Origin of the sequence: Pseudomonas sp. NPDC088414 (genome assembly GCF_044753325.1) — a bacterium.
In the GTDB taxonomy this organism is placed as follows: domain Bacteria; phylum Pseudomonadota; class Gammaproteobacteria; order Pseudomonadales; family Pseudomonadaceae; genus Aquipseudomonas.
Genome location: NZ_JBIVMY010000008.1, coordinates 112,383 through 167,690 on the forward strand (window position 1 = coordinate 112,383; position 55,308 = coordinate 167,690).

The 55,308-nt window shown below is 61.0% G+C and carries 55 protein-coding genes and 1 pseudogene (2 of these 56 running past the window's edge); 27 read left to right on the top strand and 29 right to left on the bottom strand.

What is annotated here, in order from left to right; all coding sequences use genetic code 11:
- The 3 genes from ACIP8I_RS10700 to ACIP8I_RS10710 all read right to left on the bottom strand — a co-directional run.
- Positions 1-136, bottom strand: partial view of a uroporphyrinogen-III synthase gene (locus ACIP8I_RS10700; RefSeq protein WP_400760872.1) — the 5' end (the start) only. The gene continues 632 nt to the left of window position 1, outside the view; only the first 136 of its 768 coding nucleotides appear in the window; the start codon lies at positions 134-136; its stop codon lies beyond the left edge, outside the window.
- A complete protein-coding gene (gene hemC / locus ACIP8I_RS10705; RefSeq protein WP_400760874.1) occupies positions 133-1,074 on the bottom strand; it encodes a hydroxymethylbilane synthase in 942 nt (313 codons plus the stop codon). The genes ACIP8I_RS10700 and hemC overlap by 4 nt, the downstream gene beginning before the upstream one ends.
- A gap of 137 nt (positions 1,075-1,211) precedes the next feature.
- Complete coding sequence (locus tag ACIP8I_RS10710; protein ID WP_003229385.1) at positions 1,212-1,958, bottom strand: LytTR family DNA-binding domain-containing protein; 747 nt, start codon at positions 1,956-1,958, stop codon at positions 1,212-1,214.
- Positions 1,959-2,430: 472 nt separating this feature from the next.
- Between ACIP8I_RS10710 and argH the strand changes: the two genes are divergently transcribed.
- On the top strand, positions 2,431-3,825 hold the full coding sequence (argH, locus tag ACIP8I_RS10715) for an argininosuccinate lyase (RefSeq protein WP_400760877.1): 1,395 nt from the start codon (positions 2,431-2,433) through the stop codon (positions 3,823-3,825).
- Positions 3,826-3,945: 120 nt separating this feature from the next.
- On the opposite strand, the gene ACIP8I_RS10720 is transcribed toward argH, so the two are convergent.
- Positions 3,946-4,605 carry a glutathione S-transferase family protein gene (locus ACIP8I_RS10720; protein ID WP_400760879.1) on the bottom strand — a complete coding sequence of 220 codons (660 nt, stop codon included), beginning with the start codon at positions 4,603-4,605 and terminating at the stop codon, positions 3,946-3,948.
- Positions 4,606-4,728: 123 nt separating this feature from the next.
- Between ACIP8I_RS10720 and ACIP8I_RS10725 the strand changes: the two genes are divergently transcribed.
- The 3 genes from ACIP8I_RS10725 to ACIP8I_RS10735 all read left to right on the top strand — a co-directional run bounded on the left by ACIP8I_RS10725 (position 4,729) and on the right by ACIP8I_RS10735 (position 8,507).
- Positions 4,729-5,013, top strand: a complete 285-nt coding sequence (locus tag ACIP8I_RS10725; RefSeq protein ID WP_367082007.1) for a hypothetical protein — start codon at positions 4,729-4,731, stop codon at positions 5,011-5,013.
- 223 nt (positions 5,014-5,236) lie between these two features.
- Positions 5,237-5,482 (top strand): TIGR02647 family protein, encoded by a 246-nt coding sequence (locus tag ACIP8I_RS10730; protein WP_007964531.1) that lies wholly within the window; start codon positions 5,237-5,239, stop codon positions 5,480-5,482.
- A gap of 181 nt (positions 5,483-5,663) precedes the next feature.
- The gene (locus ACIP8I_RS10735) at positions 5,664-8,507 is read left to right on the top strand and encodes a class I adenylate cyclase (protein WP_400760882.1); all 2,844 of its coding nucleotides are present in this window, start codon (positions 5,664-5,666) and stop codon (positions 8,505-8,507) included.
- Between the two features lie 7 nt (positions 8,508-8,514).
- Here the strand turns inward: ACIP8I_RS10735 and rnk are convergent, their stop codons facing one another.
- From rnk to cyaY, 3 genes are all read right to left on the bottom strand, one after another.
- Positions 8,515-8,934 carry a nucleoside diphosphate kinase regulator gene (gene rnk, locus ACIP8I_RS10740; RefSeq protein ID WP_400760884.1) on the bottom strand — a complete coding sequence of 140 codons (420 nt, stop codon included), beginning with the start codon at positions 8,932-8,934 and terminating at the stop codon, positions 8,515-8,517.
- A 257-nt stretch (positions 8,935-9,191) separates the two neighbouring features.
- The gene (locus ACIP8I_RS10745) at positions 9,192-9,407 is read right to left on the bottom strand and encodes a DUF1289 domain-containing protein (protein WP_367082010.1); all 216 of its coding nucleotides are present in this window, start codon (positions 9,405-9,407) and stop codon (positions 9,192-9,194) included.
- Positions 9,408-9,409: 2 nt separating this feature from the next.
- Positions 9,410-9,736 carry an iron donor protein CyaY gene (gene cyaY, locus ACIP8I_RS10750; RefSeq protein ID WP_007964535.1) on the bottom strand — a complete coding sequence of 109 codons (327 nt, stop codon included), beginning with the start codon at positions 9,734-9,736 and terminating at the stop codon, positions 9,410-9,412.
- A 340-nt stretch (positions 9,737-10,076) separates the two neighbouring features.
- Between cyaY and ACIP8I_RS10755 the strand changes: the two genes are divergently transcribed.
- Genes ACIP8I_RS10755 through ACIP8I_RS10780 form a run of 6 tightly spaced genes read left to right on the top strand, consistent with a single transcriptional unit; the run spans position 10,077 to position 14,686 of the window.
- Complete coding sequence (locus ACIP8I_RS10755; RefSeq protein ID WP_007911098.1) at positions 10,077-10,250, top strand: lipoprotein; 174 nt, start codon at positions 10,077-10,079, stop codon at positions 10,248-10,250.
- 9 nt (positions 10,251-10,259) lie between these two features.
- The gene (gene lysA, locus ACIP8I_RS10760; RefSeq protein ID WP_400760889.1) at positions 10,260-11,507 is read left to right on the top strand and encodes a diaminopimelate decarboxylase; all 1,248 of its coding nucleotides are present in this window, start codon (positions 10,260-10,262) and stop codon (positions 11,505-11,507) included.
- Positions 11,508-11,510: 3 nt separating this feature from the next.
- Positions 11,511-12,341: a diaminopimelate epimerase gene (dapF, locus tag ACIP8I_RS10765; protein WP_400760891.1), complete on the top strand. Its 831-nt coding sequence runs from the start codon at positions 11,511-11,513 to the stop codon at positions 12,339-12,341.
- Between the two features lie 13 nt (positions 12,342-12,354).
- Positions 12,355-13,080, top strand: a complete 726-nt coding sequence (locus ACIP8I_RS10770; RefSeq protein WP_400760893.1) for a DUF484 family protein — start codon at positions 12,355-12,357, stop codon at positions 13,078-13,080.
- 2 nt (positions 13,081-13,082) lie between these two features.
- Positions 13,083-13,982 carry a tyrosine recombinase XerC gene (gene xerC, locus ACIP8I_RS10775; protein WP_400760895.1) on the top strand — a complete coding sequence of 300 codons (900 nt, stop codon included), beginning with the start codon at positions 13,083-13,085 and terminating at the stop codon, positions 13,980-13,982.
- Positions 13,979-14,686, top strand: coding sequence for an HAD family hydrolase (locus ACIP8I_RS10780; RefSeq protein ID WP_400760897.1), 708 nt, complete (start codon positions 13,979-13,981; stop codon positions 14,684-14,686). The genes xerC and ACIP8I_RS10780 overlap by 4 nt, the downstream gene beginning before the upstream one ends.
- A 233-nt stretch (positions 14,687-14,919) precedes the next feature.
- Here ACIP8I_RS10780 and sutA read toward each other — a convergent pair whose 3' ends face one another.
- From sutA to glnK, 4 genes are all read right to left on the bottom strand, one after another.
- Positions 14,920-15,246, bottom strand: a complete 327-nt coding sequence (sutA, locus tag ACIP8I_RS10785; RefSeq protein WP_007964546.1) for a transcriptional regulator SutA — start codon at positions 15,244-15,246, stop codon at positions 14,920-14,922.
- Between the two features lie 102 nt (positions 15,247-15,348).
- Positions 15,349-15,774 carry a secondary thiamine-phosphate synthase enzyme YjbQ gene (locus ACIP8I_RS10790; protein ID WP_003229414.1) on the bottom strand — a complete coding sequence of 142 codons (426 nt, stop codon included), beginning with the start codon at positions 15,772-15,774 and terminating at the stop codon, positions 15,349-15,351.
- Between the two features lie 215 nt (positions 15,775-15,989).
- Complete coding sequence (locus tag ACIP8I_RS10795; RefSeq protein WP_007964548.1) at positions 15,990-17,327, bottom strand: ammonium transporter; 1,338 nt, start codon at positions 17,325-17,327, stop codon at positions 15,990-15,992.
- Between the two features lie 37 nt (positions 17,328-17,364).
- Positions 17,365-17,703: a P-II family nitrogen regulator gene (gene glnK / locus ACIP8I_RS10800; protein ID WP_400760901.1), complete on the bottom strand. Its 339-nt coding sequence runs from the start codon at positions 17,701-17,703 to the stop codon at positions 17,365-17,367.
- A gap of 413 nt (positions 17,704-18,116) precedes the next feature.
- Between glnK and ACIP8I_RS10805 the strand changes: the two genes are divergently transcribed.
- Both ACIP8I_RS10805 and ACIP8I_RS10810 read left to right on the top strand, forming a co-directional pair.
- Positions 18,117-18,377 carry an accessory factor UbiK family protein gene (locus tag ACIP8I_RS10805; RefSeq protein ID WP_011336527.1) on the top strand — a complete coding sequence of 87 codons (261 nt, stop codon included), beginning with the start codon at positions 18,117-18,119 and terminating at the stop codon, positions 18,375-18,377.
- Between the two features lie 359 nt (positions 18,378-18,736).
- Positions 18,737-19,264, top strand: coding sequence for a Bro-N domain-containing protein (locus ACIP8I_RS10810; protein WP_400760904.1), 528 nt, complete (start codon positions 18,737-18,739; stop codon positions 19,262-19,264).
- Here the strand turns inward: ACIP8I_RS10810 and ACIP8I_RS10815 are convergent.
- Complete coding sequence (locus ACIP8I_RS10815; RefSeq protein ID WP_400760906.1) at positions 19,259-19,528, bottom strand: HigA family addiction module antitoxin; 270 nt, start codon at positions 19,526-19,528, stop codon at positions 19,259-19,261. The two genes, ACIP8I_RS10810 and ACIP8I_RS10815, sit on opposite strands and share 6 nt — an antisense overlap.
- Before the next feature lie 204 nt (positions 19,529-19,732).
- Here ACIP8I_RS10815 and ACIP8I_RS10820 point away from each other — a divergent pair, with 204 nt between their 5' ends.
- Together ACIP8I_RS10820 and ACIP8I_RS10825 are read left to right on the top strand one after the other, a co-directional pair.
- Entirely contained in the window at positions 19,733-19,930 is a 198-nt protein-coding gene (locus ACIP8I_RS10820) for a hypothetical protein (RefSeq protein WP_400760908.1), read from the top strand.
- Between the two features lie 147 nt (positions 19,931-20,077).
- Positions 20,078-21,571, top strand: coding sequence for a YifB family Mg chelatase-like AAA ATPase (locus tag ACIP8I_RS10825; RefSeq protein WP_400760910.1), 1,494 nt, complete (start codon positions 20,078-20,080; stop codon positions 21,569-21,571).
- Here the strand turns inward: ACIP8I_RS10825 and ACIP8I_RS10830 are convergent.
- The 3 genes from ACIP8I_RS10830 to ACIP8I_RS10840 form a co-directional block, all read right to left on the bottom strand.
- Positions 21,568-22,782, bottom strand: a complete 1,215-nt coding sequence (locus ACIP8I_RS10830; RefSeq protein WP_400760913.1) for an aldose 1-epimerase family protein — start codon at positions 22,780-22,782, stop codon at positions 21,568-21,570. The genes ACIP8I_RS10825 and ACIP8I_RS10830 overlap by 4 nt on opposite strands.
- A 219-nt stretch (positions 22,783-23,001) precedes the next feature.
- Positions 23,002-24,978, bottom strand: coding sequence for a methyl-accepting chemotaxis protein (locus tag ACIP8I_RS10835; RefSeq protein WP_400760915.1), 1,977 nt, complete (start codon positions 24,976-24,978; stop codon positions 23,002-23,004).
- A 188-nt stretch (positions 24,979-25,166) separates the two neighbouring features.
- Complete coding sequence (locus ACIP8I_RS10840; RefSeq protein WP_400760918.1) at positions 25,167-26,087, bottom strand: LysR substrate-binding domain-containing protein; 921 nt, start codon at positions 26,085-26,087, stop codon at positions 25,167-25,169.
- Between the two features lie 158 nt (positions 26,088-26,245).
- Between ACIP8I_RS10840 and ACIP8I_RS10845 the strand changes: the two genes are divergently transcribed.
- Entirely contained in the window at positions 26,246-27,640 is a 1,395-nt protein-coding gene (locus ACIP8I_RS10845; RefSeq protein WP_045122177.1) for a NorM family multidrug efflux MATE transporter, read from the top strand.
- A 109-nt stretch (positions 27,641-27,749) separates the two neighbouring features.
- Here ACIP8I_RS10845 and ACIP8I_RS10850 read toward each other — a convergent pair whose 3' ends face one another.
- Complete coding sequence (locus tag ACIP8I_RS10850; protein ID WP_400760923.1) at positions 27,750-29,423, bottom strand: putative bifunctional diguanylate cyclase/phosphodiesterase; 1,674 nt, start codon at positions 29,421-29,423, stop codon at positions 27,750-27,752.
- 262 nt (positions 29,424-29,685) lie between these two features.
- Here ACIP8I_RS10850 and rep point away from each other — a divergent pair, with 262 nt between their 5' ends.
- Positions 29,686-31,695 carry a DNA helicase Rep gene (rep, locus tag ACIP8I_RS10855; RefSeq protein ID WP_367082036.1) on the top strand — a complete coding sequence of 670 codons (2,010 nt, stop codon included), beginning with the start codon at positions 29,686-29,688 and terminating at the stop codon, positions 31,693-31,695.
- 57 nt (positions 31,696-31,752) lie between these two features.
- Complete coding sequence (locus ACIP8I_RS10860; protein ID WP_400760926.1) at positions 31,753-32,325, top strand: xanthine phosphoribosyltransferase; 573 nt, start codon at positions 31,753-31,755, stop codon at positions 32,323-32,325.
- Between the two features lie 130 nt (positions 32,326-32,455).
- On the opposite strand, the gene ACIP8I_RS10865 is transcribed toward ACIP8I_RS10860, so the two are convergent.
- From ACIP8I_RS10865 to dadA, 6 genes are all read right to left on the bottom strand, one after another.
- Positions 32,456-34,378 (bottom strand): acetyl-CoA hydrolase/transferase C-terminal domain-containing protein, encoded by a 1,923-nt coding sequence (locus ACIP8I_RS10865; protein ID WP_400760929.1) that lies wholly within the window; start codon positions 34,376-34,378, stop codon positions 32,456-32,458.
- Positions 34,379-34,513: 135 nt separating this feature from the next.
- Positions 34,514-34,930 carry a c-type cytochrome gene (locus ACIP8I_RS10870; RefSeq protein WP_400760958.1) on the bottom strand — a complete coding sequence of 139 codons (417 nt, stop codon included), beginning with the start codon at positions 34,928-34,930 and terminating at the stop codon, positions 34,514-34,516.
- A gap of 181 nt (positions 34,931-35,111) precedes the next feature.
- On the bottom strand, positions 35,112-35,660 hold the full coding sequence (locus ACIP8I_RS10875; protein WP_007920393.1) for a cupin domain-containing protein: 549 nt from the start codon (positions 35,658-35,660) through the stop codon (positions 35,112-35,114).
- 88 nt (positions 35,661-35,748) lie between these two features.
- A complete protein-coding gene (gene alr, locus ACIP8I_RS10880) occupies positions 35,749-36,822 on the bottom strand; it encodes an alanine racemase (protein ID WP_400760931.1) in 1,074 nt (357 codons plus the stop codon).
- A gap of 96 nt (positions 36,823-36,918) precedes the next feature.
- Positions 36,919-37,272, bottom strand: coding sequence for a RidA family protein (locus ACIP8I_RS10885; protein WP_108588938.1), 354 nt, complete (start codon positions 37,270-37,272; stop codon positions 36,919-36,921).
- Entirely contained in the window at positions 37,244-38,548 is a 1,305-nt protein-coding gene (gene dadA, locus ACIP8I_RS10890; protein ID WP_400760933.1) for a D-amino acid dehydrogenase, read from the bottom strand. The genes ACIP8I_RS10885 and dadA overlap by 29 nt, the downstream gene beginning before the upstream one ends.
- Positions 38,549-38,703: 155 nt before the next feature.
- On the opposite strand from dadA, the gene ACIP8I_RS10895 reads away from it, so the two are divergent.
- The gene (locus tag ACIP8I_RS10895; protein WP_003177284.1) at positions 38,704-39,192 is read left to right on the top strand and encodes an Lrp/AsnC ligand binding domain-containing protein; all 489 of its coding nucleotides are present in this window, start codon (positions 38,704-38,706) and stop codon (positions 39,190-39,192) included.
- Positions 39,193-39,335: 143 nt separating this feature from the next.
- Here the strand turns inward: ACIP8I_RS10895 and ACIP8I_RS10900 are convergent, their stop codons facing one another.
- The gene (locus tag ACIP8I_RS10900) at positions 39,336-39,689 is read right to left on the bottom strand and encodes a YkgJ family cysteine cluster protein (protein ID WP_400760936.1); all 354 of its coding nucleotides are present in this window, start codon (positions 39,687-39,689) and stop codon (positions 39,336-39,338) included.
- A 147-nt stretch (positions 39,690-39,836) separates the two neighbouring features.
- Between ACIP8I_RS10900 and ACIP8I_RS10905 the strand changes: the two genes are divergently transcribed.
- Complete coding sequence (locus ACIP8I_RS10905; protein ID WP_400760938.1) at positions 39,837-41,147, top strand: NAD(P)/FAD-dependent oxidoreductase; 1,311 nt, start codon at positions 39,837-39,839, stop codon at positions 41,145-41,147.
- 117 nt (positions 41,148-41,264) lie between these two features.
- Here the strand turns inward: ACIP8I_RS10905 and ACIP8I_RS10910 are convergent, their stop codons facing one another.
- Positions 41,265-41,510 carry a DUF1127 domain-containing protein gene (locus ACIP8I_RS10910; protein ID WP_123585857.1) on the bottom strand — a complete coding sequence of 82 codons (246 nt, stop codon included), beginning with the start codon at positions 41,508-41,510 and terminating at the stop codon, positions 41,265-41,267.
- 179 nt (positions 41,511-41,689) lie between these two features.
- Here ACIP8I_RS10910 and ACIP8I_RS10915 point away from each other — a divergent pair, with 179 nt between their 5' ends.
- Both ACIP8I_RS10915 and ACIP8I_RS10920 read left to right on the top strand, forming a co-directional pair.
- A complete protein-coding gene (locus ACIP8I_RS10915; protein ID WP_400760940.1) occupies positions 41,690-43,111 on the top strand; it encodes a PLP-dependent aminotransferase family protein in 1,422 nt (473 codons plus the stop codon).
- Between the two features lie 60 nt (positions 43,112-43,171).
- On the top strand, positions 43,172-44,740 hold the full coding sequence (locus ACIP8I_RS10920) for a phospholipase D family protein (protein ID WP_400760942.1): 1,569 nt from the start codon (positions 43,172-43,174) through the stop codon (positions 44,738-44,740).
- 86 nt (positions 44,741-44,826) lie between these two features.
- Here ACIP8I_RS10920 and ACIP8I_RS10925 read toward each other — a convergent pair whose 3' ends face one another.
- Positions 44,827-45,969, bottom strand: a complete 1,143-nt coding sequence (locus tag ACIP8I_RS10925; RefSeq protein ID WP_400760945.1) for an MFS transporter — start codon at positions 45,967-45,969, stop codon at positions 44,827-44,829.
- Positions 45,970-46,213: 244 nt separating this feature from the next.
- Complete coding sequence (locus tag ACIP8I_RS10930) at positions 46,214-47,707, bottom strand: aldehyde dehydrogenase (RefSeq protein WP_053125023.1); 1,494 nt, start codon at positions 47,705-47,707, stop codon at positions 46,214-46,216.
- A gap of 234 nt (positions 47,708-47,941) precedes the next feature.
- On the opposite strand from ACIP8I_RS10930, the gene ACIP8I_RS10935 reads away from it, so the two are divergent.
- A complete protein-coding gene (locus tag ACIP8I_RS10935) occupies positions 47,942-48,304 on the top strand; it encodes a cupin domain-containing protein (protein WP_007962371.1) in 363 nt (120 codons plus the stop codon).
- Positions 48,305-48,511: 207 nt separating this feature from the next.
- Here the strand turns inward: ACIP8I_RS10935 and rpmG are convergent, their stop codons facing one another.
- Both rpmG and rpmB read right to left on the bottom strand, forming a co-directional pair.
- A complete protein-coding gene (gene rpmG, locus ACIP8I_RS10940; RefSeq protein WP_003177274.1) occupies positions 48,512-48,667 on the bottom strand; it encodes a 50S ribosomal protein L33 in 156 nt (51 codons plus the stop codon).
- Between the two features lie 11 nt (positions 48,668-48,678).
- Positions 48,679-48,912 (bottom strand): 50S ribosomal protein L28, encoded by a 234-nt coding sequence (gene rpmB, locus ACIP8I_RS10945; protein WP_003229474.1) that lies wholly within the window; start codon positions 48,910-48,912, stop codon positions 48,679-48,681.
- 445 nt (positions 48,913-49,357) lie between these two features.
- On the opposite strand from rpmB, the gene ACIP8I_RS10950 reads away from it, so the two are divergent.
- Positions 49,358-50,944: an ABC transporter substrate-binding protein gene (locus ACIP8I_RS10950; RefSeq protein ID WP_367082051.1), complete on the top strand. Its 1,587-nt coding sequence runs from the start codon at positions 49,358-49,360 to the stop codon at positions 50,942-50,944.
- Positions 50,945-51,083: 139 nt separating this feature from the next.
- Here ACIP8I_RS10950 and radC read toward each other — a convergent pair whose 3' ends face one another.
- Complete coding sequence (gene radC, locus ACIP8I_RS10955; protein ID WP_367082053.1) at positions 51,084-51,758, bottom strand: DNA repair protein RadC; 675 nt, start codon at positions 51,756-51,758, stop codon at positions 51,084-51,086.
- Positions 51,759-51,893: 135 nt separating this feature from the next.
- On the opposite strand from radC, the gene coaBC reads away from it, so the two are divergent.
- From coaBC to argB, 4 genes and pseudogenes are all read left to right on the top strand, one after another.
- Positions 51,894-53,102, top strand: a complete 1,209-nt coding sequence (gene coaBC / locus ACIP8I_RS10960) for a bifunctional phosphopantothenoylcysteine decarboxylase/phosphopantothenate--cysteine ligase CoaBC (protein ID WP_003229480.1) — start codon at positions 51,894-51,896, stop codon at positions 53,100-53,102.
- A 5-nt stretch (positions 53,103-53,107) separates the two neighbouring features.
- On the top strand, positions 53,108-53,563 hold the full coding sequence (gene dut, locus ACIP8I_RS10965; protein WP_003229483.1) for a dUTP diphosphatase: 456 nt from the start codon (positions 53,108-53,110) through the stop codon (positions 53,561-53,563).
- Between the two features lie 330 nt (positions 53,564-53,893).
- A pseudogene (locus tag ACIP8I_RS10970) lies at positions 53,894-55,270 on the top strand (phosphomannomutase/phosphoglucomutase); the annotation flags it as partial.
- A 17-nt stretch (positions 55,271-55,287) separates the two neighbouring features.
- Positions 55,288-55,308: the 5' portion of an acetylglutamate kinase gene (argB, locus tag ACIP8I_RS10975; protein ID WP_007962366.1), read on the top strand. The gene runs 885 nt beyond the window's last position; only the first 21 of its 906 coding nucleotides appear in the window; it begins with the start codon at positions 55,288-55,290; its stop codon lies beyond the right edge, outside the window.

Here is a 55,308-nt window from a genome sequence, read left to right on the forward strand (position 1 = left end):
TCTTGTCAGAGACCGGCAGCGGCGCTATGTCCAGAAGCGGCAGGCAACTGCTGAAAATCCCCTGCCCGGCCAACACCTCGGCCAGCGCCGCGCAGTCATCCGCAGGGCGCGTCAGCAGCAGGCGCCAGCCAGTCACTCGTGACCTGCCTCGCCATACACCGCTTTGAGAATGTCGTCGGCACCCTGACCGAGCAGGTCTTCGGCGACTCGCAAACCCAACGCCTGGGCATCGCCACGAGGCGCACGCGCTTCGGCGCTGAGCAGCTTGCCACCGCTCGGCTCGCCGACCAGACCACGCAACCATAACTGCTCACCCTCAAGCACGGCGTAGCAGGCGATCGGTACCTGGCAGCCGCCATTCAGGTGTTTGTTGAGGGCACGTTCAGCGGTCACGCGCGAAGCGGTGTCGGCGTGATGCAACGGTGCGAGCAAGGCGTGGATTGGCGTGTCGGCGCTGCGGCATTCGATACCGACGGCGCCTTGGCCACCGGCCGGCAGGCTGTCGTCAACACTGATGGCCGAGGTGATGCGATCTTCGAAACCGAGACGGATCAGGCCGGCTGCCGCGAGGATGATCGCGTCGTACTCGCCGGCATCGAGTTTGGCCAGGCGAGTATTGACGTTGCCGCGCAGGAAGCGGATTTCCAGATCAGGACGTCGGGTCAGCAGTTGCGCCTGACGCCGCAGGCTGGAAGTGCCAACGATGGCGCCGGCAGGCAGCGCATCCAGGCTTTGATAGGTATTGGAAACGAAGGCATCACGCGGGTCTTCGCGTTCGCAAATGCAGAACAGACCAAGGCCTTCGGGGAAGTCCATCGGCACGTCTTTCATCGAGTGCACGGCGATGTCGGCTTCGTTTTCCAGCAGCGCGGTTTCCAGTTCCTTGACGAACAGGCCCTTGCCGCCGATTTTCGACAGCGGCGAGTCGAGCAGCTTGTCACCGCGACTGACCATGGGCACCAGCGTCACCAGCAGGCCCGGGTGGGCCGCTTCCAGACGGGCTTTGACGTATTCGGCCTGCCAGAGGGCCAGCGCACTTTTACGGGTGGCGATGCGGATTTCGCGAGAGGACATGGATCAATCCGTACTGAATAGATACGGCGGATAATAACAGCTCAGCCAAATCCACTTTGACTTGAATCAGAAACGGCGTGGCCTCCCTGGCCTGCAATGCCCGGCAGAAGAACGTGAAACCGTGCGCGAAGACCGGGTCAGAGGCCCTGCATCATCTTGCGCACACCGGCCACATGCCGACGGCTGACGATCAGCGCATCACCATTGAGGCCTTTGAGGAATAGCTGGAAATGCCCCAGCGGTGTGCGTTGCAGACGCTCGATGCGGTCGCGGGCGACCAGCGCGTTGCGGTGGATGCGCACAAAACGCTCGCCGAATTCATCTTCGAGGGCTTTCAGCGGTTCGTCCAGCAGCACTTCGCCGCTTTCATGGCGCAGGGTCACGTATTTGTGATCGGCTATGAAATAGACCACCTGATCCAGCGGGATCAGCTCGATGCCTTTGCGGGTACGGGCGCTGATGTGACTGCGCGGGCCGTTACCGCTTTCGGCGGCGGGACGGGTCAGGGCCGAGAGTTGCGCCCGGTTGGGACGTTCAGCCCGTTTCAGGGCGTCATGCAGATGTTCGGTTCGCACGGGTTTCACCACATAGCCCACGGCGCTGGCCTGCAGGGCTTCCACGGCAAATTCATCGGGGCCGGTGCAAAACACCACGGCCGGTGGCGTTTCGCGCTCGCACAGACGGGCAGCGACCTGCAGGCCATCGAGGCCCGGCATGCGGATATCGAGCAGCACGATATCCGGCTTGTGGCTGTCGATCAGCGCCAGCGCCTCTTCGCCATTCGTGGCGCTGGGCTCCAGGACTGTATAACCCTCGAGCTCGCTTACCATTCGGCTTAGGCGCTCGCGAGCCAGTGGTTCGTCATCAACGATCAGGACATTCATATTGCGCTGGATTCCTGCGTGAGTCTCGCACAAGGATAGCGTAGACAGGTGAAGTGACGTCCGTCACCGCGATCCACGCTAAGACTAGCCCGAGCGCCAAAAAGTGCCGTACGTCGGCCAGCAATATTTGCCAGTGTCCGGGTCGTACCGCTCAAAGCCCGCTGTTGCCTGCGTTTTTCACGGGGTATGCCAAAGGACAAAACCACCCACCCCCTCTTCTTATAGTCGGCGTCAAGACCTTTGCGCGTTCCGCAGTCGCGCCGACCCTTATGTCCAACTGTAGACGCTTGCCGGGCCGATATTGCTCAATCGAAAAATATCCTTGCGCAAATCCCCCGCAGACGGCGCCGACTATGAATGAGCAGATGAGAAAAAAACGTATCGACCGGTGTCAGCGACAGGATTGGCAACCCTGTTATTATCCGCGCCAGCGTTTCACGCCTTCTTTCTTCAAGCCGATACGAGCGAATTCATGAGCACTGACAAGACCAATCAGTCCTGGGGCGGCCGCTTCAGTGAACCCGTCGACGCCTTCGTCGCCCGCTTAACCGCCTCCGTCACTTTCGACCAGCGCCTGTATCGCCACGACATCATGGGCTCGATCGCCCACGCCACCATGCTGGCCAAGGTCGGCGTGCTGACCGATGCCGAGCGCGACAGCATCATCGACGGCCTGAAAACCATTCAGGGCGAAATCGAGGCCGGCCAGTTCGACTGGCGCGTCGATCTCGAAGACGTGCACATGAACATCGAAGCGCGCCTGACCGATCGCATCGGCATCACCGGCAAGAAACTGCACACCGGGCGCAGCCGCAACGACCAGGTCGCCACCGACATCCGTCTGTGGCTGCGTGACGAAATCGACCTGATCCTGGCCGAGATCACCCGCCTGCAAAAAGGCCTGCTGGAGCAGGCCGAGCGCGAAGCCGCGAGCATCATGCCCGGCTTCACTCACCTGCAAACTGCTCAGCCAGTGACCTTCGGCCACCACATGCTGGCGTGGTTCGAAATGCTCAGCCGCGACTACGAGCGTCTGGTCGACTGCCGCAAGCGCACCAACCGCATGCCACTGGGCAGCGCCGCGCTGGCCGGCACCACCTACCCGATCGACCGCGAATACACCGCACAACTGCTGGGCTTCGACGCCGTCGGCGGCAACTCGCTGGACAATGTTTCCGATCGCGACTTCGCCATCGAATTCTGCTCGGCCGCGAGCATCGCGATGATGCACCTGTCGCGCTTCTCCGAAGAGCTGGTGCTGTGGACCAGCGCGCAGTTCCAGTTCATCGATCTGCCGGACCGCTTCTGCACCGGCAGCTCGATCATGCCGCAAAAGAAAAACCCGGATGTGCCGGAGCTGGTACGCGGCAAGACCGGCCGCGTATTCGGCGCACTGATGGGCCTGCTGACCCTGATGAAAGGCCAGCCTCTGGCCTACAACAAGGACAACCAGGAAGACAAGGAACCGCTGTTCGACGCCGCTGACACCCTGCGCGATTCGCTGCGCGCCTTTGCCGACATGATCCCGGCGATCAAGCCAAAGCACGCGATCATGCGTGAAGCGGCCCTGCGCGGTTTCTCCACCGCGACCGACCTGGCGGACTACCTGGTACGCCGTGGCCTGCCGTTCCGTGACTGCCACGAAATCGTCGGTCACGCGGTGAAGTACGGCGTGGACACTGGCAAGGATCTGGCCGAGATGAGCCTGGAAGAACTGCGTCAGTTCAGCGACCAGATCGAGCAGGACGTGTTTGCCGTGCTGACCCTGGAAGGATCGGTGAACGCCCGTGACCACATCGGCGGGACTGCACCGGCGCAGGTCAAGGCCGCCGTGGTTCGCGGCCAGGCCCTGATCGCCAGCCGCTAAAAGCATCGCTGGCAAGCCAGCTCCCACAGGGTTCTTTGTTGGAACACAATTTTACGTTCGACCCAAAGACCTGTGGGAGCTGGCTTGCCAGCGATTACCTACTTACAAACGCCAAAAAACTTACTTCTTGGCAGCGATCATCGCCAAAAACGCCGGCATCGCCACCTCTTTGTCCGCAGCAATCTTCTGCACATGCGGATTCTGCTCAAGCCGCTCCAGCAGCGCCTTGGCTTTCGGCATCTCTGCCAGCAAGTCGATCCCGAACAGCTTCTGCCCGACCGCACAGGCCAGCGGCACGCTGTACAGGAAGTACAGATCCGCAATGCTCAGGCTGTCGCCCGCCACGTATGGGGCGAATTTGCCGTGCCGACCCAGTGCCGCGAAACCCAGCAGCAATTCGGCCTTGGTTTTCTCCTTGATCGCCTCCGGCACCGGCGAGCCGAAGAACGCCTCGCCATAACAGGCGCGCCCCGGCAGCTCGATGTACAACTCGATTTCCTTGGCAATCGCCAATACCTGCGCACGCTCGAATGGATCGCTCGGCAGCAGCGGTGTGCCTTTCTGGGTCTGTTCGAGGTATTCGAGGATGATCGCGGTTTCGTTGATGAACCCCGCGTCGACGCCCAGCACCGGCACTTTGCCACGCGGGCTGATTGCCAGCGATTCCGGGGTCGGCGTCGGGTAGAAGGTGACCTCTTCGAACGCCAGGCCCTTTTCCAGCAGCGCGAGTTTGACCATGTTGTAGTAGTTGCTGACAGCGAATCCGTAGAGCTTGAACATCACATAGCCTCCAGGCCGTGCGGGGTGGGCAGTCACTGTTTATAGATCGCCGGACGTGATCCTGCCAGCAGCATCACGCCGCTGAATGCGGGTAAACTGGCGCCTTTCCTTGAGGAGCCTGCCATGAGCGAGCCGACAGACATCGACAACGACGAAGAAGAGTTCACCGAGGCGACGTTGATCGAAGCCATCGAGAACCAGATCGAAAGCGACAACCCGCCAGCGGCCAAGGCGACCTTCAACAAGCTGACGCTGGTGGGCGTCGAGCGTGAAGAGATCCTCAACCTGATGGCGCACGTGCTGGCGTACGAGATTGATGCGATGCTCGATGAAGACCGGGCGTTCGATACCCAGTGGTATGAAACCGCGCTGCGTGCGTTGCCTGAGTTGCCACCGGAAAAGCAGTAACGCAAATTTTCCAGACTAGACTCTGTGGCGAGGGAGCTTGCTCCCGCTCGGCTGCGTAGCAGTCGTCAAGATTTTGGGGCCGCTACGCGCCCCAACGGGAGCAAGCTCCCTCGCCACAGACAGCATTCCAAGGCAAAAGCCTGTTTCCGGCACTGGACATGCCGCAAAAGCGGGTTCACCTTAGGGGCGCTGTCGTCCAATTCCTAGAAAGTCTGGAGTCCTTATGTCGCTTACCCCTGAGTTGGTTGCCGAACTGGAAGTCCTCGCACTCTTCAACCTGGACAGTTCCCAGGAAGGTTTGAAAATTCATCAGACCGCTGCCCCGAAACATATCGCCGCCGCCAAACGCCTCTTCGAGAAAGAACTCACCGACCAGCCTGATGGCGGGTATCTGACCAGCCTGGGTCGCGATGCCGCGCAAAATGTGCAAACCGTGCTGACCATTCTGAGAGAGCAGGCAACCGCCTGATTTTTCCCGTCTTTGCCCACGGGAACTCCTGCCACGGGATTTCCGCGGGCCCACCTGGCACCCCCGCTAAAAATCTGACGTCAAAAAACAAATTCAGCTTAAAAGTCCCGCTGCGCAAAGGCTAAACTGCCTCCCATTCCGAGACCTTATTCGTCCGGCCTGCGAGCCGGTTTGAGCTGACATGACGCGCACCCACGAAATCCGCCCCGACCTGGATGAAGGCATCGACCGCAAGGTACTCAGCCAGTTGCGTGCGCGTTTTCTCAAACTCAATGAAGGCCGGCTCGGCCGGGCACTTGAAGGCTTGTCGACCCGCCAGCAAGGTGTATTGACCCTGCTGCCACTGTTCTTCCACGTCAATCACCCGCTGCTGCCGGGTTATGTTTCCGGCAGCACGCCAGCCGGGCTGTCCAATTACGAACCGGACGCCAATGCGCTGGGCGAAGCGCAGCGCCTGACCCGCTCGTTCTCCTACAAGCCACGCCACGGCAGCAACCCGCCACGGCCGATTCACGGTTTATTCCTGATGGGCAGCCTTGGCACCCTGGCCCAAGCCGATCAGAGCGACATGGACGTGTGGGTTTGCCATGCGCCGGACCTGACGGACAGCGAACTGGCGGAATTGAGCAAGAAATGCCAGCTGCTCGAAGCCTGGGCCGCGACCCAAGGCGCCGAGGCGCACTTCTTTCTGATCGACCCGGTGCGCTTCGTCAAAGGCGAACGCGACACCCAGCTCAGCTCCGAAAACTGCGGCAGCACTCAGCACTATCTGTTGCTGGACGAGTTTTATCGCACCGCGATCTGGCTGGCCGGGCGCACGCCGATCTGGTGGCTGGTGCCGGTCTATGAAGAAAGCGCTTACGACCTGTACACCCACACTCTGCTGTCCAAGCGCTTCATTCGCGCCGACGAGACGCTTGATCTCGGGCATCTGGCAACGATTCCGCCGGGTGAGTTCATCGGCGCCGGCCTGTGGCAGTTGTTCAAGGGCATCGAGTCGCCCTACAAGTCGGTGCTCAAGCTGTTGCTGACCGAGGTCTACGCCAGCGAACACCCGAACGTGCAGTGCCTGAGCCTGCGCTACAAGCAAGCCGTGTTCGCCAATCAGCTGGATCTGGATGAACTCGATCCGTACATGGTGGTGTACCGACGCATCGAGGAATACCTCTGCGCCCGCAACGAGCCGGAGCGTCTTGAACTGGTGCGCCGCGCGCTGTACCTCAAGGTCAACCGCAAGCTCACCGGCAACAGCCGCACCCAGAGCTGGCAGCGCTCGTTGCTGGAACGCCTGGCGCACGAATGGCATTGGGATCAGCGCCAGCTGGCCTTGCTCGACAGCCGCAGCCAGTGGAAAGTCCGTCAGGTCAGTGCCGAACGCCGCGCCTTGGTCAATGAGCTGAACTACAGCTATCGCTTCCTGACGCAGTTCGCCCGCAGCGAACAGACCGTCAGCCTGATCAACAAGCGTGATCTGAACGTACTCGGTCGACGGTTATACGCCGCGTTCGAGCGCAAGGCCGACAAGGTCGAATTCATCAATCCCGGCATCGCCCCGGATCTGGCCGAAGACACCCTGACGCTGGTGCAATCGCCGAACAAGAAAGAGCCCGGGCAAACCCAGTGGGGTTTGTACAACGGCAGCCTCAACGCGCTGGAGTGGGAGCACTTCGCGCCGATCAAGCGCAGCCGCGAGTTGCTTGAACTCCTGACCTGGTGCCACCGCAACGGCGTGATCGACAGCAGCACCCGACTGGCGCTGCACCCCGGCACCAGCGACATGAGCGAGTTCGAGTTGTTCAACCTGCTCGGCAGCCTGCAACAGTGCATCGCCCTGCCCTTGCCGACCGTCGCCGAAGAACCGCTGCTGCGCGCCGCCGTGCCGAGCGAAGTGCTGCTGCTGGTCAACGTTGGCGTCGATCCGCTCAAGCATCACCGCGACCTGAATATCCTGATGACCACCGAGCGCACCGACTCGCTGAGCTACGCCGGGGTACGCGAAAACCTTGTGCTGACCCTCGACCAAGTCACGCTCAACAGCTGGAACGAAGTGCTGGTCAACCGTTTCGACGGCCCCCACGCGTTGCTCGATTGCCTGCGCGACTACCTCAACAACCTGCCGCGTGGCCCGCAGCAGCCGTCATTGAAAGTGCGCTGTTTCTGCCACAACCGCGCACAGTTCATTGCCCGGCGCGTCGAAGAAATCGTCGACACGGCGCAGAACCTTCTGCTCAGCGAGCTCAATCACCGCTACCTGATTCAGGTGCAACAGCACTATCACGTGCTGGAACTGGTGCCGGGCCAAGTCAACCATGTCGCCCTCGCCACCCTGCCGGCATTGCTCGATTATCTGGGCGAAGAACAGCCGCGCTACAGTCCGCTGCACCTGGATCCGATGGCACTGGAGGATCACGATCTCGCGCTGATCCTGCCGATGGGCCAGCCGGAATCGATTCAGGTGTTCTACCGGATCAGCGAGCAACAGGCCGAACTGTACGTGCTGGATGAGTTCAACGCGCTGTGGCAACAGCATCTGCCGTATCACGACGAACAGAGCCTGCTGGTGCCGCTGCAACGTTTCCTGCAATCGATCCAGTACCGACGTGAAGCGCTGTTGCCGATGGACGGCAGCCCGGCGGTCAGCCTCGACACCTTGTATTACCAGTTATTGCCTTCTGGCCCGGGGCGCGCGCGACGGGTCGAAGCACGGCCGGCGCCGCAGACACCGGTCAACAAACCGTTCTACGACGTGCAGGCGATCGTCGGCAAAGCCGCACCGGGCGAGGTGCAAGTCACCTTGTATTGCAATCAACGGGAATTCAGCGAGCTGGAACATGGTGACCAGTTGTTCCACGTGGTCGCCCGGGAAATCGTCGAGCAGCGCCGCGAGACCGAGCGCTATCGCTGCTACATCACCGACCTGGACCTCTCGGGCCTGCTCGGTGATGGTCAGAGTTCAAGCAATTTGTATCTGCGCTACAAGGCCGACCTGGAGCGCGCCCTGAACGAGGCGCTCGAACAGGTCTGAGGCGGGGTCACTCGCGGAATTCACCGCCGTTGGCCGGCTGCGATTCGACTTCCAGCAAGGTCAGTTTCAGGGTCTTGCCGCCGGGAGCCGGCCAGTCGATGTGCTGACCGACTTTCAGGCCCAGCAGCGCGCTGCCGACCGGCGCCAGAATCGAGATCTTGCCTTCGTCGGCGTTGGCATCCTTGGGATAAACCAGCGTCAGGTGATAGTCCTTGCCGCTGCCTTCTTCGCGGCAGTGCACGCGGGAATTCATGGTCACGACATCGACGGGCACTTCATCGTGACCGACCAGTGTATCGGCGCGGTCCAGTTCGGTTTGCAGCGCGATCACGCCCGGCGCAGCCTGGTCTTTCTCATTCAGGTTGTCGATCAAGCGCTCCAGACGTTGCACGTCCAGACGGGTAAGGGTGATGGAAGGTGCGGTCATGATCCGGGCAGACTCCTTTCTTCTGCACACAAAAAAAGCAAAACCCCGCCAAAAAAGACGGGGTTTTCACCAGGCCTCGATGGGTTGAGGCGTGTTCGGACACTATCACAGCTCAAAAAATATACAAGTCACCTTCCAGACCGGAGGAGACGCCTTGTGGCGAGGGAGCTTGCTCCCGCTGGGGCGCGTAGCGGCCCTGAAATTCCTACGACTGCTGCGCAGCCGAGCGGGAGCAAGCTCCCTCGCCACAGGTCGGATCAGGCATGTGATTTTCGTGCGGCAGCCTGCTGGCAGATGATCCGGCGGCGTTGATCGTCCGCCGAGCGCCACTCGCGAATGTCCTCGACATGCCGCGCACAGCCGAGGCAGACCTTCTGCTCATCCAATCGGCACACGCCGGTGCACGGCGAAGGCACCGCGGGGCTGACGTTGCTGTAGAGCGGCTTGGGTGGGCGCGGGGCAACCTCGGTCACGATCAGATCTCTTCGAAATCCAGCTCTAGGCCGGCCTGGTCCTGGACACAACGAGCCAGCACTTCACCGAGCAATTCTTCGGACTTCTCGCAACTCCATTTGCCCGACTCTTCGTCGTAGTCGAAATGGAATCCACCGGAACGCGCCGCCAGCCACAGCTGACGCAGCGGCTCCTGACGACTGATGATCAGCTGGCTGCCGTTATCGAACTTGATGGTCATCATGCCGGCCGTGATCTCGATATCGTCGGCATGATCCTCCAGCAACTCTTCCAACGCCTGCTGGGTGGCATCGACCAGATCGTGGAAACGCGCTTCGGACAAACTCATTGTGGCAACCTCAAAAAATGTCGGCTCAGGCTCAAGCGCCGCAAGATACGGACGCTGCCGGCCGATTGCAAAGATTAACGACCAAGCACCTGCCGGCCCATCAACACCGAACCCTGTGTGAGCGAGCTTGCTCCGGGCGGCGATCCGACGAAGGCGGAGTGTCTGGCAGCAAACATATCGAATGTGCCGGCCTCTTCGCGAGCAAGCTCGCTCCCACAGGAATTACCTGTATCCACCCAGTATCCAGACAGCCCCGCCGGACGGGAACCCCCTCGCATAGGCAAGCTGCCGGGTGGCCGGTATACTCCGGCGCAATTAACGCATTTTCAAGGATTTCGCCATGAAGCGCCTGATCTCTTCCCTTGCTGCGCTCGTCGCGGTTGCCTGCCTCGTTTCGGCCTGTGGTCAAAAAGGCCCGCTGTACCTGCCGGATGACGATCAGGACCCGGCCGAGCAAGCCCAGTCTTCGCAGAAGCAGCCGTCCAAAGCACACAAGCACGACGTTTACCAATAAGGGATCGCCATGGACGCTTTTAACTACCGTGGCGGGGAGCTGTTCGCGGAAGGTGTGGCGCTGTCCGCCATCGCCGACCGCTTCGGCACGCCCACCTATGTTTATTCGCGCGCGCACATCGAAGCCCAGTATCTTGCCTACGCCGACGCGCTGGCCGGCATGCCGCACCTGGTCTGCTACGCCGTCAAGGCCAACTCCAACCTCGGCGTGCTGAATGTCCTGGCCCGTCTCGGCGCCGGTTTCGACATCGTGTCCCGTGGCGAACTGGAACGTGTACTGGCCGCTGGCGGCAGCGCCGACAAGATCGTGTTCTCCGGCGTCGGCAAAACCCGTGACGACATGCGTCGCGCGCTGGAAGTCGGCGTACACTGCTTCAACGTCGAATCCACTGACGAACTCGAGCGCCTGCAAGTCGTGGCTGCCGAGCTGGGTGTTCGCGCACCGGTCTCGCTGCGCGTGAACCCGGACGTCGACGCTGGCACCCACCCGTACATTTCCACCGGTCTCAAAGAGAACAAGTTCGGCATCGCCATTGCCGACGCCGAAGACGTGTACGTGCGTGCCGCGCACCTGCCGAACCTCGAAGTGATCGGTGTCGACTGCCACATCGGCTCGCAACTGACCACCCTGCCGCCGTTCCTCGATGCCCTCGACCGTCTGCTGGATCTGGTCGACCGCCTCGGCGACTGCGGCATCCACCTGCGCCACATCGATCTCGGTGGTGGCCTGGGCGTGCGCTATCGCGATGAAGAGCCGCCACTGGCCGGCGACTACATCAAGGCCGTGCGTGAGCGTCTGAACGGGCGTGACCTGGCGCTGGTGTTCGAACCTGGACGTTTCATCGTCGCCAACGCTGGCGTACTGCTGACCCAGGTCGAGTACCTCAAGCACACCGAACACAAGGATTTCGCCATCGTCGACGCGGCGATGAACGACCTGATCCGCCCGGCGCTGTATCAGGCCTGGATGGACGTCACCGCGGTCAAACCGCGTGACAGCGCCGCACGCCGGTATGACGTGGTCGGCCCGATCTGCGAAACCGGCGACTTCCTCGCCAAGGACCGTGAGCTCGCGCTGGAAGAAGGCGACCTGCTGGCCGTGCATTCGGCCGGGGCCTACGGCTTCGTGATGAGCTCCAACTACAACACCCGTGGCCGTGCCGCTGAAGTGTTGGTAGACGGTGATCAGGTTTTTGAAGTGCGCCGCCGCGAAACCGTGGCCGAGCTGTTTGCCGGCGAAAGCCTGCTGCCGGAGTAACCCATGCTGCTGCGTTTTACCAAAATGCACGGCCTGGGCAATGACTTCATGGTTCTCGACCTGGTCAGCCAGCACGCGCATATTCAGCCCAAGCACGCCAAGCAATGGGGCGACCGGCACACTGGTATCGGTTTCGACCAGTTGCTGATTGTGGAAGCACCGAGCAACCCGGACGTGGATTTCCGTTACCGGATCTTCAACTCCGATGGCTCGGAAGTGGAACAGTGCGGCAACGGTGCACGCTGCTTCGCCCGCTTCGTGCTGGACAAGCGCCTGACCGCCAAACGGCAGATTCGCGTCGAGACCAAGGGCGGCATCATCGAGCTGGACGTGCGTAACGACGGCCAGATCGGGGTGAACATGGGCGCGCCGCGTCTGGTGCCGGCGGACATTCCGTTCGACGCGCCAGCGCAGGCCAGCAGCTATCAGCTGGAAGTCGACGGCACCACGGTCGAACTGGCCGCCGTGTCGATGGGCAACCCGCACGCCGTATTGCGCGTACAGGACATTAACAATGCACCGGTGCATGAACTGGGGCCGAGAATCGAACACCATCCGCGCTTCCCGGCGCGGGTCAACGTCGGTTTCATCCAGGTCATCGACCGCAACCGCGCGCAGTTGCGCGTCTGGGAACGCGGCGCCGGGGAAACCCAGGCCTGCGGCACCGGCGCTTGCGCCGCGGCTGTCGCGGCCATCAGCCAGGGGTGGATGGATTCGCCGCTGTTGATCGACCTGCCCGGCGGGCGTCTGTCCATTGAATGGGCAGGCCCTGGCCACCCGGTGCTGATGACCGGCCCGGCAGTGCGTGTATACGAAGGACAAGTGCGTCTTTGAGTGAGCAGAAGCCATGACCGATAAGCCTCAGGTACCCGCCCGACAGTCCGACGAATCCGCGTCCGAGAGCCTGGAGGCGGCAGCGGTTGCCGCATACCTGGAGGCTCATCCGGACTTCTTCGTCGAGCACGAAGAACTGCTGCCGGCCATGCGCATTCCTCATCAGCGCGGTGACACCGTATCGCTGGTCGAACGGCAGATGAGCATCCTGCGCGACCGCAACATCGAGATGCGTCATCGCCTCTCGCAGTTGATGGATGTCGCCCGCGACAACGACCGGCTGTTCGACAAGACCCGCCGCCTGATCCTGTCGCTGATGGACGCGGCCAGTCTGGAAGACGTGGTGATCAGCGTCGAAGACAGCCTGCGCCAGGACTTTCAGGTGCCCTTTGTCAGCCTCATCCTGCTCGGCGACAACCCGGCACCGGTTGGCCGCTGGGTGACTCATGCCGACGCGCAAACCGCGATCGGCGGTCTGCTCACCGAAGGCAAGAGCGTCAGCGGTACTCTGCGTGAACATGAGCTGGACTTCCTGTTCGGCGAAGAGCAGCGCAAGCAGATCGGCTCCACCGCGGTGGTCGCGGCCAGCCATCAAGGCATCCACGGCATTCTGGCAATCGCCAGCCGCGATCCACAGCACTACAAGAGTTCGGTCGGTACGCTGTTCCTCAGCTACATCGCCGAGGTCATGGGCCGCGTGCTGCCACGGGTCAACAGCTCCCTGCGCTCGGTACGCTGAACATGGAACGACAACTGGACGCTTACTGCGAACACTTGCGCAGTGAGCGACAGGTGTCGCCGCACACCCTGTCGGCTTATCGCCGCGACCTCGATAAAGTGCTCGGCTGGTGCCTCAAGCAGAACATCAGCAGTTGGGCGGCGCTGGATATTCAGCGCCTGCGCAGCCTGATCGCTCGCCTGCATGCGCAGGGCCAATCCTCTCGCAGCCTTGCCCGATTGCTTTCGGCGGTGCGCGGGCTCTATCACTATCTGAATCGCGAAGGCCTGTGCGACCACGACCCGGCGACCGGTCTGGCGCCGCCGAAAGGCGAACGGCGCTTGCCGAAAACCCTCGACACCGACCGTGCGTTGCAACTGCTGGAAGGTGCGGTCGAGGACGATTTTCTGGCGCGGCGCGATCAAGCGATTCTCGAACTGTTCTATTCCTCAGGCCTGCGCCTGTCCGAGCTGACCGGGCTCAATCTGGATCAGCTGGATCTGGCCGACGGTATGGTTCAGGTGCTCGGCAAGGGCAGCAAGACCCGCCTGCTGCCGGTCGGCAAAAAGGCGCGCGAAGCGCTGGAACAGTGGCTGCCGCTGCGGGCCATGACCAACCCGGCCGACGATGCCGTGTTCGTCAGCCAGCAAGGTCGGCGCCTCGGCCCACGGGCGATTCAGGTGCGGGTGAAACTGGCCGGCGAGCGCGAGCTGGGGCAGAACCTGCACCCGCACATGCTGCGGCACTCTTTCGCCAGCCACTTGCTGGAGTCCTCGCAGGACCTGCGCGCGGTGCAGGAATTGCTCGGCCACTCGGACATCAAGACCACGCAGATCTACACCCACCTGGACTTCCAGCACCTGGCGGCGGTCTACGACAGCGCCCACCCACGGGCCAAACGCAGCAAAGGCGACGATTCATGAACATCCAGTTGATCACCTTCGACCTCGACGACACCCTGTGGGACACCGCCCCGGTGATCGTCAGCGCCGAAGCGGTATTGCGCGAATGGCTGAGCGAACATGCACCGAACCTGGGTGCGGTGCCGGTGGAACACTTGTGGGCGATTCGCGAGCGGGTGCTGGCGAGCGAACCGGGCCTCAAGCATCGCATCAGCGCTTTGCGCCGACGGGTGTTGTTCCACGCACTGGAAGACGCTGGCTATGCCCATGGCGAAGCTTCCGAGCTGGCGGACAAGAGTTTTGAGGTGTTTTTGCATGCACGGCATCAGATCGAAGTGTTCCCGGAGGTCGAACCGACCCTGGAAATCCTCGCCAATCATTACGCCCTCGGCGTGGTCACCAACGGCAACGCCGACGTGCGCCGGTTGGGGCTGGCGGATTACTTCAAGTTTGCCTTGTGCGCTGAAGACATCGGTATCGCCAAACCGGACGCGCGTCTGTTTCAGGAGGCGTTGCAGCGTGGTGGCGTGAGTGCTGAAGCGGCCGTGCACATTGGTGATCATCCAGGCGATGACATTGCCGGGGCGCAGCAGGCGGGCATGCGCGCGATCTGGTTCAACCCGGCGGGCAAGGACTGGGAAGCCGAGCGACTGCCGGATGCCGAAATTCGCAGCCTGACCGATTTGCCTGCAGTGCTCGCCCGCTGGAATGCCACCTCCAGCTGACACACAACCTTTTTTTGTGGCGAGGGAGCTTGCTCCCGCTCGGCTGCGCAGCAATCGTAAAACCAGCCAACACAATATTCCTGAAAAACTGCGCCTGCAGATTTTGGGGTCGCTTCGCGACCCAGCGGGAGCAAGCTCCCTCGCCACAATGTCGCAGTGAACGAGCGCTTTTGTTTCAGGCATGAAAAAGCCCGCAGCGACGGCGGGCTTTTTCAGCAAGCAGGTAGCACGCCTCAGATAGGGCGGCTGCCGTACTTGTTGTCCGGCTTCTTGGGCGGATCGGCGACCACGTTGGCCTCCACTTCCTGCACCTTGCCACCGCGCGCAAGGAATTCTTCCATGGCCTTGGCCAGGGCGTCGCGCTCCTTGTTCTTGGCTTCGATGCTCGGCAACTCGTCGACCGACACAGCAGCCTTGGCTTTGCCTTTGGCAGCCGGGGCCGGCGTATCGTCACCGCCATCGTCGTCAGCAACGTCTTCCGCTGCTGCTTCCAGGCCTTCCTCGGCCTCGTCTTCGTCGCCTACTTCGAGGTCGTCGTTTTCCAGATCATCGTCGCTCATGTTCTACCTCATGACTTGCGAAAAGCAGATTAGTTATAGACCAGCTTTGGCGACTGTCGAAAGTCGCCGTAAAAAAATCGGTAACCGCTGGTGACCAACGGTTTACGCCCCTTCACCGTGCAGGGTGGCGAGGACTTTACGGGCACCGCCATGATCACGGTGCTCGCCCAGATAAACGCCTTGCCAGGTTCCCAGTGCCAGGCGACCTGCCGAAACCGGCAGACTGATCTGGCAGCCAAGCACGCTGGCCTTGAAGTGCGCCGGGAGGTCGTCCAGGCCTTCGTCGTTATGCTCATAGCCGTCTGTTCCTTGTGGGATCAGACGATTGAAAAATCGTTCGAAGTCGCGACGGACCGCCGGATCGGCGTTCTCGTTGATGGTCAACGACGCCGAGGTATGCTGCAGCCACAAATGCAACAGACCGACCCGGCACGCCTTGAGTTCAGGCAGGCCGGCGAGTAACTCGTCCGTTACCAGATGAAAGCCCCGGGGCCGTGCCCGCAGGGTTATCAGAGTCTGTTGCCACATACAGTTCTCCGCACGTTCGGGGCGCATTCTAGCGCGCTCTGGGAAAAAACAAAGGCCCTAATATTCCTGCAATGATGTAAGCGATTGGCCGCAGAAAAATGCCCGCCGTAAACACGACCAAAGCCGTACGAAAAATCCTTTCAGCCTTCCTTTCAATGACAAATTCCAGACAAAAAAATGCCCGGCGAACCGGGCAAGTTTTTTAATGCGCGTACTTACAGGTTGTAGCCGCGTTCGTTGTGTTGTGCCAGATCGAGACCCACCGACTCTTCTTCCTCAGTCACGCGCAGACCCATCACGGCGTCCAGGACCTTGAGGATGATGAAGGTGACGATCGCGGTGTAGATCACCGTGAAGCCGACACCTTTGCACTGAATCCACACTTGAGCGGCGATGTCGGTGACGGTGCCGAAGCCACCCAGCGACGGTGCAGCGAATACACCGGTGAGGATCGCACCGAGGATACCGCCGATACCGTGTACGCCGAAGGCATCCAGGGAGTCGTCATAGCCAAGTTTGCGTTTCAGGGTGGTGGCACAGAAGAAGCACACCACGCCTGCCGCCAGACCGATCACCAGTGCGCCCATCGGGCCAACGGTGCCCGCAGCCGGAGTAATCGCCACCAGACCGGCAACCACACCCGAGGCGATGCCCAGAGCGCTTGGTTTGCCGTGAGTGATCCACTCCGCGAACATCCAGCCCAGAGCCGCTGCAGCGGTTGCAATCTGAGTGACCAGCATCGCCATGCCGGCAGTGCCGTTGGCGGCTGCGGCGGAACCGGCGTTGAAGCCGAACCAGCCGACCCACAGCATCGCCGCGCCCATCAGGGTGTAACCGAGGTTGTGCGGCGCCATCGGGGTGGTCGGGAAGCCTTTGCGCTTGCCCAGTACCAGGCACGCTACCAGACCGGCGATACCGGCGTTGATATGCACCACGGTGCCGCCCGCGAAGTCGAGTACGCCCCAGTCCCACAGCAGGCCGCCATTACCGGACCAGACCATGTGTGCGATCGGCGCATAGACGAGGGTGAACCAGACGCCCATGAAGATCAGCATCGCGGAAAATTTCATTCGCTCGGCGAACGCACCGACGATCAGTGCCGGGGTGATGATCGCGAAGGTCATCTGGAAGGTGATGAACACCGCCTCAGGAAACAGCGCCGCAGGACCGGTAAGGCTCGAAGGCGTGACCCCGGCGAGGAATGCCTTGCCCATGCCGCCGAAGAACGAGTTGAAGTTGACGACGCCCTGCTCCATGCCGGTGGTATCGAACGCAATGCTGTAGCCATAAATGACCCACAAAACGCTGATCAGACCGGTAATGGCGAAGCACTGCATCATCACCGAAAGAATGTTTTTCGAGCGCACCATGCCGCCGTAGAACAGCGCCAGGCCTGGAATGGTCATGAACAGCACGAGGGCTGTGGACGTCAGCATCCAGGCGGTATCGCCGGAATTGAGGACTGGAGGCGCCACCGGATCTGCCGCCATAGCCAGGCCGGGCATTACGATGGACAACAGGGCGCCTAGCCCTGCGAATTTACGCAGAGTCATATTGTTTTCTCCTGGGGCGTTGGGTTTGTGGCGGCGTTTAGATCGCGTCGGTATCGGTTTCGCCGGTACGGATGCGGATCGCCTGATCCCGACTGACCACGAAGAACTTGCCGTCACCGATCTTGCCGGTGGTGGCAGCCTTGGTTATCGCCTCGATAACCCGATCCAGATCCTTGTCGTCGATGGCAACGTCGATTTTCACCTTGGGCAGAAAATCGACCACATACTCCGCGCCGCGATACAGCTCGGTGTGACCCTTCTGCCGGCCGAAGCCTTTGACTTCAGGAACGGTAATGCCCTGCACGCCGATTTCGGACAGCGACTCGCGCACGTCGTCCAACTTGAACGGCTTGATGATGGCAGTGACTAGCTTCATGAAACTCTCTCCCGAATTGGTGGACTTGCCCCAGGAAAACAAACCCGACTCAAGTCTAAGCGCAGTGCCTGGCTTTGTAACGCATCGTCGGCCCTACCTGCCCGACTGACGCCAGCTAACCGCTGCCGACGAAACTCCCCGTCCCGCCTGCCGCACTGCATTCGTCACAGCGACTGCATCAGTGCATGGGTCACTACCGACTAAGCAGAAAGCTTGCCATCTCGCCAAATTCCTCTGATTTCAATCCCTTGGCCGCTGCCGCAGGCGCCCGCGCAAAAAAGCCCTGACGGTTACGCACAACAACGGTGCGCTGCCGTCCGTCCGCCTGCGCGAAAAGCGTGCATCCGTGCCTGCGTCAATGACTATAGACACTGCGTGATACACTGCCCGCCACTGTTTACAGGACACATTCCATGCTCGCGCCCAAAGACTTCCTCGACGCCCTGAGCGGCACCGCCTCCCGCCTGTTCAGCGGCGACACACCGCTGCCGAAAGCCGAAATCGAAAGCCAGTTCAAGATGCTGCTGCAGAGTGCGTTCAGCAAACTTGACCTGGTCAGCCGCGAAGAATTCGACAGTCAGATGGTTGTGTTGGCCCGCACCCGCGCCCGCCTCGAAAGCCTTGAAGCCAAAGTCGCAGAGCTGGAAGCCAAGCTGACGCCGCCCGCTGAATAATCCGCCCCCCCTGTAGGAGCTGCCGAAGGCTGCGATCTTTTGATCTCCAGCCCTTCAAACATCCCGGCAACGTCCTACAACCTGCACCACCGCCGTCCGATTGCGCCGAAAAGCCCAGGTTTCTAAGCTCACCCGATGCTGAATGTTCAGCACCGGGTTTGGCGACCCGAACAGCTTAAGGCGCACGACAACCATGATGGCGGCTACATTTACCGCCACATCGTTTCATGGCGGTTGTGCGTGGGAGACCTTCGGGTCTGCCGGGTTCCTTTTGCTCCGGTTCGCCAACCCGCGTACAACTGCCACCCAATCGTTTGGCGACGATTGAGGGCAGCCCCTTAAGCAAGAGGAACTGCTCAATGAATCAAGAAGAGTCTTATCTGACCCCGTACATCTTCACCCGCCACAAACTCCCCCTCCACGCCCTGCTCATCCAGAACCAGCCCTGGTTCTGCGCCCGAGACCTGAGCCGCCTGCTGCACATCTACCTCAACGAACGCATGCTGCGAAAACTCGACCCCGACCAATACCAGACCCGCAAAACCCTGATCCACAACCAGATCGAAAACACCCTGCTGATCAGCGAATCCGGCATCTACGCCCTCCTCGTCTACCACTACTGCCCCGAATACCGAGCGCTGCGCGAATGGCTCACCCACCAGGTCATCCCCACCCTACGCGACGCCCAACACCCCACCACAAGCGAACGCCCACACCTGAGCCTGCTCAGTTGGCCGGACATGACGTTGAGTTTGTTGCATTGGAATAATCAGCCGTGGATACGGTTACAAGATGTGCCGCTGATGATGGTGGAACGGGAACAGACCAAGCGCCCAATGACGGGGCCATGGTGGAAAAGGGCTTCGCGGATGCTGCAATCGCTATAAACCCGCATGCCGGAGCTGGGTCCGACGCAAATCGTAAGTCGATTGGAGATTCATCCAGAACTCCGGCGTAGTGTTTAGATGAGTGGCAAGGCTGATTGCCAGATCGGCGCAGATCCTGAGCTGGCATTTCACAAGCTTTTCGATCTCGGTTTCAGGCCAGTTCGTGGGCATGGCCAGGTCCATGACAGTCATGCCCAACGGCTCCATGAATTCCTTATTCAAAACCTCGCCCGGCTGAATCGGGCGCATACCATTGCGGTCCATTTTTCGCCTCCAGAGGCTGCATTGAACGGCCAACCTGGAGCATCCGACTCCGCGATACAAGACCGTCGAAACCCTTTCGCCGGCGTCCTACAACTATTAGGGCATGGCCCTACAAAAATCAGCGTCTGCGCCTGATTACGCGACTCTTCCTCCTTGTACTACGGTAGCTAACGAAGCATCTGTCACCCGAAAAACGAGGCCTCAATGAAAGACAAAAAGAGAAGGGCAAAGCTGCAGGAGATTATTGGATATCACACTGAAGCACTTCGGTTAGCCGGAGGTATTTCAGCCAATCAGCGTCGTTTCATTGAGGTAGCGGCCAAGTACGGTAAAGAACTCGAACCGGATGGTTGGCTGGCCGGGGGAGGAAGCCAATTAAAAAATCCCGGAGAGGAAAACTAAAGTGGCGCCCCTACTGAGCTTGGGAGGGCAACTTGGCAACATCCAGTGAAGGTTTGCCCTCGCATCCGTGCCACTTGGACTCGCTCTCCCAACTACCCTTCAAAAACCCGCAGGAAGCGGCTCCCCGATTCAGCTCAAGGAACGACCATGTCCCTCTCCATCGTCCACAGTCGCGCCCAGATTGGCGTGGATGCGCCCGCCGTTACCGTCGAAGTCCATCTGGCCAACGGTCTGCCCTCGCTGACCATGGTCGGGCTGCCTGAAGCGGCGGTGAAGGAGAGCAAGGATCGGGTGCGCAGTGCGATCATCAATTCCGGGCTGCAGTTTCCGGCGCGGCGGATCACCTTGAATCTGGCGCCGGCGGATCTGCCCAAGGATGGCGGGCGTTTTGATCTGGCGATTGCCTTGGGGATTCTGTCGGCGAGTGTGCAGGTACCGTGTCTGACGCTGGATGAGGTGGAATGCCTCGGTGAACTGGCGTTGTCCGGCGCTGTGCGTCCGGTACGCGGGGTGTTGCCGGCGGCACTGGCCGCGCGCAGGGCCGGGCGGGCACTGGTGGTGCCGCGGGCGAATGCCGAGGAAGCGTGCCTGGCCTCAGGATTGAAGGTGTTTGCGGTGGATCATCTGCTGGAAGCAGTGGCGCATTTCAACGGGCACACGCCGGTCGAGCCTTATGTCTCGGACGGGCTGATCCATGCGGCGAAACCTTATCCCGACCTCAATGAAGTGCAAGGACAGATGGCCGCGAAACGGGCGCTGCTGATTGCGGCGGCGGGCGCGCACAACCTGTTGTTCAGTGGGCCGCCGGGAACGGGCAAGACCTTGTTGGCGAGTCGCTTGCCGGGCCTGCTGCCGCCACTCTCCGAATGCGAGGCGCTGGAAGTGGCGGCGATTCAATCGGTCGCCAGCGGCGTGCCACTGACCCATTGGCCGCAGCGACCATTCCGTCAACCGCACCATTCTGCATCGGGACCGGCGCTGGTCGGTGGCAGCTCGAAACCGCAACCCGGCGAGATCACCCTCGCCCACCACGGTGTGCTGTTTCTCGACGAGCTTCCGGAATTTGATCGCAAGGTGTTGGAGGTACTGCGCGAGCCGCTGGAATCCGGGCATATCGTGATTGCCCGAGCCAAGGATCGCGTGCGCTTTCCCGCGCGTTTCCAGTTGGTGGCGGCAATGAATCCTTGTCCCTGTGGATATCTTGGCGAGCCCAGCGGCAAGTGCTCGTGCACACCGGACATGGTCCAGCGCTATCGCAACAAGCTGTCGGGGCCGTTGCTGGATCGGATTGATCTGCATCTGACGGTGGCGCGGGAAGCGACGGCGCTGAACCCGCAGGTGAAGCCGGGAGAGGACAGCGCCAGTGCGGCAGCCGTGGTGGCCGAGGCGCGGGAACGCCAGCAAAAGCGTCAGCGTTGTGCCAATGCGTTCCTCGATCTGCCAGGCTTGAAGCGGCACTGCCAGTTATCCAAAGCCGATGAGAAATGGCTGGAATCAGCCTGTGAACGGCTGACCTTGTCACTGCGCTCAGCCCATCGTTTGCTCAAGGTCGCCAGAACCCTGGCAGACCTTGAGCAAGTCGATGCAATCAGCCGTGAGCATCTGGCCGAGGCGCTGCAGTATCGGCCGGCGACGCCTTAATGCTCGGTCAGATCCACCAGCGGCGTCTGTCGCACTTCGGTGTCGCGCCCGGCCTGGATTTCGCTCACGCGCTTCAGTGCGTTATCCACAGCACCCTTGTCTGCCAGCAGGCTGTAGCTGATCTGAAACTGTTGGCTGGCCTTTGGCGCAATGGTCGGCACCAGATTCAGCGGACGCTGATAGCGGCGGTTGTAGGAAAAGCTGGTGCCTGGCTCAAGGCCCGTGACATAGCCCTGCCCTTGGGTGTCGGTGTTTTTCCACAGGGAAAACACTGGCAGCTGTTGAGTATTGAAGCCAACAGAGACACCGAGGCTGCCAGCCTTGTTGTGCAAAACAGTCAGGGTTTCACCTTGAGCGTCGGCGTAGGGCACGACGTTATAGACGGTTTCGTCATAGTCCTTGGTTGGACCACGATATGTCTGCCAATCTGCCAACTCGGCTTTGGCCTTGTCGTTGAATGGCGAGACCTGTTTCACCGGCGCCGCGAACCGTGCACCCTGCTCGAGGAACGGCGTGCTGAAGTTGCTGTGATACAGCGCCTGGTATTCCTTCGGATAATCGCCGTTGTTAGTCAGCGTATCGTTGAGGGCAAAGCGCACGCTGCCCGGCTCGGTGACCAGCTCAGTGACGACCGAGAAGTCGACTTTCTTGAACGCCTGTTCTTTCAGTTCGCCGCGCAGGCTGATGGCGTACGGCGGCTTCTCATCAATGTGCAGGGTAACGCTGCTGGCCGGGATGTTGGCGGCGCGCCCGTGCAGAGTCAGCAACTCGCCATTGTCCATGCCGGGATGGCCGACCCATTCGTAACCGCAGCGGGTTACCAGCTCGTTGAAGCCCTCCAGCCAGCCCAGGCCACCGCGTCCATTGAGTTCGATGAAGGCCGGGTTGACCACTTCCTTGACCGGCGAATCCCAACCCATGTGCACGTTGCCGACAGACGCCTGCAGGACATTCATGCCACGGGTCGGCACCACCGAGAGTTTCATCGTGCCGTTATCGATATCGACGATGCTGACACCTTCCTGTCGTCCGCCGTGCAAGGTTCGCAGACTCACGGAGAAAGGCTTGGCGGTTTTCACCCCGAGCTGCTCACTGGTAATGCTCCAGTTTTGCGCGGGCTTGTTGGTATCGAGGAGTACGTAATCCCACGCCATGGCGTGGGAAGCAGCAGAGAGTGCGCCGAGTGCAACGGCGAGTTTGAGCGGGGTCATGGCAGCAGCCTTTATTGGAGTTGTGCCATTTTTATAGCGCTGCGGAAACGTTTCAGCAAGTGCAATGGAGCTTGCGATCGTGTGATTTACCAAGAATTGGCGGGGATCCATTCGCGAGCAAGCTCGCTCCCACAGGGATCTCGGGTGTTCACAGAATCTGTGATTCACGCCGGAAACTGTGGGAGCGAGCTTGCTCGCGAAAGCTATATCAAGGCTGTATCAACGGAAGCGATCAACCTCAGAACGCAAATCCGCCGCCAGCTTCTCCAGCTCTTTCGCGGTCACGGCAAGGTTCGACACCACCTCACGCTGCTCACTGTTGGCCAGCGCAATGCTCTGCAGATTGCTGCTGAGCAAGGTGGCGGTACTGCTCTGCTCCTGCGTCGCCGTTGTAATCGCGGCAAACTGCTGCCCCGCCGAGCGGCTCTGCTCGTCGATCCGCGCCAGCGCCGACGCCACATTGGCGTTGCGCGACAGGCCTTCCTGCATCAGCAGGTTGCCCTGCTCCATGGTGCTGATGGCGTTGCCGGTTTCCTGCTGGATGCTGTGAATCATCCCGGAGATTTCGTCAGTCGCCTGACGGGTGCGCGACGCGAGGTTGCGCACCTCATCGGCGACCACGGCAAAACCACGGCCCTGTTCACCGGCACGGGCCGCTTCGATGGCCGCGTTGAGCGCCAGCAGATTGGTCTGTTCGGCAATCGAGGTGATCACGCTGACAATGCCGCCGATTTCCTGGGAGCGCTGACCGAGGGTGTTGATCACGGTGGCCGTGGTGTTCAATGCGCCAGCGATTTGCTCCAGCGAGGACGACGCTTCTTCCATCGAGCTGCGACCGATCTGCGTTTGCTGAGCGTTTTCCTGGGCCAGACGCTGGGTCGCGCCCATGTTGTCGGCGATGTTCAGCGAGGTGGCGCTGAACTCTTCAACTGCGCCGGCCATGCTGGTGATTTCGCCGGACTGCTGTTCCATGCCTTCGTACGCGCCGCCGGACAAACCGGACAGCGCCTGAGCGCGGCTGTTGACCTCTTCCGAAGAACGACGGATGTGCTCGACCATGGTCGACAGCGCCTGGCTCATCTGGTTGAACGCGCGCGACAGCTGACCGATTTCGTCGTTGCTCGCTACGTTCAGACGCACGCTCAGATCACCGGCGCCCAGCGCTTCGGCCTGACGCACCAGGTCGCCCAGCGGTTGCAGCTTGCTGCGCAGCAGCCACATCGCCGCCCCCACTGCGATCAACATCGCCAGCAGGCTGCCGATGGCGAGTTGGGTGCCGACGCTCCAGGTCACCGCGCGAATCTCGGATTTCGGCATGCTCGCCACCACCGACCACGGCCCGCCGTCGAACGGTACGGCGATGCTGTAGAAGTCTTCAGCGGTGTCGCTCCAGAACTCACCCTTGCCCGGTTTCGCCGCCAGCCCCTTGATCACCGGAACGGCCTGATCCAGCGCTTGCACACCGGCCGGGGCGACCAGCCATTTGTTTTGCTCATCGAGCAACGCCAGCGAACCGTTCTGACCAATACGGAAGCGCTTGAGGTTGGCGAACTGGGCGTTCTGTGCGTCGGTGTAGTCGAAGCCGACGAACAGCACCGCAATCACCTTGCCGCTGCCGTCGCGCACTGGCGTGTACTGAGTCATGTAGGAGCGGTCGAACAGCAAGGCTCGGCCGACATAACCTTGGCCTGCCATCAACTTCGCGTACGCCGGGTGCGCATGATCGAGCAAGGTGCCGATCGCACGAGTGCCGTCCTGCTTGGTCAGGGAAGTGCTGACGCGCACGAAGTCTTCGCCGCTGCGCACGAACAGGGTGGCGACCCCAGCGGTCATCTGCTTGAACTCGTCGACTTCCTTGAAGTTGTTGTTCAACACTTCGCTGCCCAGGTGCAGGCCCGGGGTCTGGGTGCCAGCGACACTCACCGGTTCATCCGGGTGAATGCTCAGGCCGGCACTGAAGCGCTTTTCGAACAACCCACTCAGACGCTGGGTGCTTTCGCGCAGCGTGCCGTGGAAGGTACTCAACTGGTCGGCCAGCAGTCGCGCCTCACTGGCGAGGTGTTCTTCACGGGTGGCAAGGTTGGCGGTATCCAGCGAACGCAGGGCGAACACCGTACTGCCACTGATGACAATCGCAAGAATCACGGCGAGCGCAAGACCCAGCTGCGAGGCGATCCGGGCACGAGGTTGAGACATGGACAGCTCCTGGCCGAGCCACCGGATCCTCCCTGATCGCAGCAATTGCTCGGAATGTTCTAATAATGGGGGTGAATCGTGGCAACCGGCACGGCGGTTCCACATGCTCATTTTCGGCGGTGAATGCGAATACTTGAGTAAATAGCGGGGTTATGGCCCGAGGCCGGCATTGTGCGGGCTCGAACGTTTCAGCTCAAGCGCTTGACCACCGGCAACGCCATGGCGCGCACTTCGCCTTGCAGGAAGTCGCTGAGACGGCGCAAACGTTCACCTCCCGGACGGGTTTTTGGCCACACCAGGTAATAATGCAGTCCGCTGGCGACGGCAGTCGGCCACGGCAGACTCAAGCGTCCCTGCGCGACATCCTCGGCGACCATCAGCAGATCGCCCATCGACACACCGTAGCCTCGGGCGGCGGCGATCATGCCCAATTCCAGGGTATCGAACACCTGCCCGCCCTTGAGCGACACCTGATCGGACAGGCCCATGTGCTCCAGCCAACTGCGCCAGTCGCGCCGATCCGGGGTCGGGTGCAGCAGTTCGGTGGAGGCCAGGCGTGCGACACCCCATGGCTGGTCATTCAGCAGATTCGGCGCACCCACAGGAATCAGCTCTTCCGGAAACAACAGGCTGGCCTCCCAGTCCGGCGGAAAATGCCCGTCACTCAGCAGCACGGCGCAGTCGAACGGTTCATTGTTGAAATCCACCGAGTCCACATCCATCCAGGCGCTGGTCAGTTGCACTTCGTTGCCCGGTTGTAGATGACGAAAGCGACTGAGCCGCGCCAGCAACCAGCGCATGGTCAGGGTCGACGGCGCTTTCATGCGCAGGATGTCGTCCTCGGCGCGCAAGGTGTTGCAGGCGCGCTCTAGGGCCGTAAAACCGTCACGGATCCCCGGCAACAGCATGCGCGCTGACTCGGTCAGTTGCAGGTTGCGTCCGCTGCGATGAAACAGCTTGCAGGCGAAATGCTCTTCAAGCGTGCGAATGTGCCGACTCACCGCACTCTGGGTAATCGACAACTCTTCGGCGGCACGGGTGAACGAACTGTGCCGCGCCGCCGCTTCGAATGCGCGCAGGGCATACAAGGGAGGAAGACGACGGGACATTCAGAAAGCTCCTATAGCGGGTTGTGGCCAACTTAGCAGAATCTGAACAGGATGAGTTTTAATCATGCCACCCATCCTTTTTATCCCTTTGTGCGAAAGCGTTGAAGCGCCGAGAATCGACGGTTCCCTGTTCCCTCTTTTTATGAGTGGTGATGACCATGCAGCATCCCGTGCGTACCGAACTCTGGGCCATCCTGCGGCTGGCAGGGCCGTTGATCGCTTCACAGTTGGCGCACATGCTGATGGTGCTGACCGACACCCTGATGATGGCGCGCCTGAGTCCCGAAGCGCTGGCCGGTGGTGGCCTTGGCGCGGCGAGCTATTCGTTCGTGTCGATTTTCTGCATCGGCGTGATCGCGGCGGTCGGCACCCTGGTGGCAATCCGTCAGGGCGCCGGCGACATCATCGGCGCGGCACGCCTGACCCAGGCCGGCTTGTGGCTGGCGTGGCTGATGGCGCTGGGCGCCGGGCTGCTGCTGTGGAATCTGAAACCGGTGTTGCTGCTATTCGGCCAGACCGAAACCAACGTCAACGCCGCCGGGCAATTCCTCATCGCCCTGCCCTTCGCCCTGCCCGGCTATCTGAGTTTCATGGCCCTGCGCGGCTTCACCAGTGCGATCGGCCGGGCGACACCGGTAATGGTCATCAGCCTCGGCGGCACCGTGGCCAACTTCCTGCTCAACTACGCATTGATCACCGGCATGTTCGGTCTGCCGAAACTGGGGCTGACCGGCATCGGTCTGGTCACCGCGATCGTGGCCAATTGCATGGCGCTGGCGCTGGCCTGGCACATTCGTCGGCACCCGGCGTATGACGCTTATCCAATACGCGCCGGTCTGTCGCGGCCAAATCGTCAGTACCTGAAAGAACTGTGGCGCCTCGGCCTGCCGATTGGCGGCACCTACGCCGTGGAAGTCGGACTGTTTGCCTTCGCGGCGCTGTGCATGGGCACCATGGGCAGCACGCAACTCGGCGCACACCAGATCGCTCTGCAGATCGTTTCGGTGGCGTTCATGGTGCCGGCGGGCATGTCGTATGCGATCACCATGCGCGTCGGCCAGCATTACGGCGCCGGGCAACTGAGCGATGCGCGGATGTCCGGGCGGGTCGGCATCGTCTTTGGTGCGGTGGTGATGCTGGGTTTCGCCATGGTGTTCTGGCTGCTGCCGAATCAACTGGTCGGGCTGTTCCTCGACCATAACGACCCGGCGTTTGCCGAGGTGATTCGTCTGGCCGTGAGCCTGTTGGCGGTAGCCGCGTGGTTCGAGCTGTTCGATGGCACGCAGACCATTGCCATGGGCTGCATCCGTGGGCTCAAGGACGCGAAAACCACGTTTCTGGTCGGGCTCGGCTGCTACTGGCTGATCGGCGCGCCGGCGGCGTGGTGGATGGCGTTTCACCTGCATTGGGGGCCGACTGGCGTCTGGTGGGGGCTGGCGCTGGGGTTGGCGTGTGCGGCGGTGAGTTTGACGCTGGCGTTTGAATGGAAGATGAAGCGGATGATTCGGCTGGAGCCGCAATCTCGAGGCTTCAACATCCCTCAACCTGAATGAAGTTTCCCTGTGGGAGCGAGCTTGCTCGCGAAAGCGGTGTACCTGACACGTGTATATTGAACGTGTCGCCGCCTTCGCGAGCAAGCTCGCTCCCACAGGGGTTATGTGTTCAGCTCACAATTTCGAGGGCTGGCTGCTGGCTTGAACCAAACGTCAGGTACTCAACCAGCTCCGCCAACGGCAACGGCCGGCTGATCAGATAGCCCTGCACCTGATCACAACCAAATCCGCGTAGCAGATCCAGTTGCTCCGGCGTCTCCACCCCTTCTGCCACCACTTCCAGGTGCAGGTTATGCGCGAGGTTGATCATCGCGTGCACCAGTTTGCGGTTCTCTTCGCGCTGCTCCATGCCGCCGACGAAGCTCTTGTCGATCTTCAGCAAGGTGATCGGCAAGCTGTTGAGGTGCACGAACGAGGAGAAACCGGTGCCGAAGTCATCCAGCGAGAAACGCACGCCGAGGCGGCCGAGGGCGTCCATGGTCTGTTTGACCAGATCGCTGCGGCGCATGACGGCGGTTTCTGTGAGTTCAAATTCCAGCCACTGCGCCTCGACCCCACGCTCGGCAATCAATCGACTGAGGGTCGGTAGCAACTGGCTGTCCTGAAACTGGCGGAACGACAAATTGATCGCCATGTGCAGCGCCGGCAGCCCGCGCTCGCGCAGCGCCTGCATGTCGCGCAGGGCGCGGGAAATCACCCAGTAACCCAGCGGCACGATCAACCCGCTCTGCTCGGCCAATGGCACGAATTCGCTCGGCGGCAACAGACCGCGTTCGCCATGGCGCCAGCGCACCAGCGCTTCGAGACCGACGATCTGCCCGTCCGCCAGATTCAGCCGTGGCTGGTAGTGCAACTCCAGTTCATCGCGACGCAGGGCCCGGCGCAGTTCGCTTTCGAGGTCGGCCATGCTCCGTGCGTTGCGGTTGATGCGCTCGTTAAAAATATGGAAAGTACAGCCCTGCGTGCTCTTGGCCTGCTGCATGGCGATGTGCGCATGCCACATCAGCGGATCGGCGCCGCCCTGCGCACGGGCATGGGCGATGCCGAGACTGGAGCCGATCAACAGGCTTTCGCCATCGACCCAATACGGTTCGGACAGGGCTTCGGTGATGCGTTCGGCCATCCACTCGGCGCGTTGCGGCGCACGGCGGGTGTCGATCAGCAGGGCAAATTCGTCGCTGCCCAGCCGCGCCAGTTGATCACCGGCCTCGAGCTGGCTTTTCAACCGCGCCACGACTTGCAGGATCAGCCGGTCGCCGGCCTGATGGCCGAGGGCGTCGTTGGCGTGGCGGAAGTTGTCGAGATCGAGATGCCCGAGGGCCAGGCCGCGCCCGTCGTTTTCCGCGAGGCGCGCCGCCAGCAGGGTCTGAAAACCCTGACGGTTGGCGATGCCGGTCAGCGGATCCTGTTCGGCCAGGCGTTGCAGAGTATTTTCGAGAACGCCGCGTTCACGCACGTGGCGCAGGCAGCGGCGCAGCATATCTGCGTCGAGCGCGTCGAACACCAGCCAGTCGCTGACGCCAACCGGCGCGGTAGCCGGTTCGTGTTCCAGCAGCAGCACCGTCGGCAGGCTGCAACGACCCGGGGCCGGCTGCAACGCAGGAATGGTCAACAACACCGCGTGGCGATTGTCTTCGAACAGACTGCTGACCGACTCCCAGCTCGGCGCGCTGATCAGCACCGCCGCGCTCCCCAACGGAGCCAGACACTCGCGCAATAACGCTGTCCACGCTGGCTCTTCGGCCAGTAGCAGCAAACGCAAGGGTTCGACAGGCGTAGACAAGCTAGCTCCCTAGACTCTGCAATGATGTGGGCGGGGCATTATGCCGTTGCGCGCAACAATGACCAAATGACAACGGTTATCAAAACGTTATTTTGTGTCACGAATGAGTACATTAGCCGCAAAATCACCGCGCATCCTCCGCGAAAGTAACAAAACCGGCAAATTTGAATCGCGTGGTGCGTCACAAGTCGGAGAGAGCAGCACAAATCGCTGAGCCTGTTAAAATGCCGGCCCATTTCGTCAACGACTCCCGAATTTTCGTATGTCCCGACTCAATCCCCGGCAGCAAGAAGCCGTGAACTACGTCGGCGGCCCTCTATTGGTGCTCGCCGGCGCCGGCTCCGGCAAGACCAGCGTGATCACCCGCAAGATCGCGCACCTGATCCAGAACTGCGGCATCCGCGCCCAGTACATCGTCGCCATGACCTTTACCAACAAGGCTGCGCGCGAGATGAAAGAGCGGGTCGGCACCTTGCTGCGTGCCGGCGAAGGTCGCGGCCTGACGGTCTGCACCTTCCACAACCTGGGCCTGAACATCATCCGCAAGGAGCATGTGCGGCTGGGCTACAAACCCGGTTTCTCGATCTTCGACGAGACCGACGTCAAAGCCCTGATGACCGACATCATGCAGAAGGAATACGCAGGCGACGACGGCGTCGACGAGATCAAGAACATGATCGGCGCCTGGAAAAACGACCTGATCCTGCCGGCCCAGGCGCTGGAAAACGCGCGTAATCCGAAAGAACAGACCGCTGCCATCGTCTACACCCACTACCAGCGCACGCTCAAGGCGTTCAACGCGGTGGACTTCGACGATCTGATCCTGCTGCCGGTAAAGCTCTTCGAAGAGCACGCCGACATTCTCGAAAAGTGGCAGAACAAGGTGCGTTACCTGCTGGTCGACGAATATCAGGACACCAACGCCAGCCAGTACCTGCTGGTGAAGATGCTGATCGGTAAGCGCAACCAGTTCACCGTGGTGGGCGACGACGACCAGTCAATCTACGCCTGGCGTGGTGCGCGGCCGGAAAACCTGATGCTGCTCAAGGACGATTACCCGTCGCTGAAAGTGGTGATGCTCGAGCAGAACTACCGCTCCACCAGCCGCATCCTGCGCTGCGCCAACGTGCTGATCTCGAACAACCCGCACGAATTCGAAAAGCAGCTGTGGAGCGAGATGGGCCACGGCGACGAGATCCGCGTGATCCGCTGCCGCAACGAGGACGCCGAAGCCGAGCGCGTGGCCATGGAAATCCTCAGCCTGCACTTGCGCACCGACCGTCCGTACAGCGATTTCGCGATCCTCTATCGCGGCAACTACCAGGCCAAACTGATCGAGCTGAAGTTGCAGCACCACCAGGTGCCGTACCGCCTGAGCGGTGGCAACAGCTTCTTCGGCCGCCAGGAAGTGAAGGACCTGATGGCCTACTTCCGCCTGATCGTGAACCCGGACGACGACAACGCCTTCCTGCGGGTGATCAACGTGCCGCGCCGGGAAATCGGCTCCACGACCCTGGAAAAACTCGGCAACTACGCCACCGAACGCAAGATCTCGATGTACGCCGCCACCGATGAAATCGGTCTGGGCGAACATCTCGACAGCCGCTTCACCGATCGCCTGGCGCGCTTCAAGCGCTTCATGGACAAGGTGCGCGAGCAGTGTGCCGGCGAAGACCCGATCTCGGCCCTGCGCAGCATGGTCATGGACATCGACTACGAGAACTGGCTGCGCACCAACAGTTCCAGCGACAAGGCTGCGGACTACCGGATGAGCAACGTCTGGTTCCTCATCGAAGCCTTGAAGAACACCCTGGAAAAAGACGAAGACGGCGAGATGACCGTCGAGGACGCCATCGGCAAACTGGTCCTGCGCGACATGCTGGAACGTCAGCAGGAAGAAGAGGACGGCGCCGAAGGCGTGCAGATGATGACCCTGCATGCGTCCAAAGGGCTGGAATTCCCTTACGTGTTCATCATGGGCATGGAGGAGGAAATCCTTCCGCACCGCTCCAGTATCGAAGCCGACACCATCGAAGAAGAACGCCGCCTGGCTTACGTGGGCATCACCCGCGCCCGCCAGACCCTGGCGTTCACCTTCGCCGCCAAACGCAAACAGTACGGCGAAATCATCGACTGCGCGCCCAGCCGCTTCCTCGATGAACTGCCGCCGGACGATCTGGCGTGGGAAGGCAACGACGACACACCCACCGAAGTCAAAGCCGTGCGGGGCAATAGCGCACTGGCTGATATACGCGCGATGTTAAAGCGCTAGAATTGACCACTTTTTACTAGACCTTCGGCGCACAAAGCGCCAAATGAGGACAGCTTCATGGAAGCATTGCACCAGAAAATCCGCGAACAAGGCATCGTGCTTTCCGACCAGGTCCTGAAAGTCGACGCCTTCCTGATCCTCCCGATCGACCCGGCCCTGATGAAGCTGATCGGCGACGAATTCGCCACGCTGTTCAAGGATTCGGGCATCACCAAGATCGTCACCATCGAAGCCTCGGGCATTGCCCCGGCGATCATGACCGGTCTGAACCTGGGCGTGCCGGTAATCTTCGCCCGCAAGCAACAGTCTCTGACCCTCACCGAAAACCTGCTGTCGGCGACCGTTTACTCGTTCACCAAGAAGACCGAAAGCACCGTGGCCATCTCCCCGCGCCACCTGACCAGCAGCGACCGCGTGCTGATCATCGACGACTTCCTGGCCAACGGTAAGGCCTCGCAAGCGCTGATCTCGATCATCAAACAGGCTGGCGCCACCGTGGCGGGCCTCGGGATCGTGATCGAGAAGTCGTTCCAGGGCGGCCGTGCCGAGCTGGATTCGCAGGGCTACCGCGTCGAATCGCTGGCGCGCGTCAAATCGCTGAAGGATGGCGTCGTTACCTTCATCGAGTAACCCGCCACACCGCATCACCCCTGTAGGAGTGAGCCTGCTCGCGATAGCGTAGTCTCAGTCGATATATTCGTCGGCTGAAACACCGCTATCGCGAGCAGGCTCACTCCTACAGTTGTTTTGGGTCAGGCAGTTACTGTGCGGTGGCTTTGAGGCCGGTGAGCAGCAGGCGCTGGAACAGATCTTCCTTCAAGCCTTCCGGGTTGGTCAGTTGCATACGTTCCAGGTGTTCGGGGAACAGCGATGCTTCTGGCGCATCAAGGGCAGCCTTGCCCAGCTCCAAGATCTCGCTCAGCTTGAACTTGCTCTTCAACCAGTTCAGCGCCCGCAGCAGATCCCGCTCGATCGCGCTGAAATCACAACCCAGCGGATACTCCGGAAACAGGTTCGGATGCTTCGCGGCAATCGCCTGCAAGCGTTGCGGGGTGTTGTCGGCGAATCGCGGATCGAGGCGGAAATCCTTCGGCAGTTTGCCGACCTTCTGCGCCTGTTCGATCAGCCCCGGTTGAAAGCGTGAATCGCTGATGTTCAGCAATGCCTCGATCACCACCGCATCGGACTTGCCGCGCAGATCGGCGATGCCGTACTCGGTGACCACGATGTCGCGCAGGTGCCGTGGAATCGTGCAGTGCCCGTACTCCCAGACGATGTTCGAGCTGACCTCGCCGCCGGACTCGCGCCAGCTGCGCAGGATCAGAATCGAGCGCGCATCGTGCAGCGCGTGGCCCTGAGCCACGAAGTTGTATTGCCCGCCAACACCGCTGAGCACCCGCCCGTCTTCCAGTTGATCAGCCACGCCCGCGCCCATCAGCGTCATGGTGAACACGGTATTGATGAAGCGCGCATCAAGGCGCTGCAAGCGCTTGAGCTCTTCCTGCCCGTACAGCTCGTTGATGTAGCTGATGCGGGTCATGTTGAATTCAAGGCGCTTGCTCTGCGGCAACTCGCGCAGGCGCTCGTAGAAACTGCGCGGGCCGAGGAAGAAGCCGCCGTGCACAGAGATGCCATCGGTCTGCGCCGACTCATCGAGGGTGCCGGCGTTGGCCTGCTCCTGAGTGTGCACGTCGGGGTAGACCTTGCGCCGGATGATCCCGGCATCCGCCAGCACCAGCAGACCGTTGACGAACATTTCACTGCAGCCATACAGGCCTTTGGCGAATGGCGCGGTGCCGCCCTCGCGCTCGATCAGTTGCGCCCACTGGCTGAGGTTTATGTCATTGAGCAGGGCCTGATAACCGGCGTTATCCGCCTGCCGTGCGAGCAATGCGGCGGTGAGTGCGTCGCCCATCGAGCCGATGCCGATCTGCAAGGTGCCGCCGTCGCGCACCAGGGTGCTGGCGTGCAGGCCGATGAAATGATCCTGAAAGCCCACCGGCATGTTCGGTGTGGAAAACAGCGTGCTGCTGTCCTTCGCGTCGATCAGCAAGTCGAAAGTGTCGATATCGACTTCGGCATCGCCGGGCATGTATGGCAAATCGGTGTGCACCTGGCCGACCAGCAGAATGGTTTCCCCCGCCTCACGGCGCTTGGTGATCATCGGCAACAGGTCGAGGGTGATGTCCGGATTGCAGCTCAGACTCAGGCGATCAGGATGTTCGCTACTGCTGGCGAGCAATTGTGCTACCAGATTGAGGCCGGCGGCGTTGATGTCGCGGGCAGCGTGGCTGTAGTTGCTGCTGACGTAATCCTGCTGGGCCGGCGCGCTGTTGAGCAGGCTGCCGGGCTGCATGAAGAACTGTTCGATGCGGATGTTGGCGGGCAGGCTGTCACGCTGCAGATCGGCGAGGAAATCGAATTCGGGGTAGTCGCCGAACACGCGCTCGACGAAGGGTTCGATGAAGCGCTTCTGCAGACCGTCTCCCAGCGTCGGCCGCCCCAGGCACAGCGCGGTGTACATCGTCAGTTGTCGCTCGGGCAGATCCTTGATCCGCCGGTACAGCGCGTTGACGAAGTGATTGGGCTTGCCCAGCCCCAGCGGCATGCCCATGTGGATATGCGCCGGCAAGCGTGCGAGCACCTCGTCCACTGCCTGTTCAATCGAACACAACTGCACCATCTGAAGCCTCCTGCCCATTCCGTGAATAGAGGTAGACCGAGCTTGCCTCGACTTTGCTGCAAAGGACAGCGAAAGCCGTGAATCGCAGGCACAAAAAAACCGTCCGAAGACGGTTTTTTTCGTCAGAAGCGCGGCTTACTTCAGGCCGGACATCTTCTGGATCGCGCCCTTCAACTCGTCATCCGAGCAGTCGGCGCAGGTGCCTTTGGGTGGCATCGAGTTCAGGCCGCTAATGGCTTTGGCCAGCAGGCCGTCGAGGCCGCCCTGGTGATCGGCACGGTCTTTCCAGGCCGCTGCGTCACCGATTTTCGGTGCGCCCAGCAGGCCCGTGCCGTGGCAAGCGTTGCAATGTTTTGCAATCACTTCATCAGGGGTTTTCGCCCCACCGCCGCCGCCAGCGGAGGCAGCGACTTCCATGCCCTTGCATTCCTGCCCCTGAACACACACCTGGCCGACTGGCTCGAGGCGCTTGGCAATGTCGTCATTCGTCGCAGCTTGAGCGCTGACAGCCCAGAGGGCCAGTACGGTTGCTGGTGCGGCCAGCATTTTCATAATTAGGTTCACGCGTTCACCCTCAATGGTGGCTATTCACGCCTGCGGCCACGGTTCGCAGGCGGGCGCAAGTATAGCGGGTAGCCCGCCACACTGAAACAACCCCATAGTCGAAGGGGTTATACCGCGCTGTGGAAAACTCTGCGGACGCCTTTGCCGTCATGGTCTGGCGCCTCTCTGTTTAAAAATTCGCCGGCGTGGCTGCGCTGATTAGTCGCGCAGGCGCGTCGAACGGATTACGGAAACGATGCGGCTTGGTACTTTCAAAGTAGTAGCTGTCGCCGGCTTCGAGAATAAAAGTTTCCAGGCCCACCACCAGTTCCAGACGCCCCTCCACCAGAATCCCGGTTTCTTCGCCCTCATGGGTGAGCATTTCTTCGCCAGTATCAGCGCCCGGCGGATAGATTTCGTTGAGAAACGCGATGGCCCGGCTCGGGTGCGCACGGCCGACCAGTTTCATGGTCACCGCGCCGTCGGAAATGTCGATCAGCTCGTTGGCCTTGTAGACGATCTGGGTCGGGACTTCCTGCAGGATTTCTTCGGAAAAGAACTCGACCATGGACATGGGAATCCCGCCCAGAACCTTCCTCAGCGAACTGATCGAAGGGCTGACGCTGTTCTTTTCGATCATCGAAATAGTGCTGTTGGTGACGCCCGCGCGTTTGGCGAGTTCACGCTGGGAAAGCCCTTTGAGCTTGCGGATCGATTGCAGTCGTTCACCGACGTCCAAGGCGGGAGCCTCCTGATGTTGTAAGAATATTGAGCGTTATCATGGCGACAGCGTTCAGTATTTACAACACTTGGTCCCCGCAGTGGCTTCAACCCTCGGAATAGAGCCTTGGCACCCGACGCAGGTTGCAGAAGATCTGGTACGGAATGGTGTCCGCCCACTGCGCCACTTCGCTGGCGAGGATGCTTTTGCCCCACAGCTCGACGGTCGAACCGAGGTCGGCTTCCGGCACATCGGTAAGGTCGATGCACATCATATCCATCGACACCCGGCCAAGAATCCGGCTGCGTTTGCCGGCCACCAACACCGGAGTGCCCGTCGGTGCCTGACGCGGGTAGCCATCGGCATAACCCATGGCAACCACGCCGATGCGCATCGGTTTGTCGGTGACGAATTTGGCGCCATAACCGATCGGCTCGCCGGCGGGCAGTTCGCGCACACAGATGACTTTCGATTCGAGGGTCATCACCGGTTGCAGGCGCTCGGCCACGGCGTTGGCTTCTTCGAACGGCGTGGCGCCGTAAAGCATGATGCCCGGGCGCACCCAGTCGCTGTGAATCTGCGGCCAACCGAGCACCGCCGGCGAGTTGCGCAGGCTGACTTCAGCCGCCAGGCCCTGACGCGCCGCCTCGAATACCGCGACCTGATCGGCACTGCTCTGCTCATGCAGTTCATCAGCACGAGCGAAGTGGCTCATCAGCACGATCTTCGCCACTTTGCCGCTGGCCAGCAGACGCTGGTAGGCCGCCGCGTAATCCTTCGGATGCAGGCCCACACGGTGCATGCCGGAATCGAGCTTGAGCCACACGGTGATCGGTTTGCTCAGGGCAGCCTGCTCGATCGCTTCGAGTTGCCACAGCGAATGCACCACGGTCCAGAAATCATGCTCGACGATCAGCGCCAGTTCATCGGCTTCGAAGATCCCTTCGAGCAGCAGCACCGGGGCCTTGATCCCGGCCGCGCGCAGCTCCAGTGCTTCTTCGATGCAGGCTACGGCAAACCCGTCGGCCTCTGTTTCCAGCGCCTGGGCGCAGCGCACCGCACCATGACCGTAGGCATCAGCCTTGATCACAGCCAGCGCCTTGGCGCCGGTGACTTCGCGGGCAATTCGGTAGTTGTGACGCAGGGCTTCTAGGTCGATCAGGGCACGGGCAGGACGCATGGCGGCAGACTTCTAGGCGGTCATGGAAATAAAAAACCGGCGCCGACTGACGACGTGAACCGCCAACAGCGCCGGGAGAGGGATCTTTACAACGGGTTACGGCAGCGCGGCGACGATAGAGATTTCTACCAGAATGCTCGGCTTGGCCATCTTCGCTTCGACGGTGGCGCGAGCCGGAGCAGCACCTTTGGGCAGCCACTGATCCCACACCGAGTTCATCCCGGCAAAGTGCGCCTCGATGTCGTTCAGGTAGATCGTTGCCGAAAGCAGATGCTGCTTGTCAGTCCCGGCCAGATCCAGCAAACGCTCGATGTTGGCGAGCACGTCGCGGGTCTGCTGTTCGACCCCGGCATTGAAGTCATCGCCGACCTGACCGGCCAGATACACGGTGCCGTTGTGGCTGACGATCTGACTCATGCGCTCATTGGTGAGCTGGCGCTGGATTGCCATGTTTTGCGGACTCCTGAGGCTTGTTGCCGTAACGGGAAATATCGAGGCCTTCGGCGCTGATCTGCGGTTTTTTCTTCGCCATCAGATCGGCCAGCAAACGACCGGAACCGCACGCCATGGTCCAACCCAGGGTGCCGTGACCGGTGTTGAGGAACAGGTTCTTGAACGGCGTGGCGCCCACGATCGGCGTGCCGTCCGGGGTGGTCGGACGCAGACCGGTCCAGAAGCTCGCCTCGGCCAGATTGCCGCCCTGAGGATAAAGGTCGTTGACGATCATCTCCAGGGTTTCGCGCCGACGCGGATTCAGCGACAGGTCAAAACCGGCGATCTCCGCCATGCCGCCGACGCGGATGCGGTTGTCGAAACGGGTGATCGCAACCTTGTAGGTCTCGTCGAGAATGGTCGAAGTCGGGGCCATGGCCGGGTTGGTGATCGGCACGGTCAGCGAGTAACCCTTGAGCGGATACACCGGAGCCTTGATGCCCAGCGGCTTGAGCAATTGCGGCGAGTAGCTGCCGAGGGCCAGCACGTAGCGGTCGGCGGTTTCCAGCTTGCCGTCGATCCATACACCGTTGATGCGGTCACCGGCGTAGTCGAGGCGCTGGATGTCCTGGCCGAAGCGGAACTCCACACCGAGTTTCACGGCCATTTCCGCCAGACGCGTGGTGAACATCTGGCAGTCGCCGGTCTGGTCGTTCGGCAGACGCAGAGCACCGGCGAGGATGTCGGTGACATTGGCCAGGGCCGGCTCGACGCGGGCAATACCGGCGCGGTCGAGGACTTCAAACGGCACGCCGGATTCTTTCAGCACGGCGATGTCCTTGGCGGCGCCATCGAGCTGTGCCTGAGTGCGGAACAGTTGCGTGGTGCCGAGGCTGCGGCCTTCGTAGGCGATGCCGGTTTCGGCGCGCAGTTCATCGAGGCAGTCGCGACTGTACTCGGACAGACGCACCATGCGCTCCTTGTTCACCGCGTAACGGCTGGCGGTGCAGTTGCGCAGCATCTGCGCCATCCACAGGTACTGATCGATGTCGGCAGTGGCCTTGATCGCCAGCGGCGCGTGGCGCTGCACCAGCCACTTGATGGCCTTGAGCGGCACGCCCGGTGCGGCCCACGGCGAGGCATAACCCGGAGACACCTGGCCGGCGTTGGCGAAACTGGTCTCCATGGCAACGGCTGGCTGCCGGTCGACCACCACCACTTCAAACCCGGCACGGGCCAGATAGTAAGCACTGGCGGTACCGATGACGCCGCTACCCAAGACCATTACGCGCATTTTGTATCCCTCATCGCGGCAGGGCCGCGTACGTCTGTTGTTAGAGCAATGATGCGCGCAGTGTAAAAAAGAATGGCCAGTGCATTTCACTATATAAGCGCCTATATTTGGCGACAATTCTCGGCAAAAACCCTTTTCACGGAGGCGCATCCCCTATGCGTACCAACACTCAGACCAAACGTGAGCTGGACAAGATCGACCGCAACATCTTGCGGATCCTGCAGGCGGACGGGCGCATATCGTTTACCGAACTTGGGGAAAAGGTTGGTCTTTCCACCACACCGTGTACGGAGCGGGTGCGGCGGCTGGAGCGGGAAGGGATCATCATGGGCTACAACGCCCGGCTCAATCCGCAGCATTTGAAGGGTAGCCTGCTGGTGTTCGTCGAGATCAGTCTGGATTACAAATCCGGCGACACGTTCGAGGAGTTCCGCCGCGCGGTGCTGAAACTGCCGCACGTGCTGGAATGCCACCTGGTGTCAGGGGATTTCGACTATCTGGTGAAGGCGCGGATTTCCGAGATGGCCTCGTACCGCAAACTGCTGGGCGACATTCTGTTGAAGCTGCCGCATGTGCGTGAGTCCAAAAGCTATATCGTGATGGAAGAGGTGAAGGAGAGCCTGAGCTTGCCGATTCCGGACTGAGATTTGTGCTGCCTGATCCGGCCCCATCGCTGGCAAGCCAGCTCCCACAGGTTCAGTGGTTAGCACATATTCTGTGAGCGACAACGATCACTGTGGGAGCTGGCTTGCCAGCGATTGGGTCGACTCGGTTCACCGCAATTGCGTTAAACCAGCACCTGCCGATTCGAGGCCATGTACTCGAAGATCTGCTTTTCAACGCGCGGGTGAATCAACTCCACTGGCCCCCGCCCGTTCGGACACGGCAGGGTTTTGGTGGTACCGAACAGGCGGCAAATCAACGGCCGCTCGCCATACACCGTGCAGCCATTCGGCCCCAGGTGCACACAGTTCAACTCATCCATCGCCGCATCCTGCTCGGCGCGGGTCTTGCGCGGCAGGCGGGCCATTTCTTCCGGCGAAGTGGTCACCGGTCCACAGCAGTCATGGCAGCCGTGCACGCACTCGAATGAGGGGATCTGCTGACGCAGGGTGCGGATTTTCTGGCTGTTGCAGCTCATCGAAACAGTAACCCACATGAAATAGGCGGCAATTGTGCCGCAAACGCCGTGATCCAGACAGCAATGGCCGACCAGTGTTGCCCGTCTTCGGGCGTGCGGCTTATGCTCCGTCAAATTTTCTCGACACTCAGCCGTTGGACGATGCCCATGAATGCCCGCGCCCGAACCTTCGCGAGCCAACCCCACGTTGCCTCTTACTATGCCGCCAGCAGCCTGCCACAGCCTGACCATCCGGTGCTGCAAGGCGAAGTGATTGCCGACGTGTGCGTGGTCGGCGGTGGCTTCTCGGGGTTGAACACCGCGCTGGAACTGGCTGAACGCGGCCTCAGCGTGGTATTGCTGGAAGCGCACCGCATCGGCTGGGGCGCCAGCGGCCGTAACGGCGGACAGTTGATTCGCGGGGTCGGTCACGGCCTCGATCAGTTCGCCAACATTATCGGTGCCGACGGCGTGCGCCAGATGAAACTGATGGGCCTGGAAGCGGTGGAAATCGTCCGCCGGCGCGTCGAGCGTTTCCAGATCCAGTGCGATCTGACTTGGGGCTACTGCGATCTCGCCAACAAGCCTGCCGATCTCGAAGGCTTTGCCGAAGACGCCGAAGAGCTGCGCAGTCTTGGCTATCGCTACGAAACCCGTCTGCTCCAGGCCAACGAGATGCACACCGTGGTCGGCTCCAAGCGTTATGTCGGCGGCTTGATCGACATGGGTTCCGGGCATTTGCATCCGCTGAATCTGGCGCTGGGTGAAGCCGCTGCTGCGCAACAAATGGGCGTCAAACTGTTTGAACAGTCGGCCGTCACCCGCATCGACTACGGCCCCGAGATTCGCGTACACACTGCTCAAGGTTCAGTGCGGGCGAAAACCCTGGTGCTGGGCTGCAACGCTTATCTCAACGGTCTCAACCCGCAACTGAGCGGCAAAGTACTGCCCGCCGGCAGTTACATCATCGCGACCGAACCGCTTTCCGCAGAACTGGCGCATAGCCTGCTGCCGCAAAACATGGCAGTCTGCGACCAGCGCGTGGCGCTGGATTACTACCGGCTCTCGGCCGATCGACGTCTGCTGTTCGGCGGCGCGTGTCATTACTCGGGGCGCGATCCGAAAGACATCGGCGCCTACATGCAGCCGAAGATGCTCGAAGTGTTCCCGCAGCTGGCAGGCGTGAAGATCGACTATCAATGGGGCGGGATGATCGGCATCGGCGCCAACCGTCTGCCGCAGATTGGCCGTCTCGCTGATCAGCCGAACGTGTATTACGCCCAGGCCTATTCCGGGCACGGCGTGAATGCCACGCACCTGGCGGGCAAACTGCTGGCCGAGGCGATCAGCGGGCAACACAGCGGCGGGTTCGATCTGTTTGCCAAGGTGCCGCACATCACCTTCCCCGGCGGCAAGCATCTGCGCTCGCCGTTGCTGGCGTTGGGGATGTTGTGGCATCGGCTCAAAGAGCTGGTCTGAAAAACGCTGCCCTTGTAGGAGCTGCCGCAGGCTGCGATCTTTTGATTTTGTTTTTGAAGATCAAAAGATCGCAGCCTGCGGCAGCTCCTACAGAGGGAATGCATTTCCAAAATCAGGTTACAGCCGCCAGAACGGTTTCAACCCCTCCTCCTGCGCCTGCTCCCGGGTCAACCCGACGTCCTTGAGCTGCTCCGGCGTCAGGTTCAACAGCGCCTTGCGCGTGTGCAGACGATGCCAGAACAGGCCCCAGCGACTCAGGCCGGACGGCGCGTTGCGCATGGCGCTATTCCATGCACTGTCCTCCTGCCCTGCCGCCAGTTCCTGACTGTGTAACGTCAGCCGCACATCGCTCAAGCCGTTCATTTTTGTCGCTCCTGTTTACTTGGGTAGCCAGAGATTCCATGATGCGCGGGACGGCAAAAACATTACAGATTCAAAGCATCTGTATTAACTCCATACAGATTTGCCGTTTCTGCGTCTGAATCACCGATTTCTGTCGCATCTGTACTGGTTTAACGAATCACCTGCATCGAGGCAGTGCCATGACCCTGTATGTGAATCTCGCCGAACTGCTCGGCACCCGCATCGAACAAGGCTTCTACCGTCCTGGCGATCGCCTGCCGTCGGTGCGCGCCTTGAGCGTAGAACACGGGGTCAGCCTGAGCACGGTGCAGCAGGCTTATCGCATGCTTGAAGACAGTGGTCTGGCGACACCGAAGCCCAAGTCCGGCTATTTCGTGCCGGTGGGCCGCGAGCTGCCGGAGCTGCCTGCGGTCGGGCGTCCGGCGCAGCGGCCGGTGGAGATTTCGCAGTGGGATCAGGTGCTGGAGCTGATTCGCGCGGTGCCGCGCAAGGACGTGGTGCAACTGGGTCGCGGCATGCCCGACGTGACCACGCCCACCCTGAAACCGCTGCTGCGCGGACTGGCGCGGATCAGCCGCCGCCAGGACATGCCCGGTCTGTATTACGACAACATCCACGGCACCCTCGAACTGCGCGAACAGATCGCCCGACTGATGCTCGATTCCGGCTGCCAGTTGAGCGCCAGCGACCTGGTGATCACCACCGGTTGTCACGAAGCGCTGTCCACCAGCATCCACGCGATCTGCGAGCCGGGCGACATCGTCGCGGTGGATTCGCCGAGCTTTCATGGCGCCATGCAGACGCTCAAAGGGCTGGGCATGAAAGCCCTGGAAATCCCCACCGATCCATTGACCGGCATCAGCCTCGAAGCGCTGGAACTGGCGCTGGAGCAGTGGCCGATCAAGGTCATCCAGATCACGCCCAACTGCAACAACCCGCTCGGCTACATCATGCCGGAGTCGCGCAAACGCGCCCTGCTCAACCTTGCGCAACGCTACGACGTGGCGATCATCGAAGACGATGTGTATGGCGAACTGGCCTACACCTACCCACGTCCGCGCACGATCAAATCCTTCGACGAGGACGGCCGCGTATTGCTGTGCAGTTCGTTTTCCAAAACCCTGGCGCCAGGACTGCGCATTGGTTGGGTCGCGCCGGGACGGTATCTGGAACGGGTGCTGCACATGAAATACATCAGCACCGGCTCCACCGCGCCACAGCCACAAATTGCCATTGCCGAATTTCTCAAGGGTGGCTACTTCGAACCACACTTGCGGCGGATGCGCACTCAATATCAGCGCAATCGCGACGTCATGATCGACTGGGTCACCCGCTACTTCCCGGCCGGCACTCGCGCCAGCCGTCCACAGGGCAGCTTCATGCTCTGGGTCGAATTGCCGGAAGGTTTCGATACGCTGAAACTCAATCGTGCGTTGCATGACCAAGGCGTACAGATTGCCGTGGGCAGCATCTTTTCCGCCTCGGGCAAGTACCGCAATTGCCTGCGAATGAACTACGCTGCCAAACCGACACCGCAGATCGAAGAAGCGGTGCGCAAGGTCGGCGCAGCAGCAATCAGATTGCTGGCCGAAACCGACTGACCTTTTTCCAGTGATCAGCGTCCATATGCCGACCTTTGCAGCCGACCGGAACGTTCCTACGTGAGCTTCAGACAGCCCCTACTCGCTTTGCTGATGTTCGCCTCGCTCCTGAGCGGCTGCGCCAGCCTTGATGTACCCCGTGAGCCGAGCCAGGCCTTGCCGGCGGCGAAGTCCAGCTTCGGCCGCTCTATCCAGGCCCAGGCCGCGCCCTATCAGGGCCGTTCCGGCTTCCGCTTGCTGTCCAACAGCACCGAGGCGTTCACCGCTCGCGCCGAGCTGATCCGCAATGCACAAACCAGCCTCGACTTGCAGTACTACATCGTCCACGACGGCGTCAGCACGCGGATGCTGGTGGAGGAACTGCTCAAGGCCGCCGACCGTGGCGTGCGCGTACGCATCCTGCTCGACGACACCACCAGCGATGGTCTGGACACGATCATCGCCACGCTGGCGGCGCACCCACAGATCCAGATTCGCCTGTTCAATCCGCTGCACCTGGGCCGCAGCACTGGCGTGACCCGCGCCGCCGGACGCCTGTTCAATCTGTCGCTGCAACACCGGCGCATGCACAACAAGTTGTGGCTGGCGGACAACAGCGTGGCGATCGTCGGCGGACGCAATCTGGGCGACGAATATTTCGATGCCGAGCCGAACCTTAATTTCACCGACATCGACATGCTCAGCGTGGGACCTGTGGCCGAGCAGCTCGGGCACAGTTTCGACCAGTACTGGAACAGCGCGCTGAGCAAGCCGATCGACGAATTCCTCTCCAGCCAGCCGAGCGCCAAGGACCTGCAGAACACCCGCACGCGCCTGGAAGAGTCGCTGAAGGAAACCCGCAAACAGAACCATGCGCTGTATCAGCAGTTGATGACGTTCAAGACCGCGCCACGCATGGATATCTGGCGCAAAGAGCTGATCTGGGCCTGGAACCAGGCGCTATGGGACGCGCCGAGCAAGGTGCTGGCCAAGGACGAGCCGGATCCGCAACTGCTGCTGACCACGCAACTGGCGCCGGAGCTGCGCGGCGTCAGCAAAGAGCTGATCATGATTTCGGCGTACTTCGTGCCCGGCCAGCCGGGGCTGGTGTACCTGACCGGGCGTGCCGATGCCGGGGTCTCGGTGAACCTGCTGACCAACTCACTGGAAGCCACCGATGTGCCGGCGGTACACGGTGGTTATGCGCCGTATCGCAAGGCGCTGCTGGAGCACGGGGTAAAACTGTATGAGCTGCGCCGTCAGCCTGGGGATAACTATGGCAGCGGCCCGCATCTGTTCTACAGCAAGTCGTTTCGTGGTTCGGATTCCAGTCTGCACAGCAAGGCGATGATTTTCGACCGGCAAAAAGCATTCATCGGCTCGTTCAATTTCGACCCGCGCTCGGTGTTGTGGAACACCGAAGTCGGGGTTCTGGTGGACAGCCCGGAACTGGCCGAACATGTGCGCGAACTGGCGCTGCAAGGCATGGCGCCGGCCCTGAGTTATCAGGCGAAACTGCAGGATGGCAAGATCGTCTGGTTGACCGAGGACAACGGCCAGTTGCACACGCTGAGCAAGGAACCGGGGAGTTGGTGGCGGCGCTTCAATGCGTGGTTCAGCACCACTGTCGGTCTTGAGCGGATGCTTTAAAAAGCAAAAGATCGCAGCCTGCGGCAGCTCCTACAGGGAAAACGCATTCCAGTGTAGGAGCTGCCGCAGGCTGCGATCTTTTGACCTTAAGCCGTTTGCGCCGCCCCGAATGCACCTTGGCGCATCAGCAGAATCACCAATCCAAACGCCCCCGCCGCCATCAACAACGGCAACGCATGCCCGCTGATCCACTGACTGCCCGCCCCCGCCAGCAAAGGCCCGATCAGACAACCCACACCCCACAGCTGCGCAATGTGCGCATTGGCCCGCACCAGCGCATCGTCGCGATAACGCTCGCCGATCAGGATCAGCGACAGAGTGAACAAGCCACCGGCACTGGCCCCGAACAACACCCACAACGGCCAGATCAGCAGCGTGTCGATCAACAGCGGAATCGCCAGGCTCGACAGCATCAGGATCACTGCGCATCCGGTGAACAACGTGCGGCGCGACAGGTAATCCGCCAGCGCACCGATCGGCAGTTGCAGCAGCGCGTCACCGACCACCACCGTGCTGACCATCGCCAGCGCAATCTCGGCGGTGAAGCCCTGCTGCAGGCAATACACCGGCAACAGCGTGAGGATCATCGCCTCGAACGCGGCGAACAGTGACACCGCCCAGGCAATCGCTGGCAGCTCGCGGGCAAACCCCCACAGATCGCTGAACGTCACACTGCTGGCTTCACTGCTCGGCGCACCGCTGCGGCCCATCAACAGCAAAGGTGAAACCGTCAGCAACCCGACACCGACCCAGAATCCATAATCATGCTCAGTACCCAGCACACCCAGCAGCAGCGGACCAGACAGTTGGCTCAATGCATAACTGCTGCCATACAGAGCGACCAGGCGCCCGCGCCAGTTCTCCACTACCAACTGGTTGATCCAGCTCTCGCCGAGGATGAATACGATGGTCAGAATCACCCCGATCATCAGGCGCAGCACCAGCCATACCGGATAACTCGGCAACAGCGCCAGCAAGCCGATCGACAACGCCCCGGCCCACAGGCACAGGCGCATGAGGTTGGCGGTGCCGAAACGTGCCGCCAGATGACTGGAAATCTTCGCCCCCAGCAACACGCCAATGGCCGGCATCGCCGCCATCACACCGATGGCAAAAGAACCGTAACCCCAGCCCTCCAGGCGCAACGACACCAGCGGCATGCTGACCCCCAGGGCCAGACCGACACTCAAGACAGACGCCAACACGGCGAAATACGTCGCCCAACGCATGGTCCACGCTCCTGTGGATATTTTTATGTGCGCCACAAAACCAAATGTGGGAGCAAACCCTGTAGTGAGGGGATTCATCCCCGACAGGTCGCGCAGCGACCTCAAAACCTGCACCATCAAATGCAATGGTTTTGCGACTGCTTCGCAGCCGATCGGGGATAAATCCCCTCACCACAGAGACTTGCTCCCACAGGGGATCTCTGTATGTCCGGGAGCCTGACCGAGTCAGGCTCCTTTCAATGGCTTACAGCTTGATCCACGTCGCCTTCAGCTCGGTGTACTTGTCGAACGCGTGCAGCGACTTGTCGCGACCGTTGCCCGACTGCTTGAAGCCGCCGAACGGCGCGGTCATGTCACCGCCGTCGTACTGGTTGACCCACACGCTGCCGGCGCGCAGCGCTTTGGCCGTCAGGTGCGCCTTGGAAATGTCCTGAGTCCAGACCGCAGCGGCCAGGCCATACGGCGTGTCGTTGGCGATCTGGATCGCTTCTTCGGCGGTATCGAAGGCGATGACCGACAGCACCGGGCCGAAGATCTCTTCCTGGGCGATCTTCATCGCGTTGCTCACGCCGTCGAAAATCGTCGGCTCGACGTAAGTGCCACCGGTTTCCTGAAGGATGCGCTTGCCGCCCGCCACCAGTTTGGCGCCGTCGGTGTGACCGGATTCGATGTACGACAGCACGGTGTTCATCTGCTGGGTATCGACCAGCGCACCGACGTTGGTCGCCGGATCCAGCGGGTTGCCCGGCTTCCAGGTTTTCAGCGCCTCGATCACCATCGGCAGGAATTTGTCCTTGATCGAACGCTCGACCAGCAGACGCGAACCGGCGGTGCACACTTCGCCCTGGTTGAAGGCGATGGCGCTGGCGGCGGATTCGGCAGCGGCTTGCAGGTCCGGCGCATCGGCGAAGACGATGTTCGGGCTCTTGCCGCCGGCTTCCAGCCACACGCGCTTCATGTTCGATTCGCCGGAGTAGATCATCAGCTGCTTGGCGATCTTGGTCGAACCGGTGAACACCAGCGTGTCGACGTCATTGTGCAGCGCCAGCGCCTTGCCAACGGTGTGGCCGTAGCCCGGCAGCACGTTGAGCACGCCTTTCGGAATGCCGGCCTCAACGGCCAGCGCAGCGATGCGGATCGCGGTCAGCGGGGATTTTTCCGACGGCTTGAGGATCACCGAGTTACCGGTCGACAGCGCCGGGCCGAGTTTCCAGCAGGCCATCATCAGCGGGAAGTTCCACGGCACGATGGCACCGACCACGCCCACCGGCTCGCGGGTCACCAGACCCAGTTGATCGTGCGGCGTGGCGGCGACTTCGTCGTAGATCTTGTCGATCGCCTCACCGCTCCAGCTCAGCGCTTGCGCCGCGCCCGGGACGTCGATGTACAGCGAGTCGCTGATCGGCTTGCCCATGTCGAGGGTTTCGAGCAGCGCCAGTTCTTCAGCGTGCTGCTTGAGCAGGCTGGCGAAACGAATCATGGTGGCTTTGCGCTTGGTCGGCGCCAGGCGCGACCAGACGCCGGAATTGAAGGTGGCGCGGGCGTTTTCCACGGCGCGCTGGGCGTCGGCGGCGTCACAGCTGGCGATCTTGCCCAGCAGACGGCCATCGACCGGGCTGATGCACTCGAAGGTTTCGCCGGAGACGGCGTCGGTGTATTCACCGTTGAGGTAGGCGCGGCCTTCGATCTTCAGGTCGCGAGCACGTTGTTCCCAGTCGGCACGAGTCAGGGTGGTCATTCGAGTGTCCTCCTCTTGTTGAATAGAGCGCCGCGTTCTGCGCGGTCGTCTTCAGGAATGCTGCCCGGCCAGCCTGCTTTTCGGCCCAGGGCACCCGCCACCCTAAACCAGCGGCCGGGGTTGTTTCAATATATTTGACATAAGCGCGCCATACGCCCTTGCGGTGTTCATTTTAATAAACATAGACTTTGGCCCTTTCAAGCCACCGCGCCGTCATCACGGGAGAAAACAACAATGAACATCCAGAACGTCGTCGATATCAGCCTGACCAGCAGCGAAGCCGAACGCTATCGCCCCGACCCGGCCAAAGTGCTCAAGGGCGACCCAGAGCAAGCGGTGTTCAACCAGTACGACAGCCCTTGTGGGCAAATGGGTGTTGGCGTGTGGGAAGGCGCGGTCGGGCAGTGGACGGTGAACTACACCGAACATGAATATTGCGAAATCCTGCAGGGGGTTTCGGTGCTGCGCGACGGCGATGGTAATGCCAAGACCTTACGTGTTGGCGACCGCTTCGTGATTCCGGCCGGTTTCCGTGGCACTTGGGAAGTGTTGGAGGCTTGCCGCAAGATCTATGTGATCTTTGAACAGAAGGCTTGAGGATTTTCGCTGACTGATCCGGCCCTATCGCTGGCAAGCCAGCTCCCACAGGTTTTGTGGTGAAAACAAATTTTGTGCATACCGACGATCATTGTGGGAGCTGGCTTGCCAGCGATGAGGCTCGGCCGGATACCGCAGAAATCCGAGGCAACAAAAAAGGCCCGTATCGTGAGATACGGGCCTTTTTCGTAAGTCGGGAAAAATCAATTACTTGATTTTGCCTTCCTTGTAGATCACGTGCTTGCGAACAACCGGATCATATTTCTTGATCTCGATTTTGTCCGGAGTAGTACGCTTGTTCTTGTCGGTAGTGTAGAAGTGACCAGTACCGGCGCTCGAGATCAAACGAATCAATTCACGCATGATTAGCTCCCTTAAATCTTGCCATCGCGGCGAAGTTCGGCGAGCACGACACTGATGCCACGCTTGTCGATGATGCGCATGCCTTTGGCAGATACGCGCAGACGCACAAAACGTTTCTCTTCTTCAACCCAGAAGCGGTGATGCTGCAGGTTCGGCAGGAAACGACGACGGGTTTTGTTGTTTGCGTGGGAAATGTTATTCCCGGTTACCGGACCCTTACCGGTAACTTGACATACTCTCGACATGCCTCAGCCCTCTAAAACCACATGCCCAACCCGGCATGGGTTGGCCGCTTAATCTCTCAGTCATTTGGCGCCAGGCGCCGCGTTTCTTTAGAGGTCTTACCGGCTACACCTACAGTGAAGGAACCGGGCCCCTAGAAAAGAGCGCTGCTTTATACCAGAAAGACCGGGGTGCAACAACAATGGATGTGCAATCAACCGGCAAAAAGGCGCATTTTCCACCTGCGGACGCTTTGGATAAAGGCTGAGGCGAGTTTTGACCACTCGTCGCAGAAAACCGCCCTTACCGACGTTTCTGACTTTTCGCAGTGCGTCGCGGTCAGAAAAATGCCACTGACCTGCCCCAAAAATACAAAAAGGGGATAGTCATTTGCAATCCAGCCCTCTAGGGTAACCCTTTTCCAGACTGCACCTGCAGATGGCCTTCGATCTGTAAAGGAAGCCGACCATGCGCCTCGCTGCCCTACCCCTGTTGCTCGCCCCGCTTCTGCTGAGCCCCCTGGCCCAGGCCGCCGCCCTGAGCGTCTGCACCGAGGCCAGCCCCGAAGGGTTCGACGTGGTGCAATACAACTCGCTGACCACCACCAACGCTTCGGCCGACGTGCTGATGAACCGCCTGGTGGACTTCGACACCGCCAGCGGCAAAGTCGTGCCGAGCCTGGCCGATAGCTGGGAAGTCAGCCCCGACGGTCTGAGTTACGTGTTCAAACTGCACCCGCAGGTGAAGTTTCACAGCACTGACTATTTCAAACCAAGCCGTACGCTGACCGCTGAAGACGTCAAATTCAGCTTCGACCGCATGCTCGATCCGGCCAACCCATGGCACAAAGTCGCGCAAAGCGGCTTCCCGCACGCTCAATCCATGCAGTTGCCGGCGCTGATCAAGAAGATCGACGCGCTCGACCCGCTGACCGTGCGCTTTACCCTCGACCACCCGGATTCGACGTTCCTCGCGACCCTGAGCATGGGTTTCGCCTCCATCTATTCCGCCGAATATGCGGACAAGCTGCTCAAGGCCGATGCGACCGACAAGCTCAACAGCCAGCCGATCGGCACCGGTCCGTTTGTGTTCACGCGCTTCCAGAAAGACGCCTCGGTGCGCTACCGGGCCAACCCGGACTACTTTGGCGGCAAGCCGGCGGTCGATCCGCTGATCTTCGCCATCACCCCGGATGCCAACGTGCGCCTGCAAAAGCTGCGGCGCAACGAGTGCCAGATCGCTCTGTCGCCAAAACCGCTGGACGTGAAGGCTGCGCAGGAAGAGCCGACGCTGAAAGTAGAAAAGACTGACGCGTTCATGACCGCTTTCGTCGGCATCAACAGCCAGCACCCACCGTTGGACAAACCGGAAGTCCGCCAGGCGATCAACCTCGCTTTCGACAAGGCCAACTACGTCAAAGCCGTGTTCGAAGATACCGCCGAACCCGCCAACGGCCCTTACCCGCCGAACACCTGGAGCTACGCGAAGAACCTGCCGGGCTATCCGCACGACGTGGCCAAAGCCAAGGCGTTGCTGGCCAAGGCCGGACTCAAGGACGGCTTCCAGACCACCATCTGGACCCGCCCGTCCGGCAGTCTGCTTAACCCGAATCCGAGTCTGGGCGCGCAATTGCTGCAATCGGATCTGGCGGAAATCGGCATTCAGGCGGAAATCCGCGTGATCGAGTGGGGCGAACTGATCCGCCGCGCCAAGGCTGGCGAGCATGACCTGCTGTTCATGGGCTGGGCCGGCGACAACGGCGACCCGGACAACTTCCTCACGCCGCAGTTTTCCTGCGCGGCGGTCAAGTCCGGCACCAACTTCGCCCGCTACTGCAATGCCGATCTGGACAAGCTGATCAGCGCCGGCAAGACCACCAGCGAACAGGGCGTGCGCACCAAGCTGTACGAACAGGCGCAGGCGCAGATTCAGCAGCAGGCGCTGTGGCTGCCGTTGGCGCACCCGACAGCCTATGCGCTGACGCGCAAGGATGTGCAGGGTTACTCGGTGAGCCCGTTTGGCCGCCAGGACTACTCCAAGGTCAACCTGAAATAACCCACGTTACTGTGGGAAAAACCTCTGTGGCGAGGGAGCTTGCTCCCGCTTGAGTGCGCAGCGCTCACAAGCTTTTCAGGGCCGCTGCGCAGCCCGGCGGGAGCAAGCTCCCTCGCCACATAGAGTGCACTTCTGCGTTTTACATCCAGCCGCACTCCGCCATCGACAACGGCTCACCGTCGCCGATGATGAAGTGATCCAGCACCCGCACATCAATCAGGTCCAGCGCTTTCTGCAAGCGCTTGGTCAGCTGTCGATCCGCCTGGCTCGGATCGCTGTTCCCCGACGGGTGGTTGTGACAGAGAATCACCGCCGCCGCGTTGTTGGCCAATGCGCGTTTCACCACTTCCCGAGGATGTACGCTGGTGTTGTCGATCGAGCCGCGAAACAGCGCCTCGAACGTCAGCACTTGATGCTTGGAGTCGAGAAACAGGCAGCCAAATACCTCGTGTGGCTCGTGGCGCAGCATGGATTTCAGGTAATCGCGAACGGCTTTCGGGTTTTCCAGCGCCGTTTTTTCGCGTGAACGCTCGGCCAGGTGCCGCCTGTTCATTTCCTGAGCGGCCTGCAACTGGGCAAATTTTGCAGGCCCCAGGCCCAACTCTCTGCTGAATGCTTCCAGATCGGCCTCAAGCAGCAAACGTAGACTGCCAAACTGATTCAACAGATGTCGCGCCAGATCTACTGCGCTTTTTCCCGCCACTCCAGTGCGCAAAAATATTGCCAGCAACTCGGCGTCCGAAAGACTCGCCGAACCTTGTTCCAATAACCGTTCCCGCGGCCGTTCCGCCGCAGGCCAATCGCGAATACTCATACACATTCCTTGTCTGTGGGCGCCGCTGTTCCGTAGCGGTCGCTGTGATATCGTAGCCCATCTTTTTTGCGGGCGAATTCACCCTGGGGAGGGGGTTTCGCCACGTATGTCACCCACGAAATGAAAGGCAGACCTATGCAGCGGCTGTATCGGAAACGCATCGTTCTGGGCGTCGGCGGCGGCATTGCGGCCTACAAGAGCGCCGATCTGGTTCGTCGCCTGATCGACCAGGGCGCCGAAGTGCGCGTGGTCATGACCCATGGCGGCGCCGAGTTCATCACCCCGCTGACCATGCAAGCGCTGTCCGGGCACCCGGTTCACCTCGACTTGCTCGACCCGGCCGCCGAAGCGGCCATGGGCCACATCGAGCTGGCCAAGTGGGCCGATCTGGTTTTGATCGCCCCCGCCACCGCCGACCTGATCGCCCGTCTGGCCCAAGGCATTGCCAACGATTTGCTGACCACCCTGGTGCTGGCCACCGACGCCGTGGTGGCGGTCGCGCCGGCCATGAATCAGGCGATGTGGCGCGATCCGGCAACCCAGGCCAACCTGCAACTTCTGGAAAGCCGTGGCCTGAAGACCTTCGGCCCGGCCTCCGGCAGTCAGGCCTGTGGCGACGTCGGCATGGGCCGGATGATGGAAGCCACCGATCTGGCGCAGTGCGCGGCGGATTGCTTCCAGCGTCAGGCGCTGACCGGCAAGCACGTGGTGATCACCGCTGGCCCGACTCAGGAAAACATCGACCCGGTGCGCTACATCACCAACCACAGCTCCGGAAAAATGGGCTTCGCCCTCGCTGAAGCCGCGGTGGAAGCCGGCGCCCGCGTCACGCTGATCAGCGGCCCGGTGCACCTGCCGACGCCGGATCGCGTCACGCGCATCGACGTGGTCAGTGCCCGCGACATGCTCGCAGCGTGCGAATCTGCGATCCCGTGCGATGTGTTCATCGCCTCGGCAGCAGTGGCGGACTACCGCCCGGAAGTCGTTGCCCCGCAAAAACTCAAGAAAGACCCTACAAGCGGCGACGGCTTCGTCCTGCAAATGGTGCGCAACCCGGACATCCTGGCCACCATCGCGACCCGCCCCGACCGTCCGTTCAGTGTCGGCTTTGCCGCCGAGACCGAACATTTGCTCGACTACGCTGCACGCAAGCTGAAAGACAAGAATCTCGATCTGATCGTCGCCAACGACGTCGCCAACCCGAGCATCGGTTTCAACAGCGAAGAAAACGCCTGCAGCGTGATCGACCGTGAGCTTCACGCCACTGTTTTCGCCCAGACCAGCAAGAGCAAGATCGCTCGCCAACTGGTCACTTTTATCGCCGAACGTCTGAACCAGGTTTAATTTACATGCACGCTTTGCAAGCCAAGATCCTCGACCCACGCATCGGCACTGAATTCCCGCTGCCGCAATACGCCACCCCGGGCTCCGCCGGCCTCGACCTGCGCGCCATGCTGGAACAGGACATCGTGATCAAGCCGGGTGAAACCGTACTGATCCCTACCGGTCTGTCGGTGTACATCGGCGACCCGAACCTCGCCGCACTGATCCTGCCGCGCTCGGGCATGGGCCACAAGCACGGCATCGTGCTGGGCAACCTCGTCGGCCTGATCGACTCGGATTACCAGGGCCCGCTGATGGTGTCGTGCTGGAACCGTGGTCAGAGCGACTTCACCATGACCGTCGGCGAGCGTCTGGCGCAGCTGGTGCTGGTACCGGTGGTGCAGGCGCATTTCGAAATGGTTGAAGAGTTCGTCGAAACCGAGCGCGGCGCGGGCGGATTTGGCCATACCGGCACCAAATAAACGGATATACATCATTGTGGCGAGGGAGCTTGCTCCCGCTGGGCTGCGCAGCAGACCCAAAATCTTGTGGGCGCTGCGCACCCAAGCGGGAGCAAGCTCCCTCGCCACAAAAAATGCGCTACATCGGCAGCAGGTTTTAACACCGTAAATCAAGGTTTTGCCGGCCACAAGCCACGCCAGCCGAGGCGTCATGGCCCTTTCACACCACGAACTCTCTGTGGAAAACGCCGTCATACCCTTCAGTTTGAGCCTGCCGCCGAGTGAATCGTCGGTGTGTCCCGCCACTTTCGAGATGGAGCATTTGTGCAGATGAGCACCCCCGCCAAGATCGCCCCGAAGCTTCCTGACAGCATCTTCCGCGCCTATGACATTCGCGGCACCGTGCCGGAATTCCTCAATGCCGAAACCGCCTACTGGATCGGCCGCGCTATCGGCTCACAGAGCCTGGCCCAGGGCGAACCGAACGTTTCCGTCGGTCGCGACGGCCGCCTGTCCGGCCCGGAGCTGGTTGCAGAACTGATCCGCGGTATTGCCGAAAGCGGCTGCCACGTCAGCGACGTCGGCCTGGTCCCGACGCCTGCGCTGTATTACGCGGCGAACGTATTGGCCGGCAAATCCGGGGTAATGCTCACCGGCAGCCATAACCCGTCGAACTACAACGGCTTCAAGATCGTGATCGCCGGCGACACCCTCGCCAACGAGCAGATTCAGGTGCTGCACGAGCGCATCAAGACCAACGACCTGACCAGCGGTCAGGGCAGCGTGACTCAGGTCGAAATCCTCGACCGCTACACCACCGAAATCATCCGGGACGTCAAACTGGCCCGACGCCTGAAAGTCGTGGTCGACTGCGGCAACGGCGCGGCCGGCGTGATTGCCCCGCAACTGATCGAGGCGCTGAACTGCGAAGTCATTCCGCTGTTCTGCGAAGTCGACGGCAACTTCCCCAACCATCACCCGGACCCGGGCAAGCCCGAGAACCTCGTCGACCTGATCGCCAAGGTCAAGGAAACCAACGCCGACCTCGGCCTGGCGTTCGACGGCGATGGCGACCGCGTCGGCGTAGTGACCAATACCGGCAGCATTGTCTACCCGGATCGCCTGCTGATGCTGTTTGCCCGCGACGTGGTGGCGCGCAACCCGGACGCGGAAATCATCTTCGACGTCAAATGCACCCGCCGCCTGGTGCCGCTGATCAAGGAATACGGTGGTCGCCCGCTAATGTGGAAGACTGGCCATTCGTTGATCAAAAAGAAAATGAAACAATCCGGTGCTCTATTGGCCGGTGAGATGAGCGGGCACATCTTCTTCAAGGAGCGCTGGTTCGGTTTCGACGACGGTATTTACAGCGCCGCACGGTTGCTGGAGATCCTCAGCCAGGAAAAATCCACCGCCGAAGAGCTGTTTGCGACCTTCCCGAACGATATTTCTACGCCGGAAATCAATATCCATGTGACCGAAGAGAGCAAATTCAGCATCATTGATGCACTGCACGACGCACAGTGGGGCGCAGGCGCCGACCTGACCACCATCGACGGCGTGCGAGTCGATTACGCCAAAGGCTGGGGCCTGGTGCGCGCGTCCAACACCACACCGGTGCTGGTGCTGCGTTTCGAGGCCGATGACGAGGCAGAACTTGCGCGTATCAAGGCTGTGTTCCACGCCCAACTGAAACGCGTCGCACCTGATCTCCAACTACCGTTCTGATTCACCCGGAGCCCTGAATGACCCTCGAACGCGAAGCC

Bases quoted from the DNA above. Each gene is read 5' to 3' on its own strand.
- hemC (WP_400760874.1), bottom strand. From the start codon at position 1,074: ATGTCCTCTCGCGAAATCCGCATCGCCACCCGTAAAAGTGCGCTGGCC.
- ACIP8I_RS10710 (WP_003229385.1), bottom strand. From the start codon at position 1,958: ATGAATGTCCTGATCGTTGATGACGAACCACTGGCTCGCGAGCGCCTA.
- argH (WP_400760877.1), top strand. From the start codon at position 2,431: ATGAGCACTGACAAGACCAATCAGTCCTGGGGCGGCCGCTTCAGTGAA.
- ACIP8I_RS10720 (WP_400760879.1), bottom strand. From the start codon at position 4,605: ATGTTCAAGCTCTACGGATTCGCTGTCAGCAACTACTACAACATGGTC.
- ACIP8I_RS10725 (WP_367082007.1), top strand. From the start codon at position 4,729: ATGAGCGAGCCGACAGACATCGACAACGACGAAGAAGAGTTCACCGAG.
- ACIP8I_RS10730 (WP_007964531.1), top strand. From the start codon at position 5,237: ATGTCGCTTACCCCTGAGTTGGTTGCCGAACTGGAAGTCCTCGCACTC.
- ACIP8I_RS10735 (WP_400760882.1), top strand. From the start codon at position 5,664: ATGACGCGCACCCACGAAATCCGCCCCGACCTGGATGAAGGCATCGAC.
- rnk (WP_400760884.1), bottom strand. From the start codon at position 8,934: ATGACCGCACCTTCCATCACCCTTACCCGTCTGGACGTGCAACGTCTG.
- cyaY (WP_007964535.1), bottom strand. From the start codon at position 9,736: ATGAGTTTGTCCGAAGCGCGTTTCCACGATCTGGTCGATGCCACCCAG.
- ACIP8I_RS10755 (WP_007911098.1), top strand. From the start codon at position 10,077: ATGAAGCGCCTGATCTCTTCCCTTGCTGCGCTCGTCGCGGTTGCCTGC.
- lysA (WP_400760889.1), top strand. From the start codon at position 10,260: ATGGACGCTTTTAACTACCGTGGCGGGGAGCTGTTCGCGGAAGGTGTG.
- dapF (WP_400760891.1), top strand. From the start codon at position 11,511: ATGCTGCTGCGTTTTACCAAAATGCACGGCCTGGGCAATGACTTCATG.
- ACIP8I_RS10770 (WP_400760893.1), top strand. From the start codon at position 12,355: ATGACCGATAAGCCTCAGGTACCCGCCCGACAGTCCGACGAATCCGCG.
- xerC (WP_400760895.1), top strand. From the start codon at position 13,083: ATGGAACGACAACTGGACGCTTACTGCGAACACTTGCGCAGTGAGCGA.
- ACIP8I_RS10780 (WP_400760897.1), top strand. From the start codon at position 13,979: ATGAACATCCAGTTGATCACCTTCGACCTCGACGACACCCTGTGGGAC.
- sutA (WP_007964546.1), bottom strand. From the start codon at position 15,246: ATGAGCGACGATGATCTGGAAAACGACGACCTCGAAGTAGGCGACGAA.
- ACIP8I_RS10790 (WP_003229414.1), bottom strand. From the start codon at position 15,774: ATGTGGCAACAGACTCTGATAACCCTGCGGGCACGGCCCCGGGGCTTT.
- ACIP8I_RS10795 (WP_007964548.1), bottom strand. From the start codon at position 17,327: ATGACTCTGCGTAAATTCGCAGGGCTAGGCGCCCTGTTGTCCATCGTA.
- glnK (WP_400760901.1), bottom strand. From the start codon at position 17,703: ATGAAGCTAGTCACTGCCATCATCAAGCCGTTCAAGTTGGACGACGTG.
- ACIP8I_RS10805 (WP_011336527.1), top strand. From the start codon at position 18,117: ATGCTCGCGCCCAAAGACTTCCTCGACGCCCTGAGCGGCACCGCCTCC.
- ACIP8I_RS10810 (WP_400760904.1), top strand. From the start codon at position 18,737: ATGAATCAAGAAGAGTCTTATCTGACCCCGTACATCTTCACCCGCCAC.
- ACIP8I_RS10815 (WP_400760906.1), bottom strand. From the start codon at position 19,528: ATGGACCGCAATGGTATGCGCCCGATTCAGCCGGGCGAGGTTTTGAAT.
- ACIP8I_RS10820 (WP_400760908.1), top strand. From the start codon at position 19,733: ATGAAAGACAAAAAGAGAAGGGCAAAGCTGCAGGAGATTATTGGATAT.
- ACIP8I_RS10825 (WP_400760910.1), top strand. From the start codon at position 20,078: ATGTCCCTCTCCATCGTCCACAGTCGCGCCCAGATTGGCGTGGATGCG.
- ACIP8I_RS10830 (WP_400760913.1), bottom strand. From the start codon at position 22,782: ATGACCCCGCTCAAACTCGCCGTTGCACTCGGCGCACTCTCTGCTGCT.
- ACIP8I_RS10835 (WP_400760915.1), bottom strand. From the start codon at position 24,978: ATGTCTCAACCTCGTGCCCGGATCGCCTCGCAGCTGGGTCTTGCGCTC.
- ACIP8I_RS10840 (WP_400760918.1), bottom strand. From the start codon at position 26,087: ATGTCCCGTCGTCTTCCTCCCTTGTATGCCCTGCGCGCATTCGAAGCG.
- ACIP8I_RS10845 (WP_045122177.1), top strand. From the start codon at position 26,246: ATGCAGCATCCCGTGCGTACCGAACTCTGGGCCATCCTGCGGCTGGCA.
- rep (WP_367082036.1), top strand. From the start codon at position 29,686: ATGTCCCGACTCAATCCCCGGCAGCAAGAAGCCGTGAACTACGTCGGC.
- ACIP8I_RS10860 (WP_400760926.1), top strand. From the start codon at position 31,753: ATGGAAGCATTGCACCAGAAAATCCGCGAACAAGGCATCGTGCTTTCC.
- ACIP8I_RS10865 (WP_400760929.1), bottom strand. From the start codon at position 34,378: ATGGTGCAGTTGTGTTCGATTGAACAGGCAGTGGACGAGGTGCTCGCA.
- ACIP8I_RS10870 (WP_400760958.1), bottom strand. From the start codon at position 34,930: ATGAAAATGCTGGCCGCACCAGCAACCGTACTGGCCCTCTGGGCTGTC.
- alr (WP_400760931.1), bottom strand. From the start codon at position 36,822: ATGCGTCCTGCCCGTGCCCTGATCGACCTAGAAGCCCTGCGTCACAAC.
- ACIP8I_RS10885 (WP_108588938.1), bottom strand. From the start codon at position 37,272: ATGGCAATCCAGCGCCAGCTCACCAATGAGCGCATGAGTCAGATCGTC.
- dadA (WP_400760933.1), bottom strand. From the start codon at position 38,548: ATGCGCGTAATGGTCTTGGGTAGCGGCGTCATCGGTACCGCCAGTGCT.
- ACIP8I_RS10895 (WP_003177284.1), top strand. From the start codon at position 38,704: ATGCGTACCAACACTCAGACCAAACGTGAGCTGGACAAGATCGACCGC.
- ACIP8I_RS10900 (WP_400760936.1), bottom strand. From the start codon at position 39,689: ATGAGCTGCAACAGCCAGAAAATCCGCACCCTGCGTCAGCAGATCCCC.
- ACIP8I_RS10905 (WP_400760938.1), top strand. From the start codon at position 39,837: ATGAATGCCCGCGCCCGAACCTTCGCGAGCCAACCCCACGTTGCCTCT.
- ACIP8I_RS10910 (WP_123585857.1), bottom strand. From the start codon at position 41,510: ATGAACGGCTTGAGCGATGTGCGGCTGACGTTACACAGTCAGGAACTG.
- ACIP8I_RS10915 (WP_400760940.1), top strand. From the start codon at position 41,690: ATGACCCTGTATGTGAATCTCGCCGAACTGCTCGGCACCCGCATCGAA.
- ACIP8I_RS10925 (WP_400760945.1), bottom strand. From the start codon at position 45,969: ATGCGTTGGGCGACGTATTTCGCCGTGTTGGCGTCTGTCTTGAGTGTC.
- ACIP8I_RS10930 (WP_053125023.1), bottom strand. From the start codon at position 47,707: ATGACCACCCTGACTCGTGCCGACTGGGAACAACGTGCTCGCGACCTG.
- ACIP8I_RS10935 (WP_007962371.1), top strand. From the start codon at position 47,942: ATGAACATCCAGAACGTCGTCGATATCAGCCTGACCAGCAGCGAAGCC.
- rpmG (WP_003177274.1), bottom strand. From the start codon at position 48,667: ATGCGTGAATTGATTCGTTTGATCTCGAGCGCCGGTACTGGTCACTTC.
- rpmB (WP_003229474.1), bottom strand. From the start codon at position 48,912: ATGTCGAGAGTATGTCAAGTTACCGGTAAGGGTCCGGTAACCGGGAAT.
- ACIP8I_RS10950 (WP_367082051.1), top strand. From the start codon at position 49,358: ATGCGCCTCGCTGCCCTACCCCTGTTGCTCGCCCCGCTTCTGCTGAGC.
- radC (WP_367082053.1), bottom strand. From the start codon at position 51,758: ATGAGTATTCGCGATTGGCCTGCGGCGGAACGGCCGCGGGAACGGTTA.
- coaBC (WP_003229480.1), top strand. From the start codon at position 51,894: ATGCAGCGGCTGTATCGGAAACGCATCGTTCTGGGCGTCGGCGGCGGC.
- dut (WP_003229483.1), top strand. From the start codon at position 53,108: ATGCACGCTTTGCAAGCCAAGATCCTCGACCCACGCATCGGCACTGAA.